Origin of the sequence: Vibrio sp. 10N.247.311.12 (assembly GCF_041467515.1) — a bacterium.
GTDB lineage: Bacteria > Pseudomonadota > Gammaproteobacteria > Enterobacterales > Vibrionaceae > Vibrio > Vibrio crassostreae_C.
In genome coordinates, this window is record NZ_JBFSUV010000013.1 from 1 (window position 1) to 57,671 (window position 57,671).

Annotated in this window: 39 protein-coding genes; 14 read left to right on the top strand and 25 right to left on the bottom strand. The window is 45.6% G+C overall.

What is annotated here, in order from left to right; all coding sequences use genetic code 11:
- Nucleotides 1–76 precede the first annotated feature (76 nt).
- From panC to sfsA, 7 genes are all read right to left on the bottom strand, one after another.
- A complete protein-coding gene (gene panC, locus AB6E30_RS07700; protein WP_017059434.1) occupies nucleotides 77–967 on the bottom strand; it encodes a pantoate--beta-alanine ligase in 891 nt (296 codons plus the stop codon).
- Between the two features lie 8 nt (nucleotides 968–975).
- Nucleotides 976–1,770 carry a 3-methyl-2-oxobutanoate hydroxymethyltransferase gene (gene panB, locus AB6E30_RS07705; protein ID WP_017059433.1) on the bottom strand — a complete coding sequence of 265 codons (795 nt, stop codon included), beginning with the start codon at nucleotides 1,768–1,770 and terminating at the stop codon, nucleotides 976–978.
- 22 nt (nucleotides 1,771–1,792) lie between these two features.
- Nucleotides 1,793–2,278, bottom strand: coding sequence for a 2-amino-4-hydroxy-6-hydroxymethyldihydropteridine diphosphokinase (gene folK / locus AB6E30_RS07710; RefSeq protein WP_004735459.1), 486 nt, complete (start codon nucleotides 2,276–2,278; stop codon nucleotides 1,793–1,795).
- Entirely contained in the window at nucleotides 2,275–3,630 is a 1,356-nt protein-coding gene (pcnB, locus tag AB6E30_RS07715) for a polynucleotide adenylyltransferase PcnB (protein ID WP_017063249.1), read from the bottom strand. Before pcnB ends, folK begins: the two co-directional genes overlap by 4 nt.
- A gap of 183 nt (nucleotides 3,631–3,813) precedes the next feature.
- Nucleotides 3,814–4,689, bottom strand: a complete 876-nt coding sequence (gluQRS, locus tag AB6E30_RS07720; protein WP_372103172.1) for a tRNA glutamyl-Q(34) synthetase GluQRS — start codon at nucleotides 4,687–4,689, stop codon at nucleotides 3,814–3,816.
- A gap of 179 nt (nucleotides 4,690–4,868) precedes the next feature.
- Nucleotides 4,869–5,315 carry an RNA polymerase-binding protein DksA gene (gene dksA, locus AB6E30_RS07725; protein WP_372103175.1) on the bottom strand — a complete coding sequence of 149 codons (447 nt, stop codon included), beginning with the start codon at nucleotides 5,313–5,315 and terminating at the stop codon, nucleotides 4,869–4,871.
- Between the two features lie 135 nt (nucleotides 5,316–5,450).
- Nucleotides 5,451–6,176 (bottom strand): DNA/RNA nuclease SfsA, encoded by a 726-nt coding sequence (sfsA, locus tag AB6E30_RS07730; protein ID WP_102394608.1) that lies wholly within the window; start codon nucleotides 6,174–6,176, stop codon nucleotides 5,451–5,453.
- A gap of 34 nt (nucleotides 6,177–6,210) precedes the next feature.
- Here sfsA and hrpB point away from each other — a divergent pair, with 34 nt between their 5' ends.
- The 4 genes from hrpB to acnB all read left to right on the top strand — a co-directional run bounded on the left by hrpB (nucleotide 6,211) and on the right by acnB (nucleotide 16,338).
- A complete protein-coding gene (gene hrpB, locus AB6E30_RS07735; RefSeq protein WP_372103178.1) occupies nucleotides 6,211–8,709 on the top strand; it encodes an ATP-dependent helicase HrpB in 2,499 nt (832 codons plus the stop codon).
- Nucleotides 8,706–11,105, top strand: coding sequence for a penicillin-binding protein 1B (gene mrcB, locus AB6E30_RS07740; protein WP_017063253.1), 2,400 nt, complete (start codon nucleotides 8,706–8,708; stop codon nucleotides 11,103–11,105). Before hrpB ends, mrcB begins: the two co-directional genes overlap by 4 nt.
- A gap of 38 nt (nucleotides 11,106–11,143) precedes the next feature.
- A complete protein-coding gene (locus AB6E30_RS07745; RefSeq protein WP_017059426.1) occupies nucleotides 11,144–13,477 on the top strand; it encodes a patatin-like phospholipase family protein in 2,334 nt (777 codons plus the stop codon).
- 272 nt (nucleotides 13,478–13,749) lie between these two features.
- A complete protein-coding gene (acnB, locus tag AB6E30_RS07750; RefSeq protein ID WP_372103180.1) occupies nucleotides 13,750–16,338 on the top strand; it encodes a bifunctional aconitate hydratase 2/2-methylisocitrate dehydratase in 2,589 nt (862 codons plus the stop codon).
- 101 nt (nucleotides 16,339–16,439) lie between these two features.
- Here acnB and AB6E30_RS07755 read toward each other — a convergent pair whose 3' ends face one another.
- From AB6E30_RS07755 to AB6E30_RS07765, 3 genes are all read right to left on the bottom strand, one after another.
- Entirely contained in the window at nucleotides 16,440–17,573 is a 1,134-nt protein-coding gene (locus tag AB6E30_RS07755; protein ID WP_017059424.1) for a glycerate kinase, read from the bottom strand.
- A gap of 16 nt (nucleotides 17,574–17,589) precedes the next feature.
- Complete coding sequence (locus AB6E30_RS07760; protein ID WP_017059423.1) at nucleotides 17,590–18,855, bottom strand: GntP family permease; 1,266 nt, start codon at nucleotides 18,853–18,855, stop codon at nucleotides 17,590–17,592.
- Nucleotides 18,856–18,982: 127 nt separating this feature from the next.
- Nucleotides 18,983–20,137 carry a sugar diacid recognition domain-containing protein gene (locus AB6E30_RS07765; protein WP_372103183.1) on the bottom strand — a complete coding sequence of 385 codons (1,155 nt, stop codon included), beginning with the start codon at nucleotides 20,135–20,137 and terminating at the stop codon, nucleotides 18,983–18,985.
- A 131-nt stretch (nucleotides 20,138–20,268) separates the two neighbouring features.
- Between AB6E30_RS07765 and AB6E30_RS07770 the strand changes: the two genes are divergently transcribed.
- The 6 genes from AB6E30_RS07770 (at nucleotide 20,269) to AB6E30_RS07795 (ending at nucleotide 26,678) form a co-directional block, all read left to right on the top strand.
- Nucleotides 20,269–20,637 (top strand): YacL family protein, encoded by a 369-nt coding sequence (locus tag AB6E30_RS07770; protein WP_019824378.1) that lies wholly within the window; start codon nucleotides 20,269–20,271, stop codon nucleotides 20,635–20,637.
- 238 nt (nucleotides 20,638–20,875) lie between these two features.
- Entirely contained in the window at nucleotides 20,876–21,214 is a 339-nt protein-coding gene (gene glnK / locus AB6E30_RS07775) for a P-II family nitrogen regulator (RefSeq protein WP_004738200.1), read from the top strand.
- A gap of 27 nt (nucleotides 21,215–21,241) precedes the next feature.
- The gene (locus tag AB6E30_RS07780; RefSeq protein ID WP_372103185.1) at nucleotides 21,242–22,471 is read left to right on the top strand and encodes an ammonium transporter; all 1,230 of its coding nucleotides are present in this window, start codon (nucleotides 21,242–21,244) and stop codon (nucleotides 22,469–22,471) included.
- 295 nt (nucleotides 22,472–22,766) lie between these two features.
- Nucleotides 22,767–23,780, top strand: a complete 1,014-nt coding sequence (locus AB6E30_RS07785) for a Fe(3+) ABC transporter substrate-binding protein (protein ID WP_372103188.1) — start codon at nucleotides 22,767–22,769, stop codon at nucleotides 23,778–23,780.
- 244 nt (nucleotides 23,781–24,024) lie between these two features.
- On the top strand, nucleotides 24,025–25,650 hold the full coding sequence (locus AB6E30_RS07790) for an ABC transporter permease (protein ID WP_372103191.1): 1,626 nt from the start codon (nucleotides 24,025–24,027) through the stop codon (nucleotides 25,648–25,650).
- Nucleotides 25,650–26,678, top strand: a complete 1,029-nt coding sequence (locus tag AB6E30_RS07795) for an ABC transporter ATP-binding protein (RefSeq protein ID WP_017059417.1) — start codon at nucleotides 25,650–25,652, stop codon at nucleotides 26,676–26,678. The genes AB6E30_RS07790 and AB6E30_RS07795 overlap by 1 nt, the downstream gene beginning before the upstream one ends.
- Before the next feature lie 138 nt (nucleotides 26,679–26,816).
- Here AB6E30_RS07795 and AB6E30_RS07800 read toward each other — a convergent pair whose 3' ends face one another.
- The 14 genes from AB6E30_RS07800 to hemL all read right to left on the bottom strand — a co-directional run bounded on the left by AB6E30_RS07800 (nucleotide 26,817) and on the right by hemL (nucleotide 49,617).
- Entirely contained in the window at nucleotides 26,817–28,229 is a 1,413-nt protein-coding gene (locus AB6E30_RS07800; RefSeq protein ID WP_017059416.1) for a phosphoglucomutase/phosphomannomutase family protein, read from the bottom strand.
- Nucleotides 28,230–28,303: 74 nt separating this feature from the next.
- Nucleotides 28,304–30,709: a GH36-type glycosyl hydrolase domain-containing protein gene (locus AB6E30_RS07805; RefSeq protein WP_017066806.1), complete on the bottom strand. Its 2,406-nt coding sequence runs from the start codon at nucleotides 30,707–30,709 to the stop codon at nucleotides 28,304–28,306.
- A gap of 127 nt (nucleotides 30,710–30,836) precedes the next feature.
- Entirely contained in the window at nucleotides 30,837–32,798 is a 1,962-nt protein-coding gene (locus AB6E30_RS07810) for a beta-N-acetylhexosaminidase (protein ID WP_372103194.1), read from the bottom strand.
- Nucleotides 32,799–32,810: 12 nt separating this feature from the next.
- Nucleotides 32,811–33,695, bottom strand: coding sequence for a BadF/BadG/BcrA/BcrD ATPase family protein (locus tag AB6E30_RS07815; RefSeq protein ID WP_372103196.1), 885 nt, complete (start codon nucleotides 33,693–33,695; stop codon nucleotides 32,811–32,813).
- Nucleotides 33,696–33,697: 2 nt separating this feature from the next.
- On the bottom strand, nucleotides 33,698–35,419 hold the full coding sequence (locus AB6E30_RS07820; RefSeq protein ID WP_136973784.1) for a glycoside hydrolase family 9 protein: 1,722 nt from the start codon (nucleotides 35,417–35,419) through the stop codon (nucleotides 33,698–33,700).
- Between the two features lie 98 nt (nucleotides 35,420–35,517).
- Nucleotides 35,518–36,513 carry an ABC transporter ATP-binding protein gene (locus tag AB6E30_RS07825; protein ID WP_017059411.1) on the bottom strand — a complete coding sequence of 332 codons (996 nt, stop codon included), beginning with the start codon at nucleotides 36,511–36,513 and terminating at the stop codon, nucleotides 35,518–35,520.
- Nucleotides 36,514–36,600: 87 nt separating this feature from the next.
- Nucleotides 36,601–37,584 (bottom strand): ABC transporter ATP-binding protein, encoded by a 984-nt coding sequence (locus AB6E30_RS07830; RefSeq protein ID WP_017059410.1) that lies wholly within the window; start codon nucleotides 37,582–37,584, stop codon nucleotides 36,601–36,603.
- A 2-nt stretch (nucleotides 37,585–37,586) separates the two neighbouring features.
- The gene (locus AB6E30_RS07835; protein WP_017056648.1) at nucleotides 37,587–38,612 is read right to left on the bottom strand and encodes an ABC transporter permease; all 1,026 of its coding nucleotides are present in this window, start codon (nucleotides 38,610–38,612) and stop codon (nucleotides 37,587–37,589) included.
- A 2-nt stretch (nucleotides 38,613–38,614) separates the two neighbouring features.
- Nucleotides 38,615–39,601 carry an ABC transporter permease gene (locus AB6E30_RS07840; RefSeq protein ID WP_017059409.1) on the bottom strand — a complete coding sequence of 329 codons (987 nt, stop codon included), beginning with the start codon at nucleotides 39,599–39,601 and terminating at the stop codon, nucleotides 38,615–38,617.
- A gap of 169 nt (nucleotides 39,602–39,770) precedes the next feature.
- Nucleotides 39,771–41,453, bottom strand: coding sequence for an ABC transporter substrate-binding protein (locus AB6E30_RS07845; protein ID WP_017056650.1), 1,683 nt, complete (start codon nucleotides 41,451–41,453; stop codon nucleotides 39,771–39,773).
- A 700-nt stretch (nucleotides 41,454–42,153) separates the two neighbouring features.
- Nucleotides 42,154–45,543, bottom strand: a complete 3,390-nt coding sequence (locus AB6E30_RS07850) for a response regulator (protein WP_136977818.1) — start codon at nucleotides 45,541–45,543, stop codon at nucleotides 42,154–42,156.
- A gap of 216 nt (nucleotides 45,544–45,759) precedes the next feature.
- Nucleotides 45,760–46,782 carry a 16S rRNA (guanine(1207)-N(2))-methyltransferase RsmC gene (gene rsmC / locus AB6E30_RS07855; protein ID WP_372103199.1) on the bottom strand — a complete coding sequence of 341 codons (1,023 nt, stop codon included), beginning with the start codon at nucleotides 46,780–46,782 and terminating at the stop codon, nucleotides 45,760–45,762.
- A 110-nt stretch (nucleotides 46,783–46,892) separates the two neighbouring features.
- Nucleotides 46,893–47,978 carry an AI-2E family transporter gene (locus AB6E30_RS07860; protein ID WP_017059406.1) on the bottom strand — a complete coding sequence of 362 codons (1,086 nt, stop codon included), beginning with the start codon at nucleotides 47,976–47,978 and terminating at the stop codon, nucleotides 46,893–46,895.
- Between the two features lie 343 nt (nucleotides 47,979–48,321).
- Nucleotides 48,322–49,617 carry a glutamate-1-semialdehyde 2,1-aminomutase gene (gene hemL / locus AB6E30_RS07865; RefSeq protein ID WP_010436060.1) on the bottom strand — a complete coding sequence of 432 codons (1,296 nt, stop codon included), beginning with the start codon at nucleotides 49,615–49,617 and terminating at the stop codon, nucleotides 48,322–48,324.
- A gap of 296 nt (nucleotides 49,618–49,913) precedes the next feature.
- Between hemL and erpA the strand changes: the two genes are divergently transcribed.
- The 3 genes from erpA (at nucleotide 49,914) to AB6E30_RS07880 (ending at nucleotide 54,755) form a co-directional block, all read left to right on the top strand.
- Nucleotides 49,914–50,255, top strand: coding sequence for an iron-sulfur cluster insertion protein ErpA (gene erpA / locus AB6E30_RS07870; protein WP_004734539.1), 342 nt, complete (start codon nucleotides 49,914–49,916; stop codon nucleotides 50,253–50,255).
- Nucleotides 50,256–50,527: 272 nt separating this feature from the next.
- Nucleotides 50,528–51,652, top strand: a complete 1,125-nt coding sequence (locus tag AB6E30_RS07875) for an efflux RND transporter periplasmic adaptor subunit (protein ID WP_372103202.1) — start codon at nucleotides 50,528–50,530, stop codon at nucleotides 51,650–51,652.
- A gap of 10 nt (nucleotides 51,653–51,662) precedes the next feature.
- Nucleotides 51,663–54,755, top strand: coding sequence for an efflux RND transporter permease subunit (locus AB6E30_RS07880; protein ID WP_136977820.1), 3,093 nt, complete (start codon nucleotides 51,663–51,665; stop codon nucleotides 54,753–54,755).
- 85 nt (nucleotides 54,756–54,840) lie between these two features.
- On the opposite strand, the gene AB6E30_RS07885 is transcribed toward AB6E30_RS07880, so the two are convergent.
- Nucleotides 54,841–56,130: a peptidoglycan DD-metalloendopeptidase family protein gene (locus tag AB6E30_RS07885; protein ID WP_065584911.1), complete on the bottom strand. Its 1,290-nt coding sequence runs from the start codon at nucleotides 56,128–56,130 to the stop codon at nucleotides 54,841–54,843.
- Between the two features lie 129 nt (nucleotides 56,131–56,259).
- Here AB6E30_RS07885 and tyrS point away from each other — a divergent pair, with 129 nt between their 5' ends.
- Entirely contained in the window at nucleotides 56,260–57,447 is a 1,188-nt protein-coding gene (gene tyrS / locus AB6E30_RS07890) for a tyrosine--tRNA ligase (protein ID WP_017059402.1), read from the top strand.
- Nucleotides 57,448–57,671 lie beyond the last annotated feature (224 nt).

Here is a 57,671-nt window from a genome sequence, read left to right on the forward strand (position 1 = left end):
CGCTTGTACGGTGGTGTGAGAGGACGGAGGCCGTGAGGCCTCCTCCTACTCGATTTGCGTTAAGAGCAGAAGCCGACTATTCAGTCGTTTCTTCTTTCACTTCTTCTTTGGTTTCCGTTACCAAATCGAGAACTTGGTTATCGATAAGACGCGTCTTACCTAGGAAAGCCGACATTAGAATTACTGCTTGAGTTGATTCTGAAGTGATCGCTTGCAGAGTTTTAGCATCACAAATGAAGATTTCGTCAGGTTGAAGATCTGCAGCGCGTAGCTGGTCAGTAGCATCTTCAATCACTGATGCGTAATCATCGCGACCACCACGAATAGCGCTGCTGATCCAGCGCATAGTACGCGCTAAAACGGGCGCTCGTTGGCGCTCGTCAATCGTTAGGTTGCTATTGCGAGAGCTCATTGCCAAACCATCCATTTCACGAACGGTCGCAACGCCGACAACTTCAATGTCTAATGCTAAATCAGTGGTCATCTGGCGAATAACAGCAAGTTGCTGAAAGTCTTTCTCGCCGAAGCATGCAAAGTCTGGCTGAACGATATTAAACAGTTTAGTGACAATGGTTGATACACCACGGAAGTGACCTGGACGAGAGGCACCTTCAAGCATGTGAGATATGCCAGGGACCTCAACAAACGTCTGCTTGTCTAATCCATCTGGGTACATCACCTCTGGCGTTGGTGTAAATACTAGCTCAACCCCTTCACCTGTTAGTTTGCTTAAATCTGCTTCTAACGTTCGAGGGTAGTTGTTTAGGTCGTCTGCACGGTCAAACTGCATTGGGTTTACAAAGATGCTTACCACAACGATGTCGGCCAGTTCACGAGCTTTCTTTACCAGAGTCAGGTGGCCTTCATGCAGGTTTCCCATTGTCGGTACAAAAGCAACCGTACGTCCATCACGCTTAAACTGTTTAATCTGCTCACGAAGAGCTGCTATTTCAGCAAAAGTTTGCATACTTACTCCTAAGCGATTGTATGAGCTTCATCAGGGAAGCGCGCGCTCTCTACTTCTTCTTTGTATAGAGCTACTGCCTTACGCATATCACCTGTTTCTGCTAGGAAGTTCTTAGAGAACTTCGGCATGTAGTTCGCAGAAATACCGAACATGTCATGCATAACCAAGATCTGACCATCGGTAACATTACCTGCGCCGATACCGATAACCGGTACGTCACAAGCTTCTGTAATTCGTTTTGCCAATGAAGCTGGCACACATTCAAGTAGAACGATTTGAGCGCCTGCGTTTTGCAGTGCTAACGCGTCAGCAACCATTTTGTCGGCTTGCTCGTCGTCACGACCTTGAATCTTGTAACCACCAAAGATGTTCACAGATTGAGGCGTTAAGCCTAAGTGCGCACATACTGGTACTGCGCGTTCTGTTAGCATTTTCACAGTATCAACCAACCAGCTTCCGCCTTCGATTTTTACCATGTTCGCGCCAGCACGCATCAAGGTAGCTGCGCTCTCACAAGCTTGTTCTGGCGTTGCGTAGCTCATGAAAGGCATGTCAGCCATAAGAAGACAGTTCGGGCTACCAGCACGCACTGAGCGAGTATGGTAAGCAATGTCTTCAACAGTTACTGGTAATGTATCGTTATGGCCTTGTAAAACCATACCCAGTGAATCACCGACAAGCAGAACTGGCATTTCTTGGCTTTCGAATAATTGAGCAAAGCTCGCATCATAAGCTGTCGAAGTCGCGAATTTACGGCCTTCACGTTTGCATTTGATCAGGTCGTTAATGGTTACTTTTTTCATTGGTTTTCCTTAATGCGCTTGGCTATTGTTGCCAAACATTGAGCCCGTTCTTATCTACTATTTTCAGTAGTTCTGTCAGCTCAGTCCCATCAGGGAGTTGTAAACTTGGTGCGATTTCAGCAAGCGGGTAGAGTACAAACTCTCGTTCTTTCATTCCATAATGAGGAACGATTAAGCGCTCTGAATCGATCACCTCATTGCCGTATAGCACAATGTCGAGATCCAAGGTTCTTGGTCCCCAACGTTCGTCTTTACGGACGCGCCCTTGCTCTAGTTCGATCTTTTGAGTGCAATCAAGCAGTTCAATTGGCGTTAATTCGGTTTGGATAGCGACTACCGCGTTGATGTAGTCTGGTTGATTTTGCGGTCCCATTGGGGTGCTACTATATAGCTGAGAGGTCGCAATAAACGTTGATCGCGGTAGGCTTTTTAGCGTTTCGATAGCCAAATTTGCTTGGCTAACTGGGTCGGCAAGGTTGCTGCCGACCGCAATGTAAGCAGTTATCATTCGGATTGCTTACTCTTTTTGTTTCGGTAAGTCTTACGGCGACGATGGCCTGACTTTGATGGTGCTGCAACGTCGTTAGCCATTGCTTGACGCATGTTGCGACCCGCAGTCTGATAACGCTCCCACCATTTTGCTAACTCTTTGGTTTCGCCACCTTCAATCTCACCACGCATTTCTAGGAAATCGTAGCCTGCACGGAATTTGTTTAATTCCATTAGACGAACAGCGCGTTTACCGTTGCGACGAGGCAGTCGAAGTTGCAGTTGCCAAACTTCGCGAATGGTTGCTGTGTGACGACGAGGAATCGCAATAGACTTTACTTGCTGATCTAGAATGATGTTACTCGCTTCCATGATCGCATCGTAGTGTGCCATACCCTGTTCAGCGACAAGTTTGTCTGCCAGCTTGTTCATTGGGTACCAAAGCATCGCTGCGAACATGAATGCTGGGTTTACTCGCTTACCATCTTCGATGCGAAGGTCGGTTGAATCGAGAACCAAATCAAGCATCTGCTCTGTGTGTGAGTCGTAATCTTCGGTGAAGTGCTCCGCTACCGTTGGGAACATCTGTTGGAATAGATTGTACTCGCGCATCAAGTGGTAGGTTTCTAAACCGTGACCTGATTGCAGTAATTTCAGAGACTCTTCGTAAAGGCGCGCTGCTGGGATATCTCTTAGAAGGTGAGCTAACTCTTCAATCGGGTCAGCCGTGTCTTCTTCGATGTCGAAATCCAGTTTAGCGGCGAAGCGCATTGCACGTAGCATACGTACTGGGTCTTCGCGGTAACGCGTTTCTGGATCGCCAATCAGGCGGATCAGTTTATCTTCTAAATCTTCTACACCACCCGCGTAATCGTGGATGCTGTAGTCTGCAATGTTGTAGTACATCGCGTTGATTGTGAAATCACGACGCTCTGCATCTTCATCAACACTGCCGTACACGTTATCGCGAAGTAGCATGCCTTCTTTCGATTGTGCAGAAACGTTCTTCGATGGTTCTTGGTGGTGACCACGGAAAGTTGCCACTTCAATGATGTCGCGACCAAACATGATATGTGCCAAGCGGAAACGGCGACCGATAAGACGACAGTTTCTGAAGAGGTGTTTGATTTGCTCTGGCGTTGCGTTGGTCGCAATATCAAAATCTTTTGGCTGAGAGCCTAATAAGATATCGCGCACACCACCACCGACTAGAAATGCGTCAAAACCCGCACCATTCAGGCGATATAGCACTTTTAGTGCGTTGTCGCTGATCTGCTTGCGTGAAATATTGTGCTCTTGACGAGTATAAATATTCAGAGCTAATTCGTGGAATCCGCGTTGTTCGCTTGGGGTATTGTCGTTTGTATTCATTAGTTTAGAACAAAGTAGGTATCGCCAACTTTGTTTTTCTCTTAGTCCAAAGTGGTAGTGCAGAGTTTAATTGCGGCTAATAATAGCTTAGCGCGAGCCATTTGAGAACATCGTCTGCTTAACCACAGTGGTTGGTTATGGCATTTTTATGTGTCGTTTTTGCTATTTGCCGTGAGTTTCGAGCTAATTACAGTGCTCTTTTTGTAAACTATCAGGTAACTGACTGACGTTCCATTGTTGGCAGCCCCACAATAAAATCTCATCCATTGAAGCCTCATAAAGGGCCGTCGGGATATCAAAACCTAAGAATCGCATCGCGTTGAGTAACGTTGGTTTTGGGTTGTCTAGATCTATCGCGGTGGCATGGTTCTGTTTTGACAGTTTATTCCCCAAGCCATCGGTTGCCAATGGTAAGTGCAAGTAGCTCACTGTTTTTTGCTTGAGCGTCTTATACAAACTGATTTGTCGACCTGTTGGTTCTATCAGGTCTGCGCCTCTTACGACTTCTGTTACTCCTTGGTCGATGTCATCAAGAACAACGGCCAAGTTATAGGCAAACAATCCATCTCTGCGTTTAATAATAAAATCTTCTTCAGCTAGTGCTTTAGGGGTTTGAATGGTGCCGTGGCGAACATCATCAAAGGACTCCACTGGAAAGTCCATGCACAAGCGCACCGCCTGTTCACCTGAATCGATTAGGCCTACATCTCGACAGTGACCATTGTAAAAGCCGCCCAAAGCCTTTATCTGCTTGCGGGTGCATTGGCAGTAGTAGGCTTGATTGTCAGCAACCCATTGATCGATTTGAGCTTGATACAAGTCATGACGTTGGCTTTGATAGACGACTTCACCATCCCAAAATAGATGGTAAGCCTCAAGCGTCTTAAGAATGAGGTCTGCAGCGCCGGCCATTTCTCTTGGTGGGTCGAGGTCTTCCATACGAACTAACCATTTTCCTTGGTTAGATTTCGCTTGAAAGTAGCTACCAAGAGCAGCAACAAGTGAGCCAAAATGAAGAGGACCTGACGGTGATGGTGCAAAGCGCCCGATATAATTCATGAGTGAACAACCTAATCTAAATGGTACCGCAGTAGCCGATTCTTAAGACGTTTGACAAGAGCTTTAATGCCTAGAACTAAGGCTTAAAGCTGCTATTTACTATCAAGCGTGTGAAATACTTCGCTTGGATAACAAACAAAAAAGGGAGCCAAGGCTCCCTTTCTTTACATCTGCAAGAATTAACCTTGCATCTGTTTTTCTTTGATCTCTGCAAGTGTTTTACAGTCAATACAAAGATCAGCAGTTGGACGAGCTTCAAGGCGACGAATGCCAATCTCGATACCGCAAGAATCACAGAAGCCGAAATCGTCTTCTTCGATCTTGTCTAATGTCTTCTCAATTTTTTTGATAAGACGACGCTCACGGTCACGGTTACGTAACTCTAGGCTGAATTCTTCTTCTTGAGAAGCACGGTCAACTGGGTCTGGGAAATTCGCTGCTTCGTCCTGCATGTGGTGCACAGTACGATCAACTTCTTCCCTGAGCTGGTTGCGCCAAGCTGATAAAATTTTTGTAAAATGTTCCGTTTGCTCAGGTGACATGTACTCTTCACCTGGCTTCTCTTGGTACGGTTCAACACCTGCGATGGCTAGGATGCCTAGCGCTTTTTTCTTAGATTCTGGCATACAGCATCTCCTATTTACACCTAGTCAACTGCAAAGCAGCTAATTTTAAGGCGGGTATCTATAGCAGAAAGAACGAATGGTGGCAAATACTCTTATTCAAACTTGCAATCAATGTGATTAGTTCAGCATCTTTGCCTAGCTATTGATAAATTCAACAGCTTGTTTTAGTTGTATTTGAGTACTGCTGAGCTCTGCTTTATAGCAAAGCACTTGAACTCCAGCGTCTTGTGCTTGTTTTAGTAATAACGAATATTTGGCGTCTATATGGTGTGCCGCAGACACTTTTTCAATACCTGAATGTAAAACAGTGAATAAAAGTACGGCTCTATTTCCAGATTCGACCATTTCTGTGAGTTCACGCAGATGTTTTTGGCCTCTGGTTGTGACCGCATCAGGGAAAAAACCTTGCCCTTTAGTTGACGTTTCTAGCTCGTCGAGCAAAGTGACGCTTTTCACTTCGATATAGCAAGGCGGCTTTTCGTTATCTTCAAGCAGAATATCAATGCGACTATTCTCACTGCCATATTTCACTTCGGTTCGTAACGCGTTATAACCTAAGAGTTCAACTATAGTCCCATTTTCAATTGCTTCCACTGCTAGCTGGTTTGCCCGCGCAGTATTTACACAAATACGATGACCTTTGTCTGTTTCTGAGATCTCCCAGCTGTTTGGGTACTTTCTCTTTGCATTATCGGAGGTTGAGTACCACACCGTATTGCCAGGAGTCGCACATCCTGTCATCGCTCCAGTGTTAGCGCAGTGAATAGTACGCTCGCTACCGTCAGGAAGTTGGATGTCAGTGAGGAAACGTTTATAGCGTTTAATAAGAGTCGCAGGCTCTAATGGCGGATTGAAGTGCATATTACTTATTTAGACAGGTAGGTTTTTATGTACAATGTTGCCAACATTACACCACAAGGTTCTCCCATTGCCACAACTGCCCATAGAAGCTGTGATGCCAGATCTGCTCGCTGGCGTAGAAACACACACTCAACTTATTCTAAAGGCCGCTCCCGGTGCGGGTAAGTCAACATTCTTCCCTTTACAGTTAGTTAAGACCAACGCCGTTCAAGGCAAAATCATCATGCTTGAACCGAGGCGTTTGGCTGCAAGGAATATTGCTACTTACTTAGCGAGCCAATTGGGAGAAAAGGTGGGAGAGAGCATTGGCTTTAGAGTTCGTGGTGAATCTAAAAGCAGCAGTACGACTCGCTTAGAGATTGTTACTGAAGGGATCATGACAAGAATGATCCAAACCGACCCTGAATTGACAGGGGTTGATATGGTGATCTTTGATGAATTTCATGAGCGCAGCATTCACGCAGATACCGCATTGGCGTTTAGCTTAGAGATCCAAGACGCGCTGCGTGACGATCTAAAAGTGGTTGTGATGTCGGCAACCTTAGATCAACAAGCGCTACAAACTTTGCTACCGGATGCCAAATACGTTGAATCACAAGGTCGCACCTTTCCGGTCGATTTCCGTTATCAGCCTCTTAGTGCAAATGAATATCTAGCCCCTAAAATGGCTAACGTGATTCGTTCGCTGATGGAGAAAGAGTTAGGCTCACTTCTGGCCTTTTTACCGGGCGTTTCTGCGATTAAACAGGTGGAATCTCAACTAGAACAATTCGCCAATGATATCGATGTGTGTCCTCTGTATGGGCAACTCAGCTTTTCTCAACAGCAGAAAGCGCTCGCGCCATCAGAGAAAGGGCGTCGAAAGGTGGTGTTAGCGACCAATATTGCTGAGACTTCTTTGACGATTGAAGGCATTCGATTGGTGGTTGATTCCGGGCTTGAACGTGTGGCGAAGTTCGATCTGAAAACCGGTATTACTAAGCTTGAGCAAGTTAAGATCTCGCAATCTTCTGCTGAACAACGAGCAGGTCGTGCGGGACGAATTGAAGAGGGCTTGTGCGTTCGTTTGTACAGCGAAACGCAGCTGATGCAGCAACCAGCTATACCAGAACCTGAAATTCTTCATTCTGATTTGTCTTCGCTGGTGTCTGAATTGACGCAATGGGGCGCTGCGAGTGCTGATGAACTGCAATGGTTAGACGTTCCACCCAAAGCTTCTATCGGGCAAGCCAAGCAACTCTTACAGACTCTTGAATTGTTAGACGATAATGGTCAATTTACGGCATTAGGAAAACAGGTCCAACGTTTAGGTCTAGAGCCTCGTATTGCCAGCATGTTGGTTAAAGCGCAGCAAGGTAGTCCTGCTCTGTTGAATGTCGCGATTGTTGCTGCTGCTTTGCTGGAAGAGCCGGAGCGCAATGTGACGGATATTCAACACTCTTTGCATCGACTTAAGCAAAGAAAACATTCCAAAAATAGCGTTGTGATGCAGCGAGCGAAAAGTCTCGCGAGCAAACTCAATCATCACTTAGATTTGTCACAAGCTGACGAATCATTGCTACCATTAGTGCTTTGTTTTGCCTTCCCAGACCGGATTGCACAAGTGAGAAGCGCGACCAGCAGTGCTTTCCTTTTGGCGAATGGCCACGGTGCTGAGGTTCGTGATGATGATCCACTGGCGAACAATAACTATATCGTAGTGATTGATTTGATGCGCAGCACAGGGCGAGCCAGTCAGATTTTCTTAGCCACCGCGGTTGATATCGCACAGTTAGAAGCTGAATTTCCAAAACTGTTTGTGCGTTCCGATTACGCCGATTGGGATGAGAAACGTGGCCGTTTAGTTGCCGAGCAGCGAGTGTCTCTGGGCAAGTTGATTATCAGCACCAAAGCTTTACCTGATCCCGATGCGAATCAGGCGAGCCAAGCGCTGCTCAATTATGTCGCTCGATGCGGGCTGGATCGCTTAAATTGGACAGCTTCGGCTAAGCAGTTGGTTAAGCGTGTGCGCTGTGCAGCACTTTGGATGCCTGAGCATGATTGGCCAGCGATGGACGATGCGAGTTTGATTGAACACCTTGATGAGTGGCTATCTCCCTATCTGAATGGCATTAAGTCGGCAAAAGGGCTGGCTAGTGTTTCGATTGAGCAAGCATTGTCGGCTTATCTTGGTTGGCCTTTGAATCAAGAAATCGACCAATGGTTGCCAACGCACTATCTGATGCCAACAGGCAGCAAGAAGGCCATTCGTTATCAATATCAATCTGAACCAGTGATCTCAGTGCGAATGCAGGAAGTCTTTGGCGAACAAGACTCGCCATTGATCGCGCAAGGGCGTAAAAAAGTAGTGCTTGAGCTCCTTTCTCCAGCACAGCGACCACTACAAATTACTCAAGATTTAGCTGGCTTTTGGGCTGGCGCGTACAAAGAAGTACAAAAAGAGATGAAGGGCCGTTACCCAAAACATCCTTGGCCGGATGACCCTGCTAACCATGTAGCAACCACTAAAACCAAACGACAGTTGAATCGATGATGACCAAAATGTTAACGCCAAAAAAGGCACCACCTAAAAAAGCGCCAGCAAAGAAGTCACCAGCGACCAAAGCCAAGCCAAGAAAACCAAGAGCGGCTGCGAAAAAGACCAAACCTAAGGCTAAGAAATCTGGCAAAAGAGGTTGGTTGAAGATCCTATGGGGCATTTCTTGGAAAGCGGGCTTAGCGCTTGCGGCATTGCTGTTGTTCGTCGGTATTTATCTTGATTCTGTGGTCAAACAGCGCTTTGAAGGTCAGCTGTTTGATTTGCCAACCGTGGTTTATGCGCGAGTGCTAGACCTGTCTCCGGGAACTCCGGTGAGTTTGGTTCAGGTTAAGAATGAGCTCGATGTACTTAATTACCGTAAGGTGAACGCGCCTCGTCACCCAGGCGAATACTCTTCTTCTTCGACCAAGATTGAAATGATTCGTCGTCCGTTCGAGTTTGTTGATGGACCGGAAGCGGATCGTCATGTGATGCTGCACTTCAATGGTAACGAATTAACTCGCATTCAGTCGCTGGAGAAGAAAGGCGACATGGGCTACCTGCGTGTTGAACCGAAAATGCTTGGCATGCTTGAGAAAAGTAACGATGAGCAGCGCCTGTTCTTAAAACGCAATCAGTTCCCAGAAGTGATGGTTGATGCCTTACTGGCAACCGAAGACCGAAACTTCTATCAACACGATGGTGTGTCGCCACTGGCCATCGCTCGTGCAATGGTCGTTAACGTCAAAGCTGGGCGAACGGTACAAGGTGGTAGTACGCTGACACAACAGTTGGCAAAAAACCTGTTCCTGTCCAGTGAACGTACATTGTGGCGTAAGGTTCGTGAAGCCTACATTGCACTTATCTTAGACCATCGTTACAGCAAAGACCGTATCCTAGAGGCTTACTTAAATGAGGTTTATCTTGGACAGAATGGTGGGCAAGCGATTCATGGCTTCGGTTTAGCGTCTCGTTTGTATTTTGGTCAACCTATTCAAGAGCTGCGCATCGATCAGCTAGCACTGCTGGTGGGTATGGTGAAAGGACCGTCGTATTACAATCCGGTTCGCTATCCTGAGCGTGCTAAGACTCGACGCGATCTGGTTCTTCGCTTATTGATGCAACAAGACATCTTAACTCCGCGACAATACGAAGAGGCGGCGAGTCGTGATTTGGATATTCAAGACAACCCACGCATTGCTAGCCGTCAGCCCGCTTATTTCCAACAAGTAAACATTGAGCTTAAGAAGTATGTCGGCGATCGATTTGAGGCGAAAAAAGGGATTCGAGTCTTTACCTCTCTGGATCCGGTATCTCAAGACAAGTTAGAGAAGTCGATTGCTCGTAAGGTGCCTGATTTATCGAAAACCGCAGGTAATAAGCTGGAAGCAGCAGCTATTGCCGTGGATAGAAATACCGGTGAAATCCGGGCGATGGTCGGTGGTAAGCGTACTGGCTACGATGGCTTTAACCGTGCCTTGAACGCGAGTCGCCCAATTGGTTCTTTGGTCAAGCCTGCAATTTACTTAACCGCACTAGAGCAGCCTCAGAAGTACACGTTGGCGACAACATTGAAAGACACGCCACTGAGCTTGAAAGGCAGTAAAGGTAGCGTGTGGAGCCCGAGAAACTTCGATCGTAAGTTCCGTGGCGATGTGCCTTTGTATGTGGCGCTTTCTAAGTCTTACAACGTACCTACTGTTCGTTTAGGCATGCAATTAGGCATTGATAGTGTCTCGGATACGATTGGAAAACTGGGGGTCGATAAAAATGAGATTCGCCCAGTGCCGTCGATGTTTTTGGGTTCGTTCTCACTGACTCCGTTCCAAGTTGCGCAGATGTATCAAACCATTACCAATTCTGGGCGTATAGCACCTTTGTCTGCGCTTCGCTCAGTTGTTGATAACGATGGCGAGGTTCTGTATCAGTCGATCCCTCGTGTATCACAAAGCGTTGACCAGCAAGCCGCTTGGCTTACAACCTATGCAATGAAACGTGGCGTGTCGGAAGGCACGGGCCGTTTCCTACAAGGTCAGTTTGCATGGGCAGGGTTAGCTGGTAAAACTGGCACTAGTAATGACAGCCGAGACAGTTGGTTCGTGGGCGTAGATGGCCGTGAAGTGACGACCATCTGGCTAGGACGTGATGATAATAAGCCGACTAAGCTTACTGGTTCGAGTGGTGCGTTACGTGTTTATGCCGATTATCTCAAACAGAGAACACCCGAGCAGTTATTACTGCCTTGGCCGACAGGAATTGTCACCGCTAACTTTACTCGAACTTCTGAAGGGGCTTTAGAGTTTGATTGTGATGGTGCAGTTAAACTGCCACTTTGGGATGAGGGTGGAAACATTAAAAAGGGCTGTGAAAGTCAACCAAAACAGTGGCTAAAGAAGCTTTTTCAGTGGTAAAGTCGTAACAAGAAAGAATGACAAGGACAGTTAACATAATGATTTCTCGTTGGTTAGTGAGTGGCTTAGGTGTTGTCGGTACTGTGATCAGTTTTCAGCTGTTTGCATCCACCGCGACACAGATTGATCAATCTCAGCAGGCTGAACAAGCTCATAAAAGGCCAACCGTTGCTGTCGTTCTTGCTGGTGGTGGGGCAAAAGGTGCAGCTCACATTGGTGTGCTTAAAGCTCTAGAAGAGATGCAAATCCCGGTTGATTACATTACCGGTACCAGTATGGGCTCATACGTTGGTGGTCTTTATGCGACAGGGATGAGCGCAGACGAGATCGAGAGCTTTATTTATACGGTTGATTGGAATCGCGGTTATCGTGATCGCGTTAACCGTAGTGATCGCCGCGTACGTGACAAAGAATATGAAGACCGCTACCAACTGAACACCGATCTCGGCTTAGGTTGGGGCGAAATCAAAGCAAGGAAAGGGGTGGTGCAAGGCCAGAATATGTTGCGTATTCTGCGTGAGACCACGGGTAATCTATCCTCATTCGATTCTTTCGACCATCTTGCTATCCCATACCGTTCAGTCGCAACTGACATTATCGAACTTGAAGAGGTGGTCATCGATCATGGCCACCTTGTTGATGCCATGATGGCGAGTATGTCAGTTCCCGGCGCGCTTCCCCCTTATGACCTCGATGGTCGAATGCTGGTTGATGGTGGTGTCACCAATAACATGCCCGTCGACGTAGCCAGAGCGATGGGTGCAGACATCGTCATTGCGGTGGATATCAGTACCAACTACAAAGGCAAAGATGATTTCACGAATTTTCTAGCCGCAGCTGACCAACTCTCTAATTATCTTGTTCAACGCAGCACCCAAGAGCAAGCTGAAACTTTAACAGACGATGATGTCTTCCTGCGCCCAGATGTTGGGGAAATGGAGACGACAGAATTTGATAAAATGCCATCGGCTTTCCTCGCGGGCTATGAAGCTGCTAAGCAGCATACTGATGAACTTTCTAAGCTATCGCTCTCAAATGCCGATTATCAGCATTATATCGAGGACAAACAAAAAGCGCGCAGACAGCTAAAACACGGCGATAAGACCGTCGTTGACCGAGTTGTTATCAATAACAATACCCACTATTCCGATAAGCTGATCGAAAACCGTTTAAACCTTGATTCAGGTGAGATTCTGAAGACCAGTGAAATTGAATCTAAAGTACAAGACCTCTATGCGCTAGATAGATTCGAGTTGGTGACTTATGAATTTGACACGGTAGATGGCGAGGAGCAACTGCTGGTCGATGTGAACGAAAAATCTTGGGGGCCAAACTACCTCAACTTTCGATTCTTTCTTGAAGATGATTTCTCTACTACAAGCCAATACTCGCTCGGTGTCTCAGCCAACTTTACTGATATTAATAAGCATGGTGCAGAGCTAAGAACCAATATCGAGATGGGAACGGACAAGCGAATTGAAGCGGAACTTTACTCGCCATTCTTTTCGAGTCAAAAGCTGTTTACTTCGGCATCGGTTGTTTACAGCAAAGAGAACAGAAACCTACCCGCAGATATTGATGATATTGAAGAACCGACACTGGACGTAACGAAAGATTATCTCCCTATGACGTATAGTGAATATGTCGGTGAATTGGCATTAGGCTATCAACCAACCTTGTGGCAGGAGCTGACATTTGGTGTTCGTTATACAGATGGGGATGTTGAGGTTTCTTCGTTACCTTCATTGGGCAGTGGTGGCTACAAGCGTATTGGTGGCTTCATGGGTTACCGACTGGATACTTTGGATAATTTCAGCTTACCGACCAAGGGTTACTTTGTCGATTTAGAGTACCTCGTTTCTCATGATGATTTTGATAATGACAGCTCTCTTGGTGAATCGGATTTAACGTCTGAGAGTGATACGGTTTATGAGTTTTCGGCCAATTTCATGGCAGCAAAGAGTATTGAGAAGCATACTTTAGTCGCAAAGCTGGATTACGGTATTGTAGAGAGCAAAAATTCGATTTTCCCTATTGATCCCAAAGAGCTTGGTGGCTTCTTAAACCTGTCAGGTATTCCAAGGAATAGTATGATTGGTCAGAACTTGGCTTACACCAGCCTTATTTATCGTTATAAGTGGTTTGAAAATGACTTCGGCCTTTTTAAATCACCATTCTACGTGGGCGCATCCATTGAGCATGGTGGTGTTTGGTCGAACAATGATTTGAGTATTGATGAAGCGCCAATGTACACCGCGGGTTCTGTTTTCGCGGGTGTTGATTCTCCAATCGGGCCGATCATTTTAGCTTATGGCCGAACCGAAGATAATTTCGATTCGGTGTATCTGATTGTAGGTACGTCCTACAAATAATCATGCGCAGAGTCGCCATTTAAGTGCGTAATTAGGCAAAAATAGTGGGACTTTCGTCTTAACTTGCTATGTTGGTCAAAATGATAAGATTTTAATTTAACGTTAAATTTGCTATTCTACCGCCCACAGTTTGGCCTCTATGACGCCGCTCATCAATACAAATTGAATGACAAAAATGGCAATGGAGAGCCAAGTTTCCAAGGATGTTCACTTCTTTATTTTACTAACAATTATGAAGGGAAGAAGTGAACCGCAATGAGAGGAAAAAAGTCGTGCTTGAAGCCTACCGTAAACACGTCGAAGAACGTGCTGCCGAAGGAGTTGTTCCAAAACCACTAGATGCTGAGCAGGTAGCTGGCCTAGTTGAACTTCTGAAGAATCCACCTCAAGGTGAAGAAGAAATCATTCTTGACCTACTAGAAAATCGCATTCCACCGGGTGTAGATGAAGCTGCTTACGTAAAAGCTGGCTTCCTTACGGCTATCACTAAAGGTGAAGTAGCTTCGCCACTAGTAAGCAAAGCAAAAGCTGCAGAACTGCTTGGTACCATGCAAGGTGGTTACAACATCGAATCTCTAGTATCTCTACTAGACGATGCTGAGCTTGCTCCAATCGCTGTTAAAGCGCTATCTCATACTCTACTGATGTTCGATGCGTTCTATGACGTAGAAGAGAAAGCGAAAGCTGGCAATGCTGCTGCACAACAAGTACTTCAATCTTGGGCTGATGCTGAATGGTTTACAGCGAAAGATAAAGTAGCAGAAAAAATCACAGTAAAAGTATTTAAAGTCACTGGTGAAACGAACACCGATGACCTATCTCCAGCGCCTGATGCATGGTCACGTCCTGACATCCCAGTACACGCGAAAGCGATGCTGAAGATGGAACGTGATGGCATTACTCCTGATGAACAGGGTAGCGTTGGTCCAATCAAACAAATTGAAGAAATGCAAAAAGATGGCATTCCACTGGCTTACGTTGGTGATGTTGTTGGTACAGGTTCTTCACGTAAATCGGCAACAAACTCAGTACTTTGGTTCATGGGTGAAGATATCCCATTCGTACCAAACAAGCGTACTGGCGGTGTTTGTCTTGGTGGTAAAATTGCACCAATCTTCTACAACACAATGGAAGATTCAGGCGCACTACCCATTGAACTGAACGTACAAGACATGAACATGGGCGATATCATTGATATCTACCCGTACGAAGGTGTTGTTCACAAGAACGGTTCTGTGATTTCAAACTTTGAGCTAAGCAAAGTACTTCTTGATGAAGTGCGTGCTGGTGGCCGTATTCCACTGATCATCGGTCGTGGTCTAACGGGTCGTGCTCGTGACGCTCTAGGTCTAGCTGAAACGGATCTGTTTGCTAAACCAATCGATCCATCTGCATCTGATAAAGGCTACACGCTAGCTCAGAAGATGGTTGGTAAAGCATGTGGCGTTGAAGGTGTTCGTGCTGGTCAGTACTGTGAACCTAAAATGACGACAGTGGGTTCTCAAGATACGACCGGTCCTATGACTCGTGATGAGCTTAAAGATCTGGCGTGTCTTGGTTTCTCTGCAGACCTTGTAATGCAGTCTTTCTGTCACACATCGGCATACCCGAAACCTGTTGATGTAAACACTCACCATACGCTACCTGATTTCATCATGAATCGTGCGGGTGTTTCACTTCGTCCGGGTGATGGCGTTATCCACTCATGGCTAAACCGTATGCTTCTTCCTGATACTGTAGGTACAGGTGGTGACTCGCATACTCGTTTCCCTCTAGGTATTTCATTCCCTGCGGGTTCTGGCTTGGTAGCATTTGCTGCAGCAACAGGCGTTATGCCTCTTGATATGCCTGAATCTATCTTGGTTCGCTTTAAAGGTGAAATGCAACCGGGTATCACGCTACGTGACCTAGTACATGCCATTCCTCTTTACGGCATCAAGCAAGGCCTACTAACGGTAGAGAAAGCCGGTAAGATCAACGAATTCTCTGGTCGTGTACTAGAAATTGAAGGTGTTGAGCACTTATCTGTTGAGCAAGCATTTGAGCTTTCTGATGCATCTGCTGAGCGTTCTGCTGCAGGTTGTACCGTTAAGCTTTCTGAAGAGTCTATCTCTGAGTACTTGAACTCGAACATCGTGATGCTGAAGTGGATGATCGCTGAAGGTTACGGTGATGCTCGTACGATTGAGCGTCGTATTACAGCAATGGAAGAGTGGCTAGAGAACCCTGAGTTGCTATCTGCTGATTCAGATGCGGAATACGCGCACGTTATCGAGATTGACCTTGCTGATATCGATCAACCAATCCTATGTGCACCAAACGATCCAGATGATGCTCGTCTTCTATCTGACGTTCAAGGCACAGAGATTCAAGAAGTGTTCATCGGTTCTTGTATGACCAACATCGGCCACTTCCGTGCCGCTGGTAAGATGCTTGAAGAGTTCAATGGTTCTCTAAACACTCGCCTATGGGTTGCTCCGCCAACGAAGATGGATAAAGACCAACTGACAGAAGAAGGCTACTACGGCATCTTCGGTCGTGCTGGGGTACGTATCGAAACTCCTGGCTGTTCACTATGTATGGGTAACCAAGCTCGTGTTGCTGATGCTTCGACGGTTATGTCGACGTCAACGCGTAACTTCCCGAACCGCTTAGGTAATGGCGCGAACGTTTATCTGGCTTCTGCTGAGCTTTCTGCTGTTGGCGCGATTCTAGGTCGCATCCCAACGAAAGAAGAGTACTTAGAGTACGCTGAGAAGATTAATGCAACGGCTGCTGATACATACCGTTACCTGAACTTCCATAAAATGGGTCAGTACACGGAAAAAGCAGACACGGTTATCTTCCAAGAGCCTGCGTAACGTCTGATTTTGTTGTAAATATAATTAAGGCCGCTGTGAATAGCGGCCTTAATTGCTTTTAGCATACAGCGAAAATTGCTTTTAGCTTACAGAGAGCTCGATTAGTGCTTAATCGTATACATTGCTGCAACATTGCGAGCAGTAAGTTCAATATTTTCAGCCGCTTCAGCCAAAGCTGTCGGCAAGTCTACTGAACGGTTCACTACCGCAAATACCGCGTCGATACCATGCTCATGAACCACACCACAATCACTGGCTAGACAGCCGGCAATACCGATGACAGGCAGTTTATGTTTTTTGGCTGTGCGAGCGACACCAATCGGTGTTTTGCCATGAATGGTTTGGCTATCAATGCGCCCCTCTCCTGTAATCACAAGATCAGCATCTGAGACTATTTCATCTAAATTGACGGCGTCCATTACGATGTTAATACCAGGGCGAAGCTCCGCATTTAACAGGCCAACAAGTGCCGCGCCTAGACCGCCTGCCGCGCCAGCACCAGGGAGATCAATGACATCGACGCCTAACTGGTTTTTCATGATACTGGCATAATGAGCAAGGTTAGCATCTAACAGCTCAACCATTTCTGGTGTTGCGCCTTTTTGCGGACCGAATACCTGTGATGCCCCTTTTGGTCCGCATAATGGATTATCGACATCACAAGCGACCTCTAAGCGTACGTTTTGTAGGCGTGGGTCGAGGTTGGTGAGATCAATGGTTGTCAGTTTTGACAGTTCACCACCACCAAACACCAGCTCGTGACCCTCTGCATCTAGCATACGAATGCCTAGCGCTTGAGCCATTCCTAAGCCACCATCATTGGTCGCACTACCACCAATGCCAATAATAATATGCTCAACACCTTTATCTAATACGGCTTTGATCAACTCACCCGTACCATAGGTAGTGGTTTTTAGTGGATTACGTTGTTCTGGAGAGACTAAATCTAGGCCGGAAGCGGCCGCCATTTCAATAATGGCAGTTTTACCGTCACCGAACATACCGTAGAAGCCTTCGACAATTTCACCTAATGGACCAATCACTGGATGTTGGATGATAGAGCCATTGGTCGCATCCACCAGAGATTGTACTGTGCCTTCACCACCATCAGCCATTGGTAATTTTACGTATTCGGCGTTTGGTATTAGCTGTTTAAAGCCATCTTCAATCGCTTGAGCAACGCCCATTGCTGATAGGCTTTCTTTATATGAGTCAGGAGCAATTACAATTTTCATTTTGATACCTTTAAACTTAAACAAACAGACCAAATACACCGAAGATCATTACTGAGACGAAGGCGATAACAAGACCGACCGCTGACTCATAAGGGATGAGTTTTAGACGTTCATGAATACTCATATGTACCGCACCACCCGTGGCATGGAAGAAGCTACCATGTGGCATATGGTCAAGTACTGTCGCACCAGAGTGGATCATTGCTGCGCCTGCGAGAGCTGGAACACCTAGCTCAAGAATGGTGCTGGCAAATACATTCGATGCCACTACTGTTCCGGCAGTTGTCGATGCGGTTGATAGTGCCATCAGTGCGCCAGAAAACGGAGCAAGTAAGTAAGAAGGCAGCCCAGACATCGTCAGCACTTCAATCAGATCAGCTTTTAGTCCTGAGTTAGCAATGATGCCTGCAATGGTTCCTGTGCCCAGTAGCATTACAGCAACCGGTGCCATACGTGACAAGCCTGAAACCGCAAAGCTATTGGCTTGTTTGAAGCGACCCATAGCCAGTGCACCCAGCAATCCACCCAAGGGTAATGCAATTAGAGGATCAACATTGATATCAGCGAGTGGTCGCAGCGCGAGTAGGGCAATAGCCACTAACGGTGCAACGATTGAAGAAGAAAAGCTTGGCAGTGAACTTTGATCCGCTTTGACCACTTCACTTTCCGCTACTTTTGAACCTTTATTGACGAGGCGCTTTGCCAAGAAGTAGGCGAAAAGCAGCCCAAATAGACCCGGAATCACGCCTGCAGCCATCACAGAGGTTAACGGAACATTGAACGCATCAGCCGCCGCAATGGCATTTGGGTTAGGCGACATGACATTACCTGCTTTACCGCCGCCCACCATCGCCAAAAGGATCGCGGTTTTAGAAAGGTCTGCGCGGCGAGCAATAGCCAGTGCAATAGGAGAAACCGTGATAACGGCCACATCAACGAAAACGCCAACAGCGGTTAAAATCATGGTCGCAATGGCAAGAGCAAGTAAGGCGCGAGTTTCGCCTACTTTTTTGATGATGGATTCTGCAATCGAGGTAGCCGCCCCTGATTCAATTAGTACGCCGGCCAACACACCAGCGGCGAGAATTCGCATCACTGAAGTGACGATCCCTTGGGCACCACCTATCATTAACTCAACGGTTTCGGTGAGAGAAACGCCGCCAACCACGCCGCCAACCAAAGCACCGATGATCATACCGTAGGTGGGTGGCACTTTTTTAAGAATGAGCGCGATAGCAACAATCAATGCTGAAAGTGCGCCAAGAGTTGAAACTTCAATCATGTTCTATTTCCCAGATAACGATGTGTCATTTTCGGCAAATATAAAGATATAGGGTTGGTAAGTCTTTGTCATTCTCTACAAATAAGTGCTCAAATCGGTCCTTTTAAATTGTGCAGTTGCACATTTTTTAGCTCGACCAGTGGAATGGATTTATTGCAATGTAGAGTTGAAATAGATCGTCTATATTGTTGATATTTAATGATGTTATTTGGTTTATCTTGTCTGTTCGATAGCGTAGCGTATTGCGATGGATATGTAGTTCGTTACAGGTGAGAGCTGAATCACAGTTCTGCTTTAAATATGTCTTCAAAGTTTTGATCAGTATCCCTTTACTGTCCTGTTGTTGAAGATGTAGGTAAGACTGCTCCAGTTGCTCACGAATCCATGGATCTTGTAACAGGCTACTCATAATGGCCGGCAGTCGATAGTCTTGATAGAAAAACATGTCTCCGGGGCGGTTACCGACACTGCGCATAGTGAGCTCAGCGGTATCATATGAGCGTGCTAAACCAGAAAGTCCGGTAAAGTAATCCCCAAGCGCAATCTTGATTTGAAACTTAGCTTCTTTCTTTATTCTTTTGAGTAGCAATTTCACGCGCTTGGCTTCTGCATCCTTGGACCAGCTGTTCCCTATCAGGGTTATAGGCTTGAGTACCACCACTTCGTTTTGTGAAACAGACAAGATACCGACTAAATTATCGCGCTCGGGATATTCAAGTAAATGTACTAATTGCTGTAAGTTTTCCAATGAAGGCGCAGTGTCTCCTATCGGTAACACCTTGACGATGGCGGCAATCCGCGGTTGTGCAAGGTCGAGATCCAGACGCTGTGCGATGGATTGCAGTTGCATGTCATTAAGCGTGCTACCTCGGATTAATTGCAATACCAATTCTTCACGATGCCTCTTATTCCATTCTACTTGAGACATAAGTACAGCTTGTTCAACAATAAGCTCAGCGGTCATCTTCACCAGCTCACCAAAATGATGAACTTGCTGCAGTGTCCCAGAAACCCCAATCACCCCAATGACATTATCCTGAAATAGAATCGGTAAATTAACTCCAGGCTTAACCCCTTTTAGGTGTTCGGCAGTGGCTTCGTCAATATTAACGACTCGTGATTCGGTGATGGCAAGTACCGCTCCTTCATGTTTTTGGTATAAGCGAGTAGGATCACTGGATCCAATAATGCGACCTTTATTATCCATCACATTAATCGAGTGTGGGATGATCTTCATGGTTCGTTCGACAATTTGTTTGGCAATCATTTCGTTCAACTGCATAGAGCCCTCCTCTTCATTGACTGTGTAGGTTGGATCGTAACGATAAATTCGTCAATACGCTCGTTTCTGACAAGACAATGGTATACTCAGAAATAGTATCGCTTGAGTATTAATGCAGTATAGGTTGAGTTATGGAGTTTGAATTTACTAGAAACACTCTAATGGGTGAATACTATGTGAAATGCAGCATGGGCCATGAGATTGTTGGCCGTTGGCTTCAAGAAGAGATCGGTAAAGATAAGCAAAAATTAGATCATGTGATGGCGTTGATTGAGCAATCTCGACAGGACTTGAGCAATGAAGTGACGTTGCTTGGCAAAGAGATTAGCCTTGCGATTAATGAAGACGAAGTAACGATTCAAGAAAACGTGTTAGCGCATGAGCAAGAGATGGAAGAGGGCAGTGAGTTCGACTTCTATAACTGTGAAAGCCAAGCAAGCTGTGGAATCGACGATTTCGAACTGCTCATCGAACGCTGGATGGATTTTTTAGGTTACTAGTCCTAAGACCTATTTGTTAGTCATTCAGAGCTTTGAAGGCTCCGTTGCCCAAAACTGGAGCAATAAGAGCATCGCGCATTAAGATAGTGAAAAGGCTGCACCATGTTGGTGCGGTCTTTTTCGTTATTACGACCTTATTATCTTCATCTTATTTAAAATCAAGCACTTAACTTTTTGGCACGCTACTTGGATTGTAATAAGAGAATTAACGGATTAAGTAAGAATTTAAGGAACGAATATGAAATTAATAAATGCCATTGTTAAGCCATTCAAATTAGACGATGTACGCGAAGCGCTCTCTGATGTGGGTATTGAAGGTATGACTGTTTCTGAAGTGAAAGGCTTTGGTCGTCAGAAGGGACATACTGAATTGTATCGTGGTGCAGAGTACCAAGTGGATTTCCTACCAAAGGTGAAGCTAGAGATTGCTACCCAAGCTGAGAATGTTGACCGAGTTGTTGAAGCGATTAGCCAAGCGGCACACACCGGAAAAATCGGCGACGGCAAAATTTTTGTGTATGACCTAAGCCAAGCCGTACGAATTCGTACTGGTGAAATGGATGCTGAAGCACTTTAAAGAATTACAAGGACTGGAGACTTTAATATGGAACTTACAACAACAGTAACGGAACTACGTTACGCACTAGACACTTTTTTCTTCCTCATTTCAGGTGCGTTGGTAATGTGGATGGCAGCAGGCTTCGCGATGTTAGAAGCTGGCCTAGTTCGTTCAAAGAACACCACAGAAATTTTAACTAAGAACATCTGTTTGTACGCAATTGCTTGTACTGCTTTCTTAGTGGTTGGTTACAACATCATGTATGTCGACAACGGTGAAGGCGGTTGGTTGCCATCATTTGGTACTCTAATTGGTACACAAGGTGAAGGCGCAGACCACTCTCTAGAATCAGACTTCTTCTTCCAGGTAGTATTCGTTGCAACAGCAATGTCTGTAGTATCTGGTGCGGTTGCTGAGCGTATGAAGCTTTGGTCATTCCTAATCTTCTCTGTAGTACTAACAGCGTTCATTTACCCTGTTGAAGGTTATTGGACTTGGGGCGGTGGTTTCCTATCAGAAGCGGGTTTCAGTGACTTCGCAGGTTCAGGTATCGTACACATGGCTGGTGCAGCAGCAGCGTTAGCTGGTGTTCTACTACTCGGTGCTCGTAAAGGTAAATACGGTAAGAACGGTGAAATCTACCCGATTCCTGGTTCAAACATGCCACTTGCAACGCTAGGTACATTTATCCTTTGGTTCGGTTGGTTCGGTTTCAACGGCGGTTCTCAACTGATGGTTTCGGATTTTGAGAACGCAACAGCAGTAGGTCAAATCTTCCTTAACACCAACGCAGCAGCAGCAGCAGGCGCAATTGCAGCACTACTAGTATGTAAAACAACTTGGGGTAAAGCAGACCTAACAATGATTCTTAACGGCGCGTTAGCTGGCCTAGTAGCAATCACTGCAGACCCTCTATCACCATCACCTCTATTTGCTGTAGCGATTGGTTCGGTATCTGGTGCATTGGTTGTATTCAGCATCATCGCTCTAGACAAAGTTAAGATTGATGATCCAGTAGGTGCTATCTCTGTACACGGTGTATGTGGTTTCTTCGGTCTAATGGCTGTGCCACTAAGCAACGCTGATGCAACGTTTGGTGCTCAGCTAATGGGTGCAGCAGTCATCTTTGCATGGGTATTCGGTGCTAGCCTAGCAGTATGGGCGGTGCTTAAAGCAACAATCGGTATCCGAGTAACGGAAGATGAAGAACTTGAAGGTATGGACATGCACGATTGTGGTGTCGGCGCTTACCCTGAGTTTGTATCAGTAAAATAATCAACAGTCGTCGCCTAATCTGAATGGGTTAGGTTGGACAAAGAAAGCCCCGCAACTCTTGTTGCGGGGCTTTGTTGTATTTACGGTTGCACAATATATAAACACGAACGTTGAAGTTAGGCTCATTGTTTAAGGGGAACGACAAGACACAAAGTTGAAATGGTTTGTTACAAAAGTGAGAGTTTGAATGGTCTGAGTAGACGGATTTTTTGTTGGTCGTCATTGTAATTATGTTAATGATGAATATAATAACGCAACTGATAGACATTATCATTTCGATATAAAGGATTTTACAATGAAGAAACTGCTAACACTTTCAGCTCTAGCGTGTGGTGTAATTGCCCCGACAGCAATGGCTGCGGAAGAAGTAAACGTATACTCTTACCGTCAACCTTTCCTTGTTGAGCCAATGTTCAAAGAGTTCACAAAAGAGACTGGTATTAAAGTAAACGTTAAGTTTGCTAAAAAAGGTTTAGCAGAGAAGTTAGCTCAAGAGGGTGAATACAGCCCAGCTGACGTTGTCTTAACTGTAGATATCAGCCGTCTATCTGAATTAACTAAACAAGGTCTAGTTCAATCTGTAGAGAGCGATGTACTTGAAAAGAACATCCCAGCTCAATACCAAGATACAGATAACGAGTGGTTCGCTCTAACAACTCGTACACGTAGCGTTTATTCTTCACGTGACCGTGTTGGTCGTCTAGGTGAAGAGTTCACTTACGAAGATCTAACTAAGCTTGAATTTAAAGGCAAAATCTGTACTCGTAGTGGTAAGCACCCATACAATGTTTCTCTAGTATCTTCGATGATTGCTCACAAAGGTGAAGCTGAAACGAAAGAATGGCTAGAAGGCGTAAAAGCAAACCTAGCACGTAAGCCTCAAGGTAACGACCGCGCGCAAGTTAAAGCGATTAAAGAAGGTCTATGTGATGTTGCTCTTGGTAACAGCTACTACCTAGGTAAGATGGTTAATGATAAAGAGCAAAAAGCTTGGGCTGACGCTGTTTACATTAACTTCCCTAACCAAGAGACAACGGGTACTCACGTGAATATCTCTGGTATGGCAATGGCTAAATACTCTCCAAACGAAGAGAATGCCGTTAAGCTAATGGAATTCCTATCGGGTAACACAGCACAAAGCATGTATGCAGAAGTGAACTATGAATACCCAGTGAAAGCTGATGTTAAACCTTCTGAGCTTGTTGCTTCATGGGGTGAATTCAAAGCAGATACAATTTCTCTAGACCAAATTGCTGACCACCACGCAGCAGCAATTAAACTATTAGACGAAGTTAAGTTCGATCTTTAATTTATTACTGTAGGCTTCGGCCCAAGTAAAATGACAACCTCAAGTCGCCATTTTCGGTCACTTGGGGTTGTTTGTTTTGGAAAATCACTTTTTGATACAAAGCTCGCCGTCGATCCCTTGAGTTATTAGCATCTCACCTTGAAGTCATTAGAGTATATGGGTATAAATAACCCCACCATTAAAAGGATATGAGATGTATTTGCAAATGCATTTGTGTTTCATTAAGCCTCGTTGTAGTTAGGCGATGAAAGAAAAGAATTATTTATGGAACACCAGTAGCGGCATTATTGCTGTATTACTGGTCTTACCGATCTTAGCGATTTTTACGACGGCTGTTGGAGAAACAGATGAGCTATTTTCTCATCTGATGTCCACAGTGATGCCTACCTATGCCTACAATACGGTGGTTTTAGTCATAGGAACCATGTTCCTGTCTTTAGTTTTTGGTATTCCGTCGGCTTGGGTTATGGCAATGTGCCGTGTTCCGGGAGAGCGTGTTTTGCAGTGGGCACTCGTCCTGCCATTAGCAATGCCAGGCTATATTGTTGGGTATATATTCACCGATTGGTTCGACTTTGCTGGGCCTGTTCAAGTTCTACTGCGAGATCTTACTGGGTGGGGACCCGGTGAGTATTGGTTCCCGGATATTAGAACCTTATCTGGTGCTATTATTGTTCTGTCTCTCGTTCTCTATCCTTATGTTTACTTGCTGTGCCGCGCCGCATTTATGGAGCAAAACGTCTCCTTACTGCAATCCGCTCGGTTGCTAAAATGCTCACCTTGGGAAAGCTTTCGTCGTATCTCGTTGCCACTTGTTCGCCCATCAATGGCGGTAGGTCTATCGCTTGTTGCGATGGAAACTATCGGTGATTTTGGTACCGTGAGTTACTTTGCAGTCAACACTTTAACGACAGCGGTTTACGATACCTGGTTAGGTTATTCAAGTTTAACGGCTGCTGCGAAAATATCGGCAATTATGCTAGTTATCGTGATCTTGCTGTTGAGTTCAGAGCGCTACAGTCGTCGTAAACAGAAACTGTTCCAGAATCAATTCAGCAGTCGTGAAGACTTTCGTTACGACCTATCCGGTTGGAAGAAGTGGTTGGCACTGTTTTGGTGCTGGGGATTAGTGTGCGTTGCGTTCTTATTCCCTCTGGGTCAGTTGATGATCTATGCCTACAAATACTTTGCACAAAGTTGGACGCCTGAATTCAGAGAGTATGCTGTTAACAGTCTTTATGTGTCAGTAATCGCGGCGATTATTGGCGTTATAATTGCGATGATTGTGAACTTTAATCAACGTGTCAGCCCGAGTAAGAAAAATCAGGCTTACATGCGTATTGCTTCGATGGGCTATGCTGTTCCAGGCACTGTGTTGGCGATTGGTGTGATGGTGCCTGTGTTGTTCATGGATCACTTAGTCAATGATATTGCCAAAGTGATGGAGTGGGGACGTCCGGGGCTGATTTTCTCTGGTTCCATGTTTGCGCTTATCTTTGCAATGGTGGTACGTTTTTCTGCAGTGGCGATTGGCAGTATTGAAAGTAGCTTGAGTAAAGTATCTCCTTCATTGGATATGGCTTCTAAAACCATGGGTTGCAATACCAACCAGATGTTACGTCGTGTTCATTTACCTTTGATTAAACGCGGCGCGCTGATCGCCGGTTTACTGGTGTTTATCGAATCAATGAAAGAGCTAAATGCGGCATTGCTGCTGCGTCCTTTCAACTTCGAAACATTAGCGACCTATGTTTATAACTATGCCTCAGATGAGCACCTCGAATTGGCGGCGATGCCTGCTGTATTACTGGTGTTAGTAGGTTTAATTCCTCTGATCATCGTAAACCGTTCTTTGGAGCAGAAACACTAATGAGTTGTGCATTATCAATTAAAGATCTGACTTGTAAGTATGAGTCGCAAACCATCTTGGAAGCGCTCTCGTTAGAAGTTGAGCATGGTGAAATTGTTTGTCTTCTTGGTGCAAGTGGTTGCGGGAAAACCACCTTACTTAAGGCGATTGCAGGCCTGCTTCCATTGAGTAGTGGCGTAATGAGTTTGAACTGTCAAACCATTGATGATGGCGAGAATTGGTTGCCACCAGAGCAGCGTAACATTGGTATGATTTTCCAAGATTACGCCCTGTTTCCGCACCTGACGGTAAACCAGAATGTCGGCTTTGGCTTGAAAGACCTTTCTGAGCAGCAAAAGAAAGACAAAGTTCAAGAGATGCTGGAGTTGGTTCACTTAGATGAGTACGGTGACCGCTACCCACACCAACTTTCAGGTGGTCAACAACAGCGTGTCGCTATTGCTCGTTCTTTGGCGTACAAGCCAGACTTGCTACTGTTAGATGAACCATTCTCAAACATCGATACTCAGGTTCGTCATGAGCTGATTTCTCAGATTCGCAAGATTTTTAAGAAGCAGGGTGTTACAGCTATCTTCGTAACTCACAGCCGTGAAGAAGCGTTCGCATTTGCAGATAAAATGGCAGTAATGAACCATGGTGTGATTGAGCAGTATGGTTCGGCATCTGAGTTGTATTTCCATCCTTCAAGTAAGTTTGTTGCAGACTTTTTGGGTGGCGGTAGCTACCTCAATGCACAGCGTATTTCGGAGCATGAATTTGAAACCAGTTTGGGTATGGTTGAAGCCAAACCGCAAACGGAGATTGAGTTCGGCAATACATGTGAGCTTCTGCTAAGGCCCCAGCATATCCAAGCAAGTTACGAGCAAGATAGTGCTATTTCGGTGCTAGAACAGCAATTTATGGGTGATCACTGTCGTTATGTAATCGAAGCGCATGGTCAGAAGTTATTAGCAACCTCGTCAGAAGCACTTGAAGTGGGTATGCCGGTCAACGTAAAAGTCGATACCAAAGGCGTATTGGCTTTTTAAAGAGATATAACGCGATACTAATCGTTACAAAAAAGCCCAGCACTTTAATCAAAGTACTGGGCAAGAGTTCTTCACTTATAGGCTTTAACAAGGCAGTGATTTGTTAAGTCCCATACAAAACTGCTGCACTCTATAAGCCTATAGAGAGAGGAAGTCTTTCACTTTTTGAAGAACACGTTCTGCGGTGTCTTTATCTTCCATTTCTGCGAAGATTCGTAGTAACGGCTCTGTTCCTGAGAAGCGAGCAATGACCCAGCCGCCATTCTTGAAGTACACCTTGGCACCATCTTCATAGCTTACTTTTTCAATTTCGTATTCAAATTCAGGCAGTTGCTTCTCGACGTAGATCTTAGTGTAAAGCGCTTCTTTCTCTGAAGGTTTAAACTTACAATCGCCTTCTGCGGTGTAGGCATAGCCATATTTAGAGTAAATCTCATCAAGTAATTCAGACAACTTCTTGCCTGTCACACTGATCATCTCAACCAGTAAGCTTGAAGCAAATACGCCATCCTTACCTTTGATGTGACCACGAATGGTTAAACCACCTGAACTTTCGCCACCAATCAGAGAGTCATCGGCCTCCATTTGTGAGCTGATATGCTTAAAGCCTACAGGAACCTCAAAGCTCTTCTCACCATGATCTGCCGCCACTTTATCCAGTAGGTGTGTGGTTGCGATGTTACGAACGACAGAGCCCTTCCAGCCTTTGTATTCCAGCAAGTAGTAGTAAAGTAGGAGTAGCACTTCGTTAGGGTGAATGAAGTGACCTTTCTCATCGATGATTCCCAAACGGTCAGCATCGCCATCAGTACCAATACCAATGTCATAGCCTTCTGCTGCAACTAAGTGCTTCAAGCGATACAGCGTTGCAGCATTTGGCGACGGCATTAAGCCACCAAAATCTGGGTTTTTGCCATCGTTGATGACGTCGACATCACAGCGACCGTTAATCAGCACGGTTTGCAGAGCATTTTTTGCAACGCCAAACATTGGGTCAATCAGTACACGTAGGTTAGCTTTCTTGATCGAATCGATATCGATGAAGTTGATGATTGAATCAACAAAGTCGTTCATCGGGTTGATGATCTCGATTTCTTTGTCGTTTAATGCTTGCTCGAAATCGACACGAATAATATCTTCGTTGGTCAGTGTTGCGATTTGCTGTTCGATCTTCTCTGTGATGATCTCATCAGCATCACGGCCACCTTCAATGAATACCTTGATGCCATTGTAATCGGCTGGGTTGTGAGAGGCGGTAATACACGCCGAGTAGGTGCATCCCATCTCTTTTGCTTGGAACATCACGATAGGTGTTGGAACAAACTTATCGATGAAGCTTACTTTGATGTTGTTCGCCGCAAGTACTTCTGCAAACCAACATGCGGCTTTATCGGAAAGGAAACGACGGTCATAGCCGATCACAAACCCATTCTTGGCTGCATCTTCGTTGTTGATGATGTTAGCGAGTGCTTGCGCTACCAAACGGACGTTTTCTCTAGTGAACTCCTCACCAATGAAAGCGCGCCAGCCACCTGTACCAAATTTAATCATTAGAAAATCCTTTTAGTCTCATTGTCTCAAGCCTGTAAAGACTTGAGACAAGAGCTGTTCGTTAAATTGCGTGACTAGCCTAGAACAACGACAACATCGTTCACGCTGCCTTCTGCTTGTACTGGGATAGCGCCTTCAACTGATTCACCATTGATAGTGATAGAGGCAACGCCTTTGCTTACTGCATTCGGGTTTTGCACTGTGATGTTGTAAGTTGCGCCACGCCATTGACGAGTAACCTCGAATTCTGGCCAATCAGTCGGGATACAAGGATCAACCGTTAAGCCTTCAAAGCCTGTACGAACACCAAGAATGAAGTTGGTTACCGCGAAGTAAGCCCAACCAGAGGTACCGGTTAACCAAGGGTGGTTTGCACGGCCGTGGTCTTGGTGATCTTTACCCATGATGAACTGCACGTACGAGTATGGTTCTGCGTAACGCGTTTCAATCATGTCGTTTTGGTTGTATGGGTTCAGTGCGTCATAGAATTTCATCGCACGGTCACCACGGCCTAGTTTCGCTTCTGCTACCCAGGCCCATGGGTTAGGGTGAGAGAAGATTGCGCCGTTCTCTTTTACGCCTTGGTAAACGCGAGTTACGAAACCGATATCATCGTTTGGTGTTGCAAATGAAGGAGAGTTTAGGTGTAGGCCGTATTCTGAGAAAAGGTTCTCATCAACAGCGTCCATCGCTTTCTCACCGCGTTCTTGAGATACAGCACCAGATAGAACGGCTAGCGTGTTTGACTCAAGGTGTACACGACCTTCAGCTTGTTGAGCGGTACCGATCTTGTCGCCATTTTTAGTTAGACCACGGATGTACCAGCCGCCTTCGTCATCCCAAAGGTGCGTTTCACACGCTTCGCGAACGTTAGCTGCCATTTCAGTGTATTTCGCAACATCAGCATCGTTATTACGGAACTTAGCAAGATCTAGGAATTCTTGTAGCGCCCAGAAGTGTAGGAATGAAACCATTGATGATTCACCGCCACCTAGGTTCAAACAGTCATTCCAGTCAGCACGAAGGCCTTTACAGATACCCGTTTGACCCACGTATTCAGCAGAGAAGTTCAGTGCCGCTTTCATGTGTTCATAAACTGTCGCCTCGCCACCGTCTGCGTATGGAATCACTTCATCGAAGAAGTCGTGCTCACCGGTTTCCATTACGTATTTGATAATGGTCGGAACGATCCATAGGTGGTCATCAGAACATGTGTCTTCAATGCCGTGGATCTTGTCGTCATCTGACGGTGTTGGAACAACTGTTGGTGATTTTGATGGCTCAACGTCGGCTTTCTCTGGATCGAACCAGTCAGGATCGAACAAGTGTAGACCGTAGCCCGCTTTCACTTGGCCGCGAAGCAGGTCGATAATACGTTTCTTGGTCATTTGTGGGTTGGCATGGGGTACTGAAATAGCATCTTGAGCCGTATCACGGTAACCAAGACCAGTACGACCGCCAACTTCGATGAATGATGCAAAGCGTGACCAAACCACACAGGTTTCCGCTTGGTATAGCGTCCACGTGTTGATCATTGTGTCTAAGCCTTCGTTTGGCGACTTAACTTGGAATTTGTTGCAACGCTCGTCCCAGTGATCTTTGATGCCTTGGAAAGCGGCGTCTACGTTTGCTGTGTCTTGGTACTTCTCACGTAGGCGTTCACCGTTGCCTTTACCGATACCGAGTACATACGCAAAGCGAACTTCTTCACCGGGTTGAATCGTAAATTGCTTGTGCAGAGAACCACAATGGTTGTAACAAGTTTGAGCGCTGTTAGAACACTTACCGTTTTCAACCGCAATTGGATTTGCTTCATCACGGTACATACCAAGGAAGTTGTCACGTTGGCCATCGTAGCTGTCTGGTGAGAAAGTTGAAGCTAGGTAGTAGAAGCCTTCAAAGTCGTTAGTGTTGTAGTACAGGTCGTATTCCAGAACACCTTCTTGGTAAGACGTGCCCGCAGAGTACAAAGACATCTGATGGTTTTGATTGTCTGATTGAATATGGCTGAAAGAGAACTCAACAAACGAGAAAGTGCTGATAGTACGTGGCTTGTCAGTGTTGTTCTTTAATACAACGTCCCAAACTTCTGCATCTTCACCCTTAGGTACGAATAGCGTCTTGGTTGCGGTAATGCCGCTGTATTCACATTTGAATTTTGAGTATGACAGGCCGTGACGAACTTCGTAGTTCGCTTCATCTAGGCTCTTTGCCACTGGTTGCCAAGAGATAGACCAGTAATCACCCGTCTCATCATCACGCAGGTAAACATAGTGTCCTGGGCGGTCAAAGGTGCCGTTTGGACGGAACTTAGTAACACGGTTGTATTCCGGAGAATTGTAGAACGAGTAACCGCCCGCATTGTGCGAAATCACGGTACAAAACTTTTCAGTACCTAGGTAGTTTGTCCAAGGTGCTGGTACATCAGGGCGAGTGATGACGTATTCGCGATTGTCGTTATCGAAATAGCCGTATTTCATTGTCATTTCCTTTTTAACAAACTGCATCTATGCAGCTAATTTTTAAATAGTGATGCTGAGTCGTATCTAACTGAGCACCTTAATTTGAGTCAGCAACCACTCGATATGAGTGTCGCTTTGGTTTGTTTTATTGAGCTTTCCAAGGGTTGCGATAATCAACATTGAGTTTGTCGAGTAATGGCAGATGCCCCTTTAGGCGAGATAGGTAATCTAGCCAGTTTCGGTTGTTTTTATGTGTCCAACATCCTTCAGCTAAAGCGCTAATTCTTGGGAATACCATGTAATCCATACGCTTTTGGTTGGTGACGATCTCACACCATAGAGCACACTGAATTCCGCGGATCCGCTTACGAATTGGGTCGGTGTCGGATATCTCAGCAAGTGCTTCGTAGGTATAAGCTTGTTCTAATGGGATAACGGCAGCCCAATCTACGCCCGGTTCTTCCGGTGCATAATCTTGGGTCATGTCGAGATAGGTAAACTGTGCAGGTTGCAACACCACATCAAAGCCTTGGCGAGCGCAATTGACAGCCGCTTCTTCACTGAGCCATGAGTAGATGATGGTCTCTTTACTCACTTTGTCGCCGTGCTGAGCTTCTTCCCAGCCCACCATGCGTTTGCCGAGTTGCTTAAGCTTATTCTCGGCATAGCGGAATAGGTGACCTTGCAAATCTTTGCTGTCTTGGTATTGATGTTCTTTCATCAGCGCTTGAGCTGCAGGGCTGTTAGTCCATACGCCCGGTGGTACTTCGTCTGCGCCCATGTGAATCAATTCGCTAGGGAATAGCTCTGCGACTTCTTCAATAACCGCATCTAAGAACTGGTAAGTGCCCGGTAAACCTGGATTTAACACATTGTCGTTGTAGTGCTGAATGCTCTTGTATTGAGTAGTGTCTGCTTGCTCTACCAACATATCAGGCAGTGATTTGATTGCTGCACGGCAGTGTCCCGGGATATCGATCTCAGGGATAACCGTGATGCTGCGTTGTTCTGCGTATTCAATCACTTCGCGAATCTGTTGCTGGGTGTAGAAGCCGCCGTAGTTTTCAGCAATATGGGTATATTGTGGCTCTAATGCATGGTCAGGACCTCGCCAAGCACCGATTTCAGTGAGTTGAGGTAGGCTCTTTATCTCAATTCTCCAACCTTCATCATCGGTTAGGTGCCAATGAAAAACGTTGAATTTGTAGTGCGCCAACTGGTTGATTAAACGTTTCACTTGCTCCACCGAGTGGAAGTGACGTGCACAGTCCAACATCATGCCGCGGTATTTGAAACGAGGTTGGTCGGCGATTTTGCAACATGGCACAGAGAAGCGTTCAGCATTTTGTTGTTGAACTAATTGGATTAAGCTAGCTACTGCATGAGTGAAGCCTGATTGACTGCCTGATTCTACGACCACTTGTTGAGTTGTGATTGTTAGCTTGTACTCGGCTTCATCTAAAGTTGGGTTGCTACGAAGTAGAATGTCTCCGCTCGCTTCTGGTGAGAGTTCTGTTGAAAGCGCGGTCGAAAGAGACAGCTCAAAGGTCGAGAGCAACTCTTGCTGGAACCAAGAGACTGCCTTATCAGCAAGATGAGATTGAACCTCAATTCTGCAGTCGTTATTTAGCGCGAAGTTACTTAGCGCGAAACTACCTTGCTGAAATTCGATCTGATTAGGCTGAGGAATCAATGCAATCTCAGCAGCGTTAACTTCAGGTATTTGATTGCGTTCACGGTATGGCGAAGCCAGTACTATGGGTGATATCGCGACAGGCAGTACCGATGTTTCTCTATCATTATGTGACTGGATAAAGGCATCGTTAAGGCCATCAGAATAGAAGCGGAATGGTGCGCTTTGAATACTGAATTCAAGGTAGTAATGGTTGTTGGCCTTTAACACTGACGAACTTGGTGTGAATGAGCAAAAGCTGCCAACTTGAGTCAGCTCTCCTTGCGATAAACTCTCTGGAAGGATGAAACGATCAAATGCAAAGTGCAGAGACCAATCTTTTACGTCGAGGTCACTTAAGTTATGTACCGTAAGGCCAAATCGGCAGTTATTTTTTTGTTCAGAAAGAACAGCTAAGTCGATGCGATAATTCATATAACTTCCCTGCTAAGCCTGTTGATACAAGTTGTGTTGTGGTTTTCCGGCAAACATCAATGCGCCTTCAATAGCGTCGAATTGAGGTTTTACGATCCATTGTTGTACTGGTGGTGATAGCCAGTTGAGAATACGCTCAGCAATACTTCCCATTAAGCACACCTTGTCAGCGCCTTTTCGATGCAGTGCTAAGACAAACATTTCGATATCAGCCGCGGTTTGCTTGAGCATATCGATAGCCAGTTCGTCACCTTCGTTAGCGAGTTGAAAAATAACTGGTGAGAATTGACCGTAATCCTTTGGAATAGCACCTTTTGACCATTCGACAATGGCATCCACATCATTATTAAAGTGATTCATTACATGTAGAGTCAGCGGGGTTTTGCTGCGAATACCGTCTTCTGCAAGCAAGACTTGTTGAATCAAACGTAAGCCCATCACAGCACCTCCGCCTTGATCTGAAATCGGAAATTCACGACCGCCAACCACATGTTGCTCGCCGTCTTTTAGGTAGATACCGCAAGAACCCGTACCACCGATCATGATTGCGCCGTCTTGGCCATTGTGAGCACCAATGCAAGCGCCATAAGCGTCGGTATTTAGTGTCATGCTTGCGAAAGGGTGTGGTTGAGCCATGAAGTCGAACCATGCTGATTTTTGCTCAGCGCCAGCCAGCGCTAGGCCAACATGCATATTTGAAAAATGGTCTGAGTTGAGTTGCCCTTGTTGTGCCGCTTTTGTGATGGCATCAATAATTGAGCTCATCGCAACATCAACACCCAAAAGGATGTTGCCACTGCCACTTTTCGCTTCACCAATCAGTTTGCCTTGAGCGTCACGAATACGAGCACGACAAGAAGTACCACCACCATCAATACCGACGTAGTAAAGAGTCATTATTATTGCTCCTTACGCTGAGCTAAGAAGTTGAACTGTGCAGCGGTTGCTAATAAGAACCACGCACCATGAGGGATCCATTGCTCACCCCAGCGCCAGTTTTGAAGCATGTCATCTTTTTGTGCTGGTGGATTGAACGCAATGTCTTGTTCATCTTCAAAACCAGCTGTGATGCCATTACAGATACCGCCTTTCGCATTGAAGAAGCCAAGCTGAGGTAGGTAGTCAGGGTTGTTATGGCCATGACCATCGAGCATGCACATGTGGTATGGGTTGAGGCCCAAGATCCAATCAAGGCTATTTTGTGAAAGCTGGATTAAGCGCTCTTGAAGTTCGCTATCTTTAATGTGCGGTTGAACTAGGTAAGCCATGGTTGCGAGTGAGCCAAGGCGTGCGTTCTCGCCTTGCCACCAGTAACCGGTTTCGTTCTGTTGAGCGACGAAGAAGGCATCACGTTTATCACCATCGACAGATTTAACGTATTGTCTTGGATAGCCAAATGGGTTGGTGACTTTGTCGGTGATGTTGATTTCGAACTGACAAGCTTGTTCAACAACTGTGCGCGCCTGTTCTTTTAATTCAGCATCGGTTTCATTGTCGATGTATTCACATAGTGCAATCACAGGAAGACCGGCTTCAGCTGCGTGAAAGTATGGACGAGAGCCATCAGAGTTTGCCGACCAGAAGTGCTCAAATGAATCATCGGATTGCTGACGAGAGATTAAACGAGTCGCCCAAGTTCTTGCTTCTGATAGGTATTGCTGGTCTTGTGTTACGCGATACAGCTCATTGGCTGCGAGTAGGGCGCAATACTCATCGATGATGTTCTCTTCACCATCGTTTAGATACTGGAGGTTGTACTCTTTTAGATGCCAGTAACCCTTAACCGCCATTTCAAGGTATGTGTGGCTCGAGTAGCTGCCAGAGATTTCAAGCTCAGAAGCTGCGGCTAATGCTGCGATAGCAACACCTGCACCTTGTCGGTAGCCCGCTTGTAAGTCCGTTGATTTATGACCTTCTTGAGTCGCATAAGCGCAGATATCGCGTTGGTTGATATCTTTGCTCCATTTGTCGAATACCGTCATATAGAAGTATCCGTCAGCGTCTTGCATACGCACTAAGAAGTCGGCACCGAACAGAGCCTCTTCCGTTAGACGAGTCATGGAGAATTTCGGGAAGTCTGGGTTATGGCTAGTCAAGCGTACGCTTTTTAGCATGTTCCAAACGACCATCGGAATTTGTTGTGGGTTTAGGTAGTTACCATAAGACAGGTGGCTAAAATATTTACTGACATCACCTGATGCGTCATACCATCCACCGTGGACATCGACGTATCGGTCGGTACCTAGAATTTGTGCTTGTCGATCTTTTTTGTCGAAAATACCGCCACAGCGTTGTGACTTAAAGTAATGAAGCACATCAGAAAACGTGTGGTTCATTAATAGGTTGCTACCAATCTCAAATACTTCAGAGCGCAGGTTGTCAAAGCGCAGGTAGTAGCGACCAGATTCAGTGACTGAACTGAAATCAATAGTGAAGAATTGCCCTTGATGCCAATTTGCTACGCGGCCTTGTTTAACCACATCAAAATTTCCGACAGTCATATGGTTGTCAGCACAGACGAGTAGAGCCGTAGTGCTTGATAGGCGAGCTTTCTTAGTTTGTAGGATAGCTTGCTTCGGGCCTGTGGACTCATAGCCAATATGGTTGGTCAATAACAGCATCAATATTCTCCGACAGTCCTAGTTTCTATTGGCTAGGTACTTGAATGTTTTGGATATAAATAGTTAGGGTCCGCAGACCCTAACTTGGGTTTTATTGCTTAGCTTTCGTGTAGGTAACAGCGCACAAAGTGGTTATCAGCGAGCTGCGTAACCCCTGGTAGCTGCTCTTTGCACTTATCCATTGCGTGAGTACATCGGCCTGCAAATGGGCAGCCTGCTGATACTGGTGTCCACAGAGGAATCTCACCTTTGTTGCCTGCAAGTTGCTCGTGGATCGACTTCTTAGGATCTGGAACGGCCGAAACAAGCAATTGGGTGTATGGGTGCTGAGGGTTAGCAATCACGTCATCGGTATCGCCCCATTCCACCATGTGTCCCACGTACATCACCGAAAGGTCTTCAGCGATGTAACGAGCGGTTGCGATATCGTGAGTGATGTAAAGCAGAGACATTTGCTTCTCGAACTTCATCTCTTCCATCAGGTTCAAAACACCGGCACGAATCGATACATCAAGCATTGAAGTTGGCTCATCGGCTAGTACAACTTCGGCACCTACCGCGATGTTGCGGGCTAGGTTGACACGTTGACGTTGGCCGCCAGACAGTTGGTGAGGGTATTTCTTCGCCGTCTCTTTTGGCGGAATGAGACCTACTTGCTCTAAAAGATCGTAAACGCGTTCTTCTAGCTCTTTCTTGTTGCCCGGAGATACTTTCTTGTGGATCAACAGTGGTCGAGCAATGTGGTGGAAGATATTGTGCGTTGGGTTCAATGAACCAAACGGGTCTTGCCATACCATCTGCACGCCTTCACGGTAGTGCATAAGATCTTTTCTGCTTGAGATCTCTTGGATATCACGACCTTTGTATTCGATCGTGCCGCCTGAAGGTGCGTACATTTTTGCGATCATTTTTGCGGTTGTTGATTTGCCTGAACCAGACTCACCAACCACTGCTAGGCCACGGCTTTTGTACATCTTGAATGACACGTCGTTAATCGCACGCATCATTGGGGTTTGAATGGTGGTACTGCTTATTGGGAAGTCTTTTACGACATTCTTGCCTTCTACCAATAATTGACCGAAATCTTTGCTCATAATTGTCTCCAGAATCCTTATTCGCTTTGCTTGTTTTTAGGCGGTCGAGCCGCCTTGTTCGTTATTCACGCTGAGTCAGCGTGCAAGCTATAGCTTCCTTTGTACTATTGGGTCACCGTACAGGTGGCAGTTAGACAAATGTCCCGGGTCGATAGAACGCAGCTTGGTTGGCACCTTGGTACACTTTTCATGTACACGGTCACAACGAGCTTGGAAACGACACCCTTCAGGGATCTCTAACAGGTTCAGAGGGTTACCCGGAATACCTGCTAACTTTGTCTTTGGCCCTGTCAGTGGAGGGAAAGAATTTCCCAGCCCTTTGGTGTAAGGGTGGTAAGGGTTTTCTAGAATATCTTGAGAGTTAGCCACTTCGATTAGCTCACCTGAGTACATGATGCCGATGCGGTCAGAGAACTCGACCATCAATGACAAGTCATGGGTGATGAACAGAATTGAGAAGCCAAATTCTTCTTTTAGTGCATAGATCTTTTGTAGGATTTCGCGTTGCACAACCACATCAAGTGCGGTTGTCGGCTCATCCATAATGATCAGCTTTGGATTCAGTGCTAACGCGATAGCAATAACCAAGCGCTGACGCATGCCGCCAGAGAATTGGTGAGGATAGTCACTCAATCGGCTCGGGTGAATATCGACGATTTCAAGTAGACCTTCAGCACGCTGCTTAGCTTGCTCGCGAGTCATGTTGGTGTGACGCATGATTACGTCACAGAACTGCTCTTCCATCGGTAGTACTGGGTTGAGTGCGTTCATCGCGCTCTGGAATACCATCGACATCTCACTCCAACGGAACGACTGCATACGGTCATCACTGTATTCAAGGATGTTCTCACCGTTGAAGATAACCTCACCACCACTGATGTAAGCGGGCGGCTTATGAAGACGCATAAGAGAGAAAGCGACCGTTGATTTACCACAGCCAGATTCACCAGCTAGGCCGAAGACTTCACCTGGAGCGATGTCGAAACTTACGTTGTTACACGCACGAACATCGCCAGACTCTGTGATGTAATCCACGCATAAGTTGCGGATAGAAATTAGTGGTTCAGACATGATTATTTATCTCCGCTCCAAAGTGCATTTTGTGGTGGTAGTTCTGGTTCACGTTCTTCTTTGTCTTGAGCTGCTAGTTTCTTCCAACGCTTCATGCCTTTGTGAGAACGCAGTTGCGGGTTAGCAATTTCATCGACCGCGAAGTTAAGTAGAGCAAGGCCAGTTACAAGTAGTGTCAGTGCGATACAAGGAGCCAGCAGTTCCCACCAAGCGCCAATCAGCATTGATGAAGAGGTTTGAACGTTGTAAAGCATGATGCCCCAGCTGATTGTGTTCGGGTCACCAAGACCTAGGAACGAGATGGTTGCTTCCATCATGATTGCGTACATCACCGAACCGATGAAGCTTGCGCCAACGATAGAGATAAGGTTTGGCAGAATCTCTACGAAGATGATGCGGAATGAAGATTCACCCAAAACTTCAGCGGCTTTTACAAACTCTTTTTCACGCAGTGCTAAGGTTTGGGAGCGAACAACACGGGCACCCCAAGCCCAAGACATAAAGCCGATAACCAAGGTTATGGTGAGTGGCCCTGCCTCACCGATAAAGGCTGCTACTACGAACAGTAATGGGTATTGAGGGATTACCAGCATGATGTTCATTGCGGCTGTTAGAACGTCATCGACACGGCCACCGAAGTAACCTGCAGAAACACCAATAACAGTTGCGAGTAAACATACGGTTAGACCCGCACCAAAACCTACAGCAAGAGATACGCGTGCGCCGTATACCACTTGAGACCAAACGTCACGACCCATACGAGTTGTACCTAGTACGTGGTCTGCCTTTTTAGACATGATCAATGTACGACGGTCGTCTGCTAGATTTTGAGCAACCCAGCCATCAGGGTTAGTTTGTGCAGACTTCACCACGAAACCAGGATATTCGTGTGGGTTACCTGTACGCTTGTCTGGTACATGTTTGGTGATTAATGGAGCTGCAATCGCGCCAAGAATAAAAATACTTAGGATGATGACGCCTGTTAGGGCCATCGGGTTACGCCAAATGAGTTTTAAAAAGTCTTTCATGATTATTTACCACCCTTACGAAGACGAGGGTCAAGAACAACGTAAAGCATGTCTGCAACTAGGTTAAAGAACAGCATGAATAGCGTCATGATAAGCAGCTGACCTTGCAGTACTTGGTAGTCACGAGCGTTAATTGCGTTGAAAAGTACGCTGCCAAGACCTGGGTAGTTAAAGATGATTTCGATAATTAACTGACCGCCGATTGCCATACCTAGCGACATTGACAGGGCTGTCACACTAGGTAGCATCGCGTTACGAGCTGCGTAGTTGAATACCACTCGGTTTTCGCTCAGGCCTTTGCCTTTCGCCATGGTGATGTAGTCTTCGGCTAATAGGTTGATCATGTTGTTACGCATGTTTACTAGGAAGCCACCAATTTGAACAACAGAAGCACAGAACAGTGGTAAGAAGGCGTGGTAAGCGACATCTTTAATGAATGCCCAGCTTGTCCAATCAGGTATAGTACCAGCGGTGTAGGCATACCCTGTTGGGAACCACTTCAAGCCAATTGCAAAGGTAAATAGTGCAATCATCGCGATAACAACTTGAGGAACGGCTTGTAGAATCAGCATCCCTGGCGTTACGAAGGCATCGTACTTACTGCCGCGTTTCCACGCTGCGAAAATACCTAGGATTGAACCAATCGAGAAAGAAAGAATAACTGCGGTGCCGGCTAAGAAAAGCGACCAACCGAATGCTCCACCCAACAGTGTGTTTACAGAAAGTGGGTAGAATTGAATTGATGTACCAAGTTCCCAGCTAAGAATGTTCTTCATGTACGCCACGTATTGAACTAAGTAGCCACCATCAACGAAGCCTAATAGTTCTTTCATTGCAGCAATACGCTCTGGAGTAACTTGTACAGAAGCGTTCGCAAACATCATGGTAACTGGGTCACCAGGCATTGCTCTTGGAATAATAAAGTTTAACGTCGCAGCAACTAATAGCGCGACAAAATAAAATGACAAACGTCTTAAAAAATAACCCATAACTCACACCTTACTCACCCAGATTGTTTCCCTGTTTCTGGATTCAGGTCGCTCCTAGCGAAATTTGGAACGAAAAATCCCCTGACGACTAGCGCCATACTTTCAATTGAGAGTGTGGGGATTTTTATAAGCGGCGTAAGAGGTTACGCCGCAAGGATTGAACGATTACTTATTTAACTGGTTTTAGGTCCAGTACATGAAGTAGACGCTCTGGAATACCAGCCCAAATGTTTGGACGGCCTTTTGGATTTTCTTCGTTCCACCAACCAGTGAAGCGAGTTGTGTTGTATTGGTACATGTAAGCACCAGACATCACAGGGATTGTCACTTGGTCTGCAGCGATGATTTGCTGGATACCGTGTGCAATGTCTAGCTGCTCGTTCTTATCAGCTGTTTTGTAGAAGCTGTTTAGAAGACCATCTAGCTTGTCGTTTTTGTAGAAGTGCATTGCGAAACGAGGCATACCATCACCAGATTGTAGTGATGAGTTGTAAGCACTGTTCCAGTACGTGTATGGATCCGCACCGTGGAAGTAGTTTGTGTATGCTACGTCGTATGTACCTTCAAGCATTGCTTGGTTGTAAACAGAGAAGTCAGGTGTACGAGCTTTCGCTTTAATACCGATTTCGTTTAGCTGTTCTACCGCTAGTTGAACTGTGTTGTTGAAGTCAGTCCAGCCGTTTGGCGATTGAATCATTAGTTCGAAAGACTTGCCTGATGGAGTGTCAACAAAACCATCTTTGTTTACATCTTTGAAGCCAGCGTCAGCAAGAAGCTTCTTCGCGCCTTCAGCGTTGTAAGTGTTGAAGCCTTTGTACTTGTCATGAGTTTTTTCATCAGACCAAGCTTCAAACGCGTAGCCAAGACCCGATGCGAAATCGTTTACAGTACCGCCACCGTAGAATGCGATGTCGATGATAGTTTGACGGTCAAGAGCCATAGAGAAAGCACGACGGAAGTCAACGTTGCTCAATGCTTCATGCTTCGCAGCATCAGGGTGCTTGAAGTTAACGATGAATGCCTGTGTACCTGCTGGCGGGTACCAGTAGTGGTGTTTAGGGCTAGCTGCTGCGTATGTACGATCGATATCTGGAACGAAAGAAGACGTCCAGTCCATTTCACTGTTTACAACTTTACCTAGGAATTGGTCGTTGTTCGCAATTTGTGGAACACGTAGACAGTCAACATCTAGGTTGTCTGCATCCCAGTAGTTCGGGTTTGCACACTGGATGTATAGCTGCGCTGTAAACGTATCGATTTCTGTAAATGGACCAGAACCTACCGGGTTCTCATTGGTAAACGTTGATGGATCTTTAACGTCTTTCCAGATGTGCTTAGGTACTACAGGTACTTTAGCAATCTCGTAAGGTACGTTTGAGTTTGCTTCTGTTAGTGTGAACTTAACTTGGTTGTCGTTCAGTTTCTCTACAGAAGTTACCCAAGAGTTGATACCAGATTGGTCAAGCTCTGGCTTCTCTTTTACAAGGTTGAAAGAAAAAACAACATCATCAGCAGAGAAAGTTTCTCCGTCAGACCATTTAACACCCTTACGAATGTCGAAAACAACGCTCATCAGATCATCTGACATCTTGAAGTTTTCAGCTAGACGGAACACTGGAGTGTTACCGTGCATTTCGTTAAATACTACTAGCGGCTCATACATGAAGTCAGTTGTAGTATGTAGGTTAGTAGCACCAAGGTACGGGTTAAAGTTACGTACGAATGTAGTGTACTCTTTCGGGTGAACGGTCAGTTCACTGCGTTCTGCAGCGGTTGCTACTGATGCAAAACCTGTTGTAGCAGTTGCAATAATTGCTGTTGCTATTGCTGTTTTTTTTATATTGGCAAGCATAGCTGTTCCTTACTATTTGCTTTCATTTCACTAATGGATTGAATGTTATCTGTCGCTAAATTGTTTAGTAGATACACACTCTGGTTAAAGGCCTACCTCTTCTTCGTTGCTCCAGATTCATCGTTGATTCTGAGAAGTGGTAAGAGTGGCCTGTAGGCCTTTGGCAGGAGTAAGAAAACACCTTATCGATGAATTAATCAAACTCGTTTCCCGTCAAAAACGTTAAAAACACACAACCCCACGTCATTAACGTCAAAATAGGTTGCTTTGGTGGTTTTTCGTACGCAATTGTTAAAGTGATGTGACTCGCATTTGGTTTTGAGGTTCTTGCAGGTTGTAAGTGGCCACTAACTTTAAAGGCTTTTTATTATAATGCCTTACCCTACGTTGGTATAATTGTAGATCTCGGTCACTTGCCAGTTTTACGTTAAATTTCCCTAGAAAATTAAATCTGCCGTTCTGTTGTGACTCGCTTCTCAAACTGCAACAAAGAGTCAGATATGATTGAGAATAGAACGAAAAGTACTGACGGTTACGAGCTCACACTGTACGTAATTGGCGTGAATTCCTCCTTGTTTAAGGGCGTAAAAAAAGTGCGTTGCAAGCGATGGGATTCTACTTTTTGTGATTATTAGGCGTACAAAAAAGCCCACGCTAGGTGGGCTCCATTATTCAAAGTATCGTGATGTTGGTTCAGGGATTAACTGGTCAGTAGTTTCTGAAGTTTATCTCTTAGCATCTCAATATGGGTTCTTTCTGGCGTCTGTTCTTTACAGTGTTCCAGTATGAATTCGATTGAGCTCAGTACCGTTCGCCAGCGAGGGGTTTTCGGTAGGGTTTCTACGCGTAGGTATTTGTCTAGCGTTCGAGTTTGCAGCGTACTGCGGTCTAAGTAGACGCGCCACAAGCCACTCTTCTCGGCGAAAGCGAACTTGGTTTCACCAGTCACCGATTCCCAGTAGATGATGGCATTAGTCATCGCATCGACCAGTACCTCGCGCATTAACTCTTGCTTGTTTTTACCTTCACCGGTTGCCTTGTCAGCAAGACGAGTAAATTCTCCGCCAAGCTCCTTCAACTGTTGCAACTTATCTTTGTCGCCTTCAAAGGCATAACTAGAGAGAGCTTCAACCGCCGTTTCAAGGTTATTGATTCGGTTTGAGTTAACACCACCACCTACATTGAAGATATACATGGTGTCGAGCCCTGAGCCTTCAGGCAGCTTAAGGATGTCACTTGGTATGCGCTGACGTGTATCGTCTATATAGATATCAATATCACCGCAGTAGTGGGCTTGTTCTACCTTAAGGTATTTAGGCGCAATGATCTCGTCGACCATTGAGCGTTTAAGTTGTTCTTGTCCGCGTCTGAATAGCTTCGCCGCAGCTTCGTTAGCAAAGCGAATACGTTGGTCGTCACGAATACAGATGATGGCTTCAGGTGCCGATTCTAGTTGCTCTAATAAGCGGCCTTGAGTTTCTAACAAGTTAGCCTCAACCATCGCTCTATGTTTGAGCTCGAGTTGCAGTTGGTCGTTTTCAAGGCGTCTCTGTTCAGCTTTGCTTGCTGATAGATGTGCTGTAATTCGAGCCGCTAGTTCTTGTTTGTTGAACGGTTTAGACAAGTAGTCATTGGCGCCAGCTTCGAAACCTCGAACACGGTCTTCTGCTTGGTTGAGTGCCGTTAGCATGATGATTGGCAACTGAGCATGATCGTATTGCTTACGCAGTGCTTCACAAACCTGATAGCCGCTCATTCCTGGCATCATGATGTCGAGTAGAAGCAGCTCTGGCTTCTCTTTCTCAATCAGTTCAATGGTTTCAGGGCCATCACATGCAGTACGTACTCGATAACCTTCTAACTTCAAGAAGCTGTCTAATACTCGCAGGTTAACCGGCTCATCATCGGCGATAACCAATAACGGGCCATCTGGGTTTTCACTGATAACACTATTTTCTTGTTGGCTGTTATCAATTAAATCAGGCGCTTGGAAGTGCGAGTAGTGACCTGATTCGTTGTAACTGTCTAACTCATCTTGAGTAGCTAGGGGCAGGGTAAAGCTAAACGTAGTGCCGAGCATTGGTTGGCTACTAACGTACAGTGAACCGCCCATTAGCTCGATCAACTGACGACTGATCGATAATCCAAGCCCTGCACCTTGGCGGTAGTTACTCGCATCTTGGCCTGCTTGAATCAATGGCTCAAAGATGTGCTCAAGGTACTCGGCCGGTATACCTTGGCCAGTATCGACAACTTGTACACGAATGTTGTCATCGATAACGCTGGCAGAGATAACAATTTTACCTTCTGAGGTGTACTTGATGGCATTGCCGACCAAGTTATACATCACTTGCTCAAGTCGTTGAGGATCCGATGAAACCAGACCTAAATCACTTGGGACTTGGTTAATAATACGGATTGGCTTATTGCCCAATAGGTGATGAGACAACTCTAGGACCAAGCTGGTGGCTGCCGACAAATCAACGGCTGATTTCTTAATATCTAAGCTGCCATAGCGCATCTTGTGATAATCAAGCAGATCATCAACCAAGGTCGCCAATCTCTGACCGCTATTGATGATGATATCCAACTGATATTTCTGATTAGCAGGAATAGGGCCGTTAGCTCCAGATATCAACGCTTCAGCGATACCCACCATGCCATGCAGTGGTGTTCTCAATTCATGTGAAGTAGTCGCTAAGAACTCATCTTTGAGTTTATTTGCCAGTTGTAACTCTTCGTTTTGCTTTTGAATGGTCTTAAGGTTGTCCTCAAGCTCATCGTTTTGGCTTTTGATGAGCTGCATTTTTTCACGAATAGATCGCTGCATTCTTTCGAAGCTCACCGCGAGTCGGCCTATCTCATCTTTGCGCTCGGTATTGATCATGGTTTCATCGAGATCACCCGCCGATACTTTTTCGGCAGCCCACGTCAGTTTAAGCAGTGGGGATGTGATGAAGTTAGACAGATAGTGCGATGCAACGACTACCAGAATGATCGCCGTTAGCATCACGATCACGAAGATCTTTTCTAACTGATGAATACGGGCAAACGCCTCTTTCTCTGGCAGCTCTACGACAAGAGCCCATGTTGCGTATTTCAGCTCAATTGGCGTATATGCCGCGATGATCGCTTGATCTAGGGTGTTGTCGAAGGTGCCAACCGCTGTTTCGCCAGCCAATGCTTTATCGACAACATCTAGGCTCAAGTTGATAGATTCTTGTGAATGAGCAAGGCTACGCGGCAGGTGATCATCACCTACAAGCAGCGTTTGAATATTCGAACTCTTGTTGAGATCCGCAATCAACTTAGTAATGCCGTTGATTGGTAGCCTAAACATCGCGTAACTGTGTAAGTAGCCTTGTTGAACGATAGGTGCGCCTAGCCATGCGGTCTGTTTGCCATTCTCGTCTTTAAAGTCAGAAACGATAACCGGCGTGTAATCTTCGTTAGATTTGCGTCGGTCGGTTACGTCTTTGGCTAGTCGTTGAAAGGTAATACCTAGGTTGGAGTCCTTGTATTTTCCTGTCAGCAGATTGGTGCCGTAATCGTCATTTTTAAAGACGGAATAAGCGACGTTACCGTTGATATCAACTAAGAGAATATCGTCAAAATCAGAGCGTTTAAGCAGTTCTAGGTAAGCATTATGGTAGCGCTTGTGGAGCAGGCGATAACGCTCGCTGCCAATAAAGCTGCTGGATTCAGGGAGGATCGACGTTTTGATTTGATCGCCAGAGCCTTGAATATAGCGCTGCTGTGCATTACTGCGTGCCTCGTCAATATCTAACCCCAATCGTTGAAATGCATTGATCAAACCATAAAATCGCCCGCCACTGGCATTGGCCAATTCTGAGCGAACAAAGCCCATCACTTGGGATTCTTGAGCTTGTAGGTAATCGACAATTTGCTGCTGCTTAGTATCACGAACCGAAACAAGGTGTGAGGTGCTTTGTTCCTGGAGATCCTGACTGTGCGATTGGAGGAAAAATATCGCGATAAGTGTCACAGGGGTAATACTGAGGACAAGAAATGCCAGCATTAGGGTATTTTGAAGGCGCTTAAACTTCTGCTTACGATAGAATCTAAACATAAATTGGGTACTACTTTCCTTTGATGTACTGCTAAAAGGGGCGAAAACAAGTACAGAGAATAGAATTAACGGGTTCCAATTTAACGAAATTAACGAGTTTTTTTACTTTGACAAGTAAGTGGTATTTAAAGCGTGTGCAAAAGCTCATTTTTATTGAGTTTTGACAAAAATATGAACAGACAGCGCAGATAATGACCCTGCGCTGTGCTAGATAGGTTATTTGTTTGCGTGATAGATCGCGAATTTAGTGGTCTTATTTAGAGTCGCGCATTTTCCAAACGCTTGTTCAATAATTGGAATGTATTTTAAGAAACTATTCGCAACAATAATCATCTCACCAGAACGCTTCAAATGCTTAGGAGCCTGAGCAAGCAAGGTCTCAGTCGCGCTGTAACTAGTGTCTAAACCTGAATGGAATGGTGGGTTACTGATGATGAACTGATAGTCTTCTGCAGTATCAGAATAGACATCGGATGCGAAGACTTTACCCGTTAAACCATTCGCTTCTAGCGTTGCTTGGCTTGATGCCACGGCAAATGCACTGATGTCACACATTTCTAGCTCGATATCTGGGTTACGAGATGCCATCACCGCGCCCAATACGCCTGCACCACAGCCAAAATCCAGTACCTTGCCTTTTAGTTTTGGCAGAGTATCCAACAGAAGTTGGCTACCGACATCGAATTGACCGTGACTGAAGACGCCAGGAAGGCTTTTTACCGTAAGTGATTGCTCACCAATGTTAACCGTGTAGGTCTTAAACCAGTCTTGCAGGTTGAACGCTTGTGGTTGCTCGAAGCATTGACCCCAGTAGAAAGAGCAACGACGCGCTGAATCGTATTTAACAACTTTGCCGTAAGGAGCAAACATCTTCTCGATGCTTTTCACGCCTGAACGGTTTTCACCAACCACGACGATCTCGGTATCTTTGCCTAGCTTGGCAAATAGCATCGCCAACAAAAATTCCGCTTCCGCTTTGGCTTTTGGCCAGTACAACATCACTAAGTCGGCTTTGGTCTCTTCGGTAAACTCCGCACCATAAAAACGTTGGATGGTGTTGTAGCCTTCTAATTGACGGTAGTAGCTGTAATTAGAAGTAAACACAGAGACAGATTCACAATGCTTCGCTAACTCAACAGGGAACAAGTCTTCTGCCTCACCGGCAACTAAAACATGTTTGCCTTCAAAGTAGGCGAGTTGGCGTTGAGCAATCTGGCTTGGTGCAATATAAGCTGACATAGGACACTCTGTTGAATCGTTAGCAAAAAATGAGGGCGGATTTTCGCATAATCCGCCCAAAGCTTGAAGTGTTTAATACGGGTTCGCCAATCAAGTTGACGTCAAGTTCGTTAACTCTTGTCTTGCTGGTTTAAAAAGTCCTTAAACTCTTCATCGTAGATATTGAATAGGACAATGGTAATCGCAAAAATCAATGGTCCGTAGATAAGACCAATTAGGCCAAACAGTTGAATACCACCCAATAGTGAGAAGAAGATCATCAGGGTATTCATGCCTGCACTGCCTTGCATTAGCAGCGGACGCAGAAGGTTATCAATTGAACCAACAATCGCTACACAGTAAACCGTTAGGAAAATCGCCCACGTGGTATCACCAGTTAGGAACAAGTAGGTTGCTGCTGGAATCCAGATTAATGCGGTACCCACAACTGGGATGAAAGAGGCAAAACCCATCATAGTACCCCAGAATAGACCTGGGAAACCGGCAATCCACATACCTAAACCGCCGGCAAAACCTTGCGCGATTGCGGTTAAGAATGAGCCCATTACTGCTGATTTAGATACTTGTTCTATCTCTGTTAGAAGTTTGTCTTCTTGGCTACGAGACAGCGGCAGAATATGACGAACCACACTGATGATTTTGTCGTGATCTCTTAATAAGAAGAACAAAACGAACAGCATCAAGAAGAAATCCATCAAGAAATTGGTCGCGTCACCTAAGATTTTGGCACTGATACCAACTAGCTTAGAACCAAAGCTTGTCGCAAACTCACCGACTTTTTGTGCGATGGCTTGGGGCTCAATATTGTCGAAAGGCAGGTAGTTATTCACAAATGACAGCGCTTTGACCACTAACGGATGAGCAAACAGAGTCTGAATGCCGCCGTGTGTTACCCATTGGTAGGTGTTCTGAGAGAACAGAGAACCTTGCTGAACAATTGCTGCGAATACTGCCAATAAAGGGATAACAATAATGAAGGTCAGTATGATACAAGACAGCAGAGAGACGATGTTTTCTTTATTTGGGAGCTTTTTTTCAAGCCACTCATGGATTGGGAACATCAATAGTGAAATGATAAAGGCCATCACGATAGAGTTAACGTATGGCTCGATAAGCAAGTAACAAGCATAAGCCGCCGCGAGTAGGGCAATGATGATCACCCAGTGGCTGGAATTGATTTTGAGTTTTTCTGACACGGTAATGGTCTCTATATTTGCGTTCTGAGTTTATAATGGCTGCAAAACAGAGAGTTAGCAATGAGGAGTTTTGATAATGGGATGCTGTAATAAAGATAAGAAATGCCAAGACGAAGAACAGCAAACAAAAAAAGAGATCCCTTGGTTCAGAATGTTCCTCGGTACCTTGATGTTGTTGGTTTTTCTTTTCTGGGAACGTTAATCGCTTTTGGTTCAGCTTTAGCCTTAGTCGACGGCTAAATAAGCTGTCATATTTTTTGGCTGGTGAGCGCGATATATAAAAAGGGCTGCATTTAATGCAGCCCTAAATTCAATCGGTTAGCGACTTATAAAGTGCTTTCGATTATTTGCTTTCAGCAGCAATGATCGCAAGAGAGCGGTCGGCAGCTTCTAGTGTTGCATCAAGTTCTTTTGAACCATGAGCAAGAGAAGTAAAGCTTGCTTCGAATGCTGAAGGTGCAAGGTAAACACCGTGATCTAACATTAGGTGGAAGAAGCGCTTGAAGCGTTCTACATCACACTTAGTTACATCTTCGTAGCACGTCACAGTTTCTTGATCTGTGAAGAAGAAACCAAACATACCGCCAACTTGATGAACTAGCATCGGGATGCCGTGCTTGTCAGCAAGTTGCTTGAAGCCTTTTGCCAACTGCTTAGTTTTTGAAGCTAGACGCTTTTCGTTGCCTTCTTCTCGTAGAAGGTTCAAACATGCGTAGCCAGCAGCCATTGCAACAGGGTTACCTGAAAGCGTACCCGCTTGGTAAACAGGGCCAGTTGGTGCGATGTATTGCATCACGTCTTTACGACCACCGAAAGCACCGACAGGCATGCCGCCGCCAATCACTTTACCAAGACACGTTAGGTCTGGCTTGATGTTGTAGTAAGCCTGAGCACAACCTTCAGCAACGCGGAAACCTGTCATTACTTCATCAAAGATTAGCAATGCACCTTCTTGATCACAGATTTCACGTAGACCTTCGTGGAAGCCTTCTACAGGAGGGATACAGTTCATGTTGCCCGCTACTGGCTCAACGATGATACAAGCGATCTCGCCTTTGTTTGCCGCGAAGATTTCACGTACAGAATCTAGGTTGTTGAATGTTGCCGTTAGTGTCAGCTTAGCAAAGTCAGCAGGAACACCTGGAGAGCTTGGTTGACCCAAAGTCAGTGCGCCTGAACCAGCTTTTACCAGTAGGCTGTCTGCGTGGCCGTGGTAACAGCCTTCAAACTTAAGAATTTTGTCACGACCAGTGAAGCCACGAGCTAGACGAATCGCACTCATTGTTGCTTCTGTACCCGAGCTCACCATACGCAGCTGTTCCATTGATGGAACCATCTCAGAGACAAGTTCAGCCATTTTGATTTCAGTTTCGGTTGGAGCACCGAAGCTAAGGCCGCGTTGAGCTGCTGCAATCACAGCATCACGAATAACAGCGTGGTTGTGACCAAGGATCATTGGCCCCCAAGAGCCAACGTAATCGATATACGCTTTACCATCAGCATCAAAAATAAGTGGGCCATCAGCGCGTTCAACGAAGATTGGAGAACCACCTACGCCATTGAATGCACGAACTGGAGAGTTTACGCCACCAGGAATAGTTTGCTGTGCTTTTTCGTACAGCTCTGCTGATTTGGTCATTGATATATCCTCTTTTGACTGTCGGACCAATTGGCACGCATTGTACCTATCCCTAATCCAACTAGGAATGCTTTCGCCCAGATAATCACCCGAATCTGGTTGTTTTGTGTGGTTACACGTTTTAATTGTTAGATATTGGTGAGTTTACAGCAGTAAAAGGACCGATCCTGTGGTGAATACTTGAACGTTTCAGTCAGGTATTAGATAATCACCGGAATATAAGAAAATACTCAACAACACTGGTCTCGAATTAGATTTGTATCATGTTGTTTTTGACACAGGTAAGAGAGGTTGTCGTGAGCGAAGTAAATATCCCATTGTCTTTTTCTGATGCAGCAGCTACCCGCGTACAAACGCTAATTGCTGAAGAAGAAAACCCAGAACTAAAACTACGTGTATACATTACAGGTGGTGGTTGTAGCGGTTTCCAATACGGCTTCACATTTGATGAAAAAGTAAATGATGGCGACACTACGATTGTAAACAGCGGTGTAACGCTGGTTGTTGACCCAATGAGCCTACAGTACTTAATGGGCGGCATGGTTGATTACACTGAAGGTCTAGAAGGCGCACGTTTCTTTGTGAACAACCCGAATGCGACAACAACATGTGGTTGTGGCGCATCATTTAGCGTCTAGCGTGAGCTGAAAAATAGCTTGAGCTCAAAGCTGTATTAGATACATTTCAAACGCCGAACTTATGTTCGGCGTTTTTGTTTTTACTTAGTAACTTATTACTTTTCAAGGCATTCCTCTCATTTTTAGTACACGGCATATTTTTTAAACTGTCGATAGCGTCCAACTTCGTTGAGGATTGGTCTGTTAAGGTTACCTTTGTGCATAAGGAAGTTGCACATCACGCTATTAAGCCAACTAGCGCGCCTGAATGACATCGGACAAAAGGATTTGTTATGCCCACTCTATTTTCTAACTCACCACTTTTTCAGAAATTGAAGCAGCCGTGGCTGGTTTCTCTGACTCTAGTCGTGTTGTTGTCGATCTGGCTTGGTTTAGGCGTAGGGCAAGCAGAAGAGTCACCTGAAAAAAAGGCGACAGAAATTCCGTTGGCTAAGGTTTCCTTTCAAACATTCACCTCATCACCGACCTTTAAAACGATTGATCTCTATGGAAGAACGGCACCCGATAGGCATGCTCGTCTAGGTGCAGAAGTCGCGGGAAAAATTGTCAGATTGAACGTTGTGAAAGGCGATGTGGTTAAAGCAGGGCAGGCGATTGCTCAGATAGATAAAGGTGATTTGGAAATACAGTTAGAGCGAGCATCTGCGTTATATCGCTTGAAGCAGAAAGAGTTCAAAGCGGCGCAGTCACTGAAGAAAAGAGGGCTGCAAGGCGAAATCGCCTACACCACCGCAGAGGCTTCGTTAACAGAAGCGAAAGCCATGATGCGCAATGCGGAGTTGGCTTTAAAGAATACTGTAATTACTTCCCCGTTCTCTGGTGTGGTTCAAGACTTAATGGTTGAGCTTGGTGACTTTGTTGGGGTTGGCGATCCGGTCGCGGGAGTGATTGACCTCGACCCTCTGGTCATCGAAGCCGATGTCAGTGAACGTCATATCCAGCATTTGTTAGTCAATCAATCCGCTTTGGTTCGCTTGCTGGGAAGAGAAGAAGCGGAAGGCCGCTTACGTTATGTTTCTCGAATCTCTTCAGCCTCTACCAATACTTTCCCAATCGAGATTGAAATCGATAACTCCAAAGGCCTATTACCTGCAGGTGTCAGTGCCGAAGTAAAACTCAACCTAGAAACAAGAGACGCAATCAAGATAACACCGGCGATGCTGGCATTGGATGAGGCGGGTAACCTTGGGGTCAAAACCTTGGTTTCAGTCGATGACTCACCAACTGTGAAATTTGTAGGCATTCAGCTAGTGAAGGCAGAACAAGATGGAGTGTGGCTCACTGGGCTAGGTCAACGCGTCGACATCATCACCGTAGGTCAAGGCTTTGTGCGTGATGGTGATTCTGTGATTGCTGTTGAGCAAGGTGCTGAACTCTCAAATGTAACCGCAGAGTAGGAGATTGCCGATGTATTCAATTATTGATGCAGCCTTGTCTCGCGCTCGAACAATGCTTTCCCTTTTGGCGCTTATTTTGGTCGCTGGTGTCGTCACTTATATCACGATCCCCAAAGAATCGAGCCCAGACATTACTATCCCTATTATCTATGTCTCTGTTGGGCACCAAGGTATTTCGCCAACCGATGCAGAACGTTTATTGGTTCGACCTATTGAGCAAGAGCTTAGGTCAATCGAAGGCGTAAAAGAGATGACAGCAACCGCAGCAGAAGGGCACGCCTCTGTTGTGTTGGAGTTTAATGTTGGCGTCGATCTCACCAAAGCAATGGCCGATGTGCGTGACGCGGTTGATCTGGCTAAACCAAAACTACCAGAAGACAGTGACGAACCGACCGTAAATGAGGTGACGCTGGCTTCTGAGCAACCTGTTTTGTCTGTTGTGCTATTCGGTACCGTTCCTGAGCGCACCATAGTGCAAATTGCCCGAGAGCTTGGAGACAAATTAGAAAGCTATCGCCAAATCCTTGAAGTCGATATTGCGGGCGATCGCGCTGACATCGTCGAGATCATTGTCGATCCGTTATTGATGGAGAGCTACAGCTTAGATCAAGCGGATATCTATAATCTGATCGCTCTGAACAATCGAGTGGTGGCCGCAGGTTTTGTTGATACTGGCTACGGACGTTTTTCTGTCAAAGTCCCTTCGGTATTTAACTCCTTAAAAGACGTGCTTGAGTTGCCTATTAAAGTGGATGGCAAGCAGGTGGTCACTTTTGGCGATGTCGCTACAGTTCGTCGAGCGTTTCGAGATCCTGAAAGTTTTGCTCGTTTAGATGGCAAATCTGCGGTGGTGTTGGATATCAAGAAGCGTGCAGGTGAGAACATCATCGAAACCGTTGAGCTAGTCAAAGCGGTAATGGCTGGTGCTCAGCAGCAAGCGGAATGGCCAAATAACCTGTTGGTCAAATACACCTGGGATGAATCTAAAGATGTGAAGATCATGCTTAATGATCTGCAAAACAATATCTTATCCGCCATTATTCTGGTGGTGATCGTTATCATCGCGATTCTTGGTGTGCGTACCGCTTTGTTAGTGGGTATTTCCATTCCAGGCTCATTCCTAACCGGGTTATTGGTTCTTTCGGTGTTTGGCTTAACCGTCAACATCGTAGTGCTGTTCTCTCTGATTATGGCGGTGGGGATGCTAGTAGACGGTGCGATTGTGGTGACCGAATTTGCAGACAGGCGAATGCAAGAGGGTGAAGGGCGCAAAGCCGCTTACCGAGATGCAGCGAAACGGATGGCGTGGCCGATAACCGCATCGACTGCCACAACCTTAGCCGCATTTGCCCCGTTACTGTTTTGGCCTGATGTGACGGGCGAATTTATGAAGTTCTTACCACTAACTCTGATCGCGACTTTAACTGCATCATTGATCATGGCGTTGTTGTTTGTGCCCGTGCTGGGCGGTTTGATTGGCAAACCTCAATACGTATCGTCTAAAAGCCAAGCTCGAATGGTCGCACTGCATAATGGTGACTTTTCACAGGCTACTGGTTTAACCAAGGCTTACTACCACACGCTTTCTTTAGCGATTAAACACCCCTTTAAGATTTTGTTCAGTGCGGCACTGCTCGCGGTTGCAGTTGGTTTTACTTATTCAAAAGCAGGTCTAGGTGCAGAGTTCTTCCCAGAAGTTGATCCGCCATTCTTTAATGTCAAAGTTCGCTCGCATGGGGATCTGTCTATCCAAGAAAAGGATGACATCATGCGTGATATTGAACTGATGATGCTCAATCATGATGAGTTCGATACCGTTTACACGCGTACTGGTGGTGACGACCAGATTGGTTTGATCTCAATTACGCCTGTTGACTGGCAATATCGACGCAGCGTTAAGGCGATTATTGATGAGTTGAAGGTACAAACCGATCAATACGCTGGTGTTGAGATTGAATATAAGTTCCCTGATGCTGGGCCTCCGGTTGAAAATGACTTAGTGATTGAGCTGTCGGCAAGAACTCCAGAGCAGCTCAATCAGGCTGCAAAAATTGTGAGAGGTTGGGCTGATGGAAATAAAGCACTGACCAATATCAGCGATACTGCGAGTAAAGATGGCATCGATTGGAAGGTGGATATTCGCCGCGACGATGCTGCGCGCTTTGCAGCTGATGCGACCTTAGTGGGTAATACCGTTCAATTCGTGACTAATGGTCTCAAGATTGGTGATTATCTGCCCGATGACTCTTCAGAAGAGGTCGATATCTTGGTGCGCTACCCTAATGATAAGCGTGATATCGGGCGCTTCGACCAGCTTAGGGTGAAAACGCCAGCAGGTTTAGTACCTATTACTAATTTCGCTCAGATCGTTCCCGACCATAAGCAAGACACCATTAAACGCCTTGATGGCAAGCGTGTGGTGAACATCATGGCGGATATGGAAGAAGGGTATAACCTTGCTCTCGAACTACCAAAGATCGAACAAGCATTGAGTGAGCTAGGGCTGCCGAGTAGCGTGGAATTTCGCATCCGTGGTCAAAACGAAGAACAAGAAAACTCGTCAGCCTTTTTACAAAGTGCTTTCTTGGTTGCTTTGGCGATAATGGCTTTGATTCTGATTACTCAGTTCAATAGCTTCTATCAAGCGTTTTTGATTCTGAGTGCTGTATTGTTTTCGACCGTTGGCGTGTTCGTTGGCTTACTGATCTTCCAACGTCCGTTTGGCATTGTGATGTCGGGAATTGGGGTAATAGCGCTCGCCGGCATAGTCGTGAACAACAACATCGTGTTGATTGATACTTATAATCGGCTCATCAAAAGAGGCTTGGACAAGCGAGATGCGATTCTAAGAACCGGTGTTCAGCGTTTAAGGCCAGTAATGCTCACGACGGTTACGACTATCTTAGGTTTAATGCCGATGGTGTTAGAGATGAACATCGACCTGATTAATCAAAAGATAGAGTTTGGCGCGCCAAGTACACAATGGTGGTCACAGCTTGCGACCGCTATTGCTGGTGGTTTGGCGTTTGCCACGGTGCTGACTTTAGTATTAACCCCTTGTTTGTTAATGCTTGGACGGAACAACAAACCTGAAAAACAGTAGCTAGTTGTGGTATGTGAGCATAAAAAAGAGCGCCTTGATGGGCGCTCTTTGCATTTTTCTATTTTGCAGTGAAGCGTACAAACGCCTAGTTAGTCGCTAGTAACTGACCGTATCGCTCAAGGTTTCTTAATCGAATCTCTGAGTTGGCAATAAAGGTTGCTTTTGCTTTACCAGTTAACGATTTGGATTGAGGCAATTTCACGGTACGCGCATTTTTATGTACGCCATTAACCAAGAATTCATAATGTAAGTGCGGGCCAGTCACACGGCCTGTACCGCCCAAAGTACCAATGGTTTGGCCTTGTTTTACGCGCTGACCGGTTTTCACCATACGTCGCTTCATGTGCAGGTACTTGGTGATGTAGGTGTTGCTGTGGCGGATGAACACGTAGTTACCATTGAATTGGTTGTAACCTGACTTCTGAACAATACCGTCACCGGCTGCCCAGATAGGCGTGCCAACAGGGGCTGCGTAGTCAGTACCGCGGTGAGCTCGAATCTTACCGGTTACTGGGTGTCTCCTGGTAGGGTTAAAGTTCGATGTTACGCGACGAAAATCAATTGGTGAGCGCAAGAACGCCTTCTTCATCGCACGACCATTTTCATCGAAGTAGTTGCCGCTTTTATCATCCAATACCGCGGTAAATGAATCGCCTTGGTTTTTGAATACGGCTGCCATGATCTTACCGCGACCAACTACTTCACCTTCAACCACTTTCTCTTGGTATAAGATTTTGAAGCTGTCGTTCTTACGAATATCTAACGCAAAGTCGATATCCCAACCGAAGATGCCGGCCAGTTCCATAATTTGGTTTGCGGTTAAACCTGCGCTGACGCCAGCGTTCCAGAAGTTAGAGGTGATGTTGGCTTCGGCATAATTGTATTGGTATACCACTTCTTTTTTGTCGAAACTTGAGGAGAAAGAATCGCCAGATTTAGTGATCTTGAAGCTTTCAAACGCACTAAGTTGTCGTTTTAACTGAATAAGGTCGTTGTTTTCATCAAAGCCGAACTGCAAGACATCACCAGGTCTTAGGTTAGACAGCTGCTTCTTAATATCATTATTGGTATTGAGTAGCGTGATCAGCAGACGGTATGAGAGGCCAATACGTTCAAATAAAACAGAGGTGCTTTCGCCAGAGCGAACGGTGTATTTCTCCCAATTGAGCACTGCCGTCGGTGGAGCGTCACTTGAGCTAATAAGTGCAGAGGCATTGATAGTCAGTGGGTAATGTTTTCCCACAACTAAAGCGCCCGAATCGTCACGCAAACTGTTGACGTCGGGGAGTAAGAAAATCGCGACGAAAATTATGGCACTAAAAAATGCGATAAAAGCCCGGTGCAAAATAGGAAGGCGTGCAAAAATAGACAACATGTTCCGGTTCGTTCTGTAAATATTATGAAAATCGACGACGGAATAGTGTAACTGGTTTCAAAATACATCGCTATTCAAGTAAGATGTCTAATTAATGTATTTTTGCCAAATCTGTGGGAGTGAACAAGAATGGCGAGTATTGAAGCTGCACTAGCCGAGATCAAACGTGGCGTAGAAGAACTGATTCCAGAAGACGAACTGATTGCAAAACTAAAAGAAGGTCGTCCTTTACGCATTAAGCTGGGTGCCGATCCAACAGCTCCAGATATCCACCTAGGCCATACGGTTATCTTTAACAAGCTTCGTGCTTTCCAAGAGCTTGGTCATGAAGTGACATTCCTTATCGGTGATTTCACTGCAATGGTTGGTGACCCATCAGGTAAAAACTCAACACGTCCACCGCTAAGCCGCGAAGACGTATTGAAGAATGCTGAAACTTACAAAGAGCAAGTATTCAAGATTCTAGATCCTGCGAAGACGCAAATTCGTTTCAACTCTGAATGGCTATCTGAGCTTGGCGCTGAAGGCATGATTCGTCTTGCTTCTAACCAAACTGTTGCTCGTATGCTTGAGCGTGATGACTTCAAAAAGCGTTACGCTGGTGGTCAACCGATCGCAATCCACGAATTCATGTACCCACTTCTACAAGGTCACGACTCTGTTGCATTAGAGAGCGACGTTGAGCTTGGCGGTACTGACCAGAAGTTTAACCTTCTAATGGGTCGTGAACTGCAAAAAGCAGCAGGTCAAAAACCACAAGCGGTACTAATGATGCCACTACTTGTTGGTCTAGACGGTGTTAAGAAGATGTCTAAGTCTGCGCATAACTACATCGGTATTAGCGAAGCACCAAGCGAGATGTTTGGTAAGATCATGTCTATCTCTGACGATCTAATGTGGAGCTACTACGAGCTGCTGTCTTTCCGTCCTCTTGAAGAAGTTGCGGAACTGAAAGCTGGCGTTGATGCAGGTAAGAACCCGCGTGACGTTAAAGTGCTTCTTGCTAAAGAGATCATCGCTCGTTTCCACAGTGAAGCAGATGCTGAAGCCGCTGAGCAAGAGTTCGTTAACCGTTTTGCTAAGAACCAAGTTCCTGATGAAATGCCGGAGTTTGAATTCGAAGCAGGCCTGCCAATTGCGAACGTTCTAAAAGAAGCGGGTCTTGTAAACTCGACTTCTGATGCGATGCGTATGATCAAGCAAGGTGCGGCTAAGCTTGAAGGCGAGAAGATTGAAGACAGCAAATTCGTGCCTGAAGCAGGTACTGCCGTTTACCAAGTAGGTAAGCGTAAGTTTGCTCGTATTACTATTAAGTAATAATGCACATCAATAATTGAACCAAAGGCATCCACGGATGCCTTTTTTATTGACTTAAAATTGACGAAACTTTGAAACGCCTATTGCTACACTATGCGCGCTGTCAAATTGACAGTAATTCTGGAGATTTTTATGAACAATACCGACCATCCTCCTAGTTTGAATGGAGAAGAATAACCTGTCTCGGTATTGATCTATTGTCCTGCCGTTCAGGTAGGGTATCT

Bases quoted from the DNA above. Each gene is read 5' to 3' on its own strand.
- panC (WP_017059434.1), bottom strand. From the start codon at position 967: ATGCAAACTTTTGCTGAAATAGCAGCTCTTCGTGAGCAGATTAAACAG.
- panB (WP_017059433.1), bottom strand. From the start codon at position 1,770: ATGAAAAAAGTAACCATTAACGACCTGATCAAATGCAAACGTGAAGGC.
- folK (WP_004735459.1), bottom strand. From the start codon at position 2,278: ATGATAACTGCTTACATTGCGGTCGGCAGCAACCTTGCCGACCCAGTT.
- pcnB (WP_017063249.1), bottom strand. From the start codon at position 3,630: ATGAATACAAACGACAATACCCCAAGCGAACAACGCGGATTCCACGAA.
- gluQRS (WP_372103172.1), bottom strand. From the start codon at position 4,689: ATGAATTATATCGGGCGCTTTGCACCATCACCGTCAGGTCCTCTTCAT.
- dksA (WP_372103175.1), bottom strand. From the start codon at position 5,315: ATGCCAGAATCTAAGAAAAAAGCGCTAGGCATCCTAGCCATCGCAGGT.
- sfsA (WP_102394608.1), bottom strand. From the start codon at position 6,176: ATGCACTTCAATCCGCCATTAGAGCCTGCGACTCTTATTAAACGCTAT.
- hrpB (WP_372103178.1), top strand. From the start codon at position 6,211: ATGTTGCCAACATTACACCACAAGGTTCTCCCATTGCCACAACTGCCC.
- mrcB (WP_017063253.1), top strand. From the start codon at position 8,706: ATGATGACCAAAATGTTAACGCCAAAAAAGGCACCACCTAAAAAAGCG.
- AB6E30_RS07745 (WP_017059426.1), top strand. From the start codon at position 11,144: ATGATTTCTCGTTGGTTAGTGAGTGGCTTAGGTGTTGTCGGTACTGTG.
- AB6E30_RS07755 (WP_017059424.1), bottom strand. From the start codon at position 17,573: ATGAAAATTGTAATTGCTCCTGACTCATATAAAGAAAGCCTATCAGCA.
- AB6E30_RS07760 (WP_017059423.1), bottom strand. From the start codon at position 18,855: ATGATTGAAGTTTCAACTCTTGGCGCACTTTCAGCATTGATTGTTGCT.
- AB6E30_RS07765 (WP_372103183.1), bottom strand. From the start codon at position 20,137: ATGCAGTTGAACGAAATGATTGCCAAACAAATTGTCGAACGAACCATG.
- AB6E30_RS07770 (WP_019824378.1), top strand. From the start codon at position 20,269: ATGGAGTTTGAATTTACTAGAAACACTCTAATGGGTGAATACTATGTG.
- glnK (WP_004738200.1), top strand. From the start codon at position 20,876: ATGAAATTAATAAATGCCATTGTTAAGCCATTCAAATTAGACGATGTA.
- AB6E30_RS07780 (WP_372103185.1), top strand. From the start codon at position 21,242: ATGGAACTTACAACAACAGTAACGGAACTACGTTACGCACTAGACACT.
- AB6E30_RS07785 (WP_372103188.1), top strand. From the start codon at position 22,767: ATGAAGAAACTGCTAACACTTTCAGCTCTAGCGTGTGGTGTAATTGCC.
- AB6E30_RS07790 (WP_372103191.1), top strand. From the start codon at position 24,025: ATGAAAGAAAAGAATTATTTATGGAACACCAGTAGCGGCATTATTGCT.
- AB6E30_RS07795 (WP_017059417.1), top strand. From the start codon at position 25,650: ATGAGTTGTGCATTATCAATTAAAGATCTGACTTGTAAGTATGAGTCG.
- AB6E30_RS07800 (WP_017059416.1), bottom strand. From the start codon at position 28,229: ATGATTAAATTTGGTACAGGTGGCTGGCGCGCTTTCATTGGTGAGGAG.
- AB6E30_RS07805 (WP_017066806.1), bottom strand. From the start codon at position 30,709: ATGAAATACGGCTATTTCGATAACGACAATCGCGAATACGTCATCACT.
- AB6E30_RS07810 (WP_372103194.1), bottom strand. From the start codon at position 32,798: ATGAATTATCGCATCGACTTAGCTGTTCTTTCTGAACAAAAAAATAAC.
- AB6E30_RS07815 (WP_372103196.1), bottom strand. From the start codon at position 33,695: ATGACTCTTTACTACGTCGGTATTGATGGTGGTGGTACTTCTTGTCGT.
- AB6E30_RS07820 (WP_136973784.1), bottom strand. From the start codon at position 35,419: ATGCTGTTATTGACCAACCATATTGGCTATGAGTCCACAGGCCCGAAG.
- AB6E30_RS07825 (WP_017059411.1), bottom strand. From the start codon at position 36,513: ATGAGCAAAGATTTCGGTCAATTATTGGTAGAAGGCAAGAATGTCGTA.
- AB6E30_RS07830 (WP_017059410.1), bottom strand. From the start codon at position 37,584: ATGTCTGAACCACTAATTTCTATCCGCAACTTATGCGTGGATTACATC.
- AB6E30_RS07835 (WP_017056648.1), bottom strand. From the start codon at position 38,612: ATGAAAGACTTTTTAAAACTCATTTGGCGTAACCCGATGGCCCTAACA.
- AB6E30_RS07840 (WP_017059409.1), bottom strand. From the start codon at position 39,601: ATGGGTTATTTTTTAAGACGTTTGTCATTTTATTTTGTCGCGCTATTA.
- AB6E30_RS07845 (WP_017056650.1), bottom strand. From the start codon at position 41,453: ATGCTTGCCAATATAAAAAAAACAGCAATAGCAACAGCAATTATTGCA.
- AB6E30_RS07850 (WP_136977818.1), bottom strand. From the start codon at position 45,543: ATGTTTAGATTCTATCGTAAGCAGAAGTTTAAGCGCCTTCAAAATACC.
- rsmC (WP_372103199.1), bottom strand. From the start codon at position 46,782: ATGTCAGCTTATATTGCACCAAGCCAGATTGCTCAACGCCAACTCGCC.
- hemL (WP_010436060.1), bottom strand. From the start codon at position 49,617: ATGACCAAATCAGCAGAGCTGTACGAAAAAGCACAGCAAACTATTCCT.
- AB6E30_RS07875 (WP_372103202.1), top strand. From the start codon at position 50,528: ATGCCCACTCTATTTTCTAACTCACCACTTTTTCAGAAATTGAAGCAG.
- AB6E30_RS07880 (WP_136977820.1), top strand. From the start codon at position 51,663: ATGTATTCAATTATTGATGCAGCCTTGTCTCGCGCTCGAACAATGCTT.
- AB6E30_RS07885 (WP_065584911.1), bottom strand. From the start codon at position 56,130: ATGTTGTCTATTTTTGCACGCCTTCCTATTTTGCACCGGGCTTTTATC.
- tyrS (WP_017059402.1), top strand. From the start codon at position 56,260: ATGGCGAGTATTGAAGCTGCACTAGCCGAGATCAAACGTGGCGTAGAA.